This window comes from Streptomyces sennicomposti (assembly GCF_019890635.1).
Taxonomy (GTDB): Bacteria; Actinomycetota; Actinomycetes; order Streptomycetales; family Streptomycetaceae; genus Streptomyces; species Streptomyces sennicomposti.
In genome coordinates, this window is the sequence record NZ_JAIOAB010000052.1 from 1 (window position 1) to 51,390 (window position 51,390).

The 51,390-nt window shown below is 73.0% G+C and carries 38 protein-coding genes and 1 tRNA gene; 24 read left to right on the forward strand and 15 right to left on the reverse strand.

The annotated features are described in order from the left end of the window. Positions 1–455 precede the first annotated feature (455 nt). The 3 genes from K7787_RS24165 (at position 456) to K7787_RS24175 (ending at position 4,188) form a co-directional block, all read left to right on the forward strand. Positions 456–1,388 carry a hypothetical protein gene (locus K7787_RS24165; protein WP_223002923.1) on the forward strand — a complete coding sequence of 311 codons (933 nt, stop codon included), beginning with the start codon at positions 456–458 and terminating at the stop codon, positions 1,386–1,388. Positions 1,389–1,747: 359 nt separating this feature from the next. Next, positions 1,748–2,998, forward strand: coding sequence for an aminotransferase class I/II-fold pyridoxal phosphate-dependent enzyme (locus K7787_RS24170; RefSeq protein WP_223002924.1), 1,251 nt, complete (start codon positions 1,748–1,750; stop codon positions 2,996–2,998). Further along, positions 2,995–4,188 carry an MBL fold metallo-hydrolase gene (locus tag K7787_RS24175; RefSeq protein WP_223002925.1) on the forward strand — a complete coding sequence of 398 codons (1,194 nt, stop codon included), beginning with the start codon at positions 2,995–2,997 and terminating at the stop codon, positions 4,186–4,188. Before K7787_RS24170 ends, K7787_RS24175 begins: the two co-directional genes overlap by 4 nt. A gap of 285 nt (positions 4,189–4,473) precedes the next feature. On the opposite strand, the gene K7787_RS24180 is transcribed toward K7787_RS24175, so the two are convergent. Both K7787_RS24180 and K7787_RS24185 read right to left on the reverse strand, forming a co-directional pair. Next, positions 4,474–5,115 carry a DedA family protein gene (locus K7787_RS24180; protein ID WP_037726084.1) on the reverse strand — a complete coding sequence of 214 codons (642 nt, stop codon included), beginning with the start codon at positions 5,113–5,115 and terminating at the stop codon, positions 4,474–4,476. Further along, the gene (locus tag K7787_RS24185; RefSeq protein WP_223002926.1) at positions 5,115–5,897 is read right to left on the reverse strand and encodes an MBL fold metallo-hydrolase; all 783 of its coding nucleotides are present in this window, start codon (positions 5,895–5,897) and stop codon (positions 5,115–5,117) included. The genes K7787_RS24180 and K7787_RS24185 overlap by 1 nt, the downstream gene beginning before the upstream one ends. A gap of 95 nt (positions 5,898–5,992) precedes the next feature. Here K7787_RS24185 and K7787_RS24190 point away from each other — a divergent pair, with 95 nt between their 5' ends. From K7787_RS24190 to dnaK, 4 genes are all read left to right on the forward strand, one after another. Beyond that, positions 5,993–6,421 (forward strand): hypothetical protein, encoded by a 429-nt coding sequence (locus K7787_RS24190; protein ID WP_164394665.1) that lies wholly within the window; start codon positions 5,993–5,995, stop codon positions 6,419–6,421. An 889-nt stretch (positions 6,422–7,310) separates the two neighbouring features. Then, on the forward strand, positions 7,311–9,521 hold the full coding sequence (locus K7787_RS24195; RefSeq protein WP_223002927.1) for a phage holin family protein: 2,211 nt from the start codon (positions 7,311–7,313) through the stop codon (positions 9,519–9,521). A 167-nt stretch (positions 9,522–9,688) separates the two neighbouring features. Beyond that, positions 9,689–10,114: an OsmC family protein gene (locus K7787_RS24200; RefSeq protein ID WP_009191504.1), complete on the forward strand. Its 426-nt coding sequence runs from the start codon at positions 9,689–9,691 to the stop codon at positions 10,112–10,114. A gap of 235 nt (positions 10,115–10,349) precedes the next feature. Next, positions 10,350–12,227 (forward strand): molecular chaperone DnaK, encoded by a 1,878-nt coding sequence (dnaK, locus tag K7787_RS24205; RefSeq protein ID WP_164388479.1) that lies wholly within the window; start codon positions 10,350–10,352, stop codon positions 12,225–12,227. 104 nt (positions 12,228–12,331) lie between these two features. Here dnaK and K7787_RS24210 read toward each other — a convergent pair whose 3' ends face one another. Both K7787_RS24210 and K7787_RS24215 read right to left on the reverse strand, forming a co-directional pair. Further along, positions 12,332–13,195, reverse strand: coding sequence for a Sco1979 family transcriptional regulator (locus tag K7787_RS24210; RefSeq protein ID WP_223002928.1), 864 nt, complete (start codon positions 13,193–13,195; stop codon positions 12,332–12,334). 52 nt (positions 13,196–13,247) lie between these two features. Further along, positions 13,248–14,084: a helix-turn-helix domain-containing protein gene (locus tag K7787_RS24215; protein WP_009191507.1), complete on the reverse strand. Its 837-nt coding sequence runs from the start codon at positions 14,082–14,084 to the stop codon at positions 13,248–13,250. Between the two features lie 163 nt (positions 14,085–14,247). Between K7787_RS24215 and K7787_RS24220 the strand changes: the two genes are divergently transcribed. Both K7787_RS24220 and K7787_RS24225 read left to right on the forward strand, forming a co-directional pair. Continuing rightward, positions 14,248–14,553 carry a 4a-hydroxytetrahydrobiopterin dehydratase gene (locus K7787_RS24220; RefSeq protein ID WP_009191508.1) on the forward strand — a complete coding sequence of 102 codons (306 nt, stop codon included), beginning with the start codon at positions 14,248–14,250 and terminating at the stop codon, positions 14,551–14,553. Between the two features lie 21 nt (positions 14,554–14,574). Beyond that, the gene (locus tag K7787_RS24225) at positions 14,575–15,339 is read left to right on the forward strand and encodes a class I SAM-dependent methyltransferase (RefSeq protein ID WP_223002929.1); all 765 of its coding nucleotides are present in this window, start codon (positions 14,575–14,577) and stop codon (positions 15,337–15,339) included. 78 nt (positions 15,340–15,417) lie between these two features. On the opposite strand, the gene K7787_RS24230 is transcribed toward K7787_RS24225, so the two are convergent. Further along, positions 15,418–18,339, reverse strand: a complete 2,922-nt coding sequence (locus K7787_RS24230) for a glycoside hydrolase family 48 protein (RefSeq protein ID WP_223002930.1) — start codon at positions 18,337–18,339, stop codon at positions 15,418–15,420. 288 nt (positions 18,340–18,627) lie between these two features. Here K7787_RS24230 and K7787_RS24235 point away from each other — a divergent pair, with 288 nt between their 5' ends. From K7787_RS24235 to K7787_RS24245, 3 genes are all read left to right on the forward strand, one after another. Further along, positions 18,628–20,118 (forward strand): cellulase family glycosylhydrolase, encoded by a 1,491-nt coding sequence (locus tag K7787_RS24235; RefSeq protein ID WP_223002931.1) that lies wholly within the window; start codon positions 18,628–18,630, stop codon positions 20,116–20,118. Positions 20,119–20,174: 56 nt separating this feature from the next. After that, positions 20,175–21,944, forward strand: a complete 1,770-nt coding sequence (locus K7787_RS24240) for a glycoside hydrolase family 6 protein (protein WP_223002932.1) — start codon at positions 20,175–20,177, stop codon at positions 21,942–21,944. Between the two features lie 281 nt (positions 21,945–22,225). Beyond that, the gene (locus K7787_RS24245; protein ID WP_223002933.1) at positions 22,226–23,188 is read left to right on the forward strand and encodes a class I SAM-dependent methyltransferase; all 963 of its coding nucleotides are present in this window, start codon (positions 22,226–22,228) and stop codon (positions 23,186–23,188) included. Positions 23,189–23,273: 85 nt separating this feature from the next. On the opposite strand, the gene K7787_RS24250 is transcribed toward K7787_RS24245, so the two are convergent. The 3 genes from K7787_RS24250 to K7787_RS24260 all read right to left on the reverse strand — a co-directional run bounded on the left by K7787_RS24250 (position 23,274) and on the right by K7787_RS24260 (position 27,267). Next, a complete protein-coding gene (locus K7787_RS24250; protein ID WP_164387397.1) occupies positions 23,274–24,110 on the reverse strand; it encodes an aldo/keto reductase in 837 nt (278 codons plus the stop codon). Positions 24,111–24,279: 169 nt separating this feature from the next. Continuing rightward, positions 24,280–26,109, reverse strand: a complete 1,830-nt coding sequence (locus K7787_RS24255) for an AMP-dependent synthetase/ligase (protein ID WP_164387396.1) — start codon at positions 26,107–26,109, stop codon at positions 24,280–24,282. A 294-nt stretch (positions 26,110–26,403) separates the two neighbouring features. Beyond that, positions 26,404–27,267: a LysR substrate-binding domain-containing protein gene (locus K7787_RS24260; RefSeq protein WP_169435278.1), complete on the reverse strand. Its 864-nt coding sequence runs from the start codon at positions 27,265–27,267 to the stop codon at positions 26,404–26,406. A 212-nt stretch (positions 27,268–27,479) separates the two neighbouring features. On the opposite strand from K7787_RS24260, the gene K7787_RS24265 reads away from it, so the two are divergent. Next, a complete protein-coding gene (locus tag K7787_RS24265) occupies positions 27,480–28,565 on the forward strand; it encodes a bile acid:sodium symporter family protein (protein ID WP_223002948.1) in 1,086 nt (361 codons plus the stop codon). Positions 28,566–28,679: 114 nt separating this feature from the next. Here K7787_RS24265 and K7787_RS24270 read toward each other — a convergent pair whose 3' ends face one another. Next, positions 28,680–29,597: a quinone oxidoreductase family protein gene (locus K7787_RS24270; RefSeq protein ID WP_223002934.1), complete on the reverse strand. Its 918-nt coding sequence runs from the start codon at positions 29,595–29,597 to the stop codon at positions 28,680–28,682. 164 nt (positions 29,598–29,761) lie between these two features. Between K7787_RS24270 and K7787_RS24275 the strand changes: the two genes are divergently transcribed. Continuing rightward, positions 29,762–30,199 carry a MarR family winged helix-turn-helix transcriptional regulator gene (locus K7787_RS24275; protein WP_223002935.1) on the forward strand — a complete coding sequence of 146 codons (438 nt, stop codon included), beginning with the start codon at positions 29,762–29,764 and terminating at the stop codon, positions 30,197–30,199. A 312-nt stretch (positions 30,200–30,511) separates the two neighbouring features. Here K7787_RS24275 and fdhD read toward each other — a convergent pair whose 3' ends face one another. Continuing rightward, complete coding sequence (fdhD, locus tag K7787_RS24280) at positions 30,512–31,360, reverse strand: formate dehydrogenase accessory sulfurtransferase FdhD (RefSeq protein WP_223002936.1); 849 nt, start codon at positions 31,358–31,360, stop codon at positions 30,512–30,514. Positions 31,361–31,367: 7 nt separating this feature from the next. Beyond that, the gene (locus tag K7787_RS32475; RefSeq protein WP_372456684.1) at positions 31,368–31,652 is read right to left on the reverse strand and encodes a hypothetical protein; all 285 of its coding nucleotides are present in this window, start codon (positions 31,650–31,652) and stop codon (positions 31,368–31,370) included. 89 nt (positions 31,653–31,741) lie between these two features. Here K7787_RS32475 and K7787_RS24290 point away from each other — a divergent pair, with 89 nt between their 5' ends. Both K7787_RS24290 and K7787_RS24295 read left to right on the forward strand, forming a co-directional pair. Further along, positions 31,742–32,689, forward strand: a complete 948-nt coding sequence (locus tag K7787_RS24290; protein WP_223002938.1) for a beta-ketoacyl-ACP synthase III — start codon at positions 31,742–31,744, stop codon at positions 32,687–32,689. Positions 32,690–32,996: 307 nt separating this feature from the next. Then, a tRNA-Leu gene (locus K7787_RS24295) sits at positions 32,997–33,081 on the forward strand. 55 nt (positions 33,082–33,136) lie between these two features. Here K7787_RS24295 and K7787_RS24300 read toward each other — a convergent pair. After that, a complete protein-coding gene (locus K7787_RS24300; RefSeq protein ID WP_223002939.1) occupies positions 33,137–33,964 on the reverse strand; it encodes an N-formylglutamate amidohydrolase in 828 nt (275 codons plus the stop codon). A 219-nt stretch (positions 33,965–34,183) separates the two neighbouring features. Between K7787_RS24300 and K7787_RS24305 the strand changes: the two genes are divergently transcribed. Together K7787_RS24305 and K7787_RS24310 are read left to right on the forward strand one after the other, a co-directional pair. Further along, positions 34,184–34,933, forward strand: a complete 750-nt coding sequence (locus tag K7787_RS24305; RefSeq protein WP_308036461.1) for a hypothetical protein — start codon at positions 34,184–34,186, stop codon at positions 34,931–34,933. Continuing rightward, positions 34,930–35,940, forward strand: a complete 1,011-nt coding sequence (locus tag K7787_RS24310; RefSeq protein WP_308036462.1) for a nucleotidyl transferase AbiEii/AbiGii toxin family protein — start codon at positions 34,930–34,932, stop codon at positions 35,938–35,940. Before K7787_RS24305 ends, K7787_RS24310 begins: the two co-directional genes overlap by 4 nt. 105 nt (positions 35,941–36,045) lie before the next feature. Here K7787_RS24310 and K7787_RS24315 read toward each other — a convergent pair whose 3' ends face one another. Next, complete coding sequence (locus tag K7787_RS24315; protein ID WP_223002940.1) at positions 36,046–36,609, reverse strand: hypothetical protein; 564 nt, start codon at positions 36,607–36,609, stop codon at positions 36,046–36,048. Between the two features lie 3 nt (positions 36,610–36,612). Beyond that, positions 36,613–38,364, reverse strand: coding sequence for an aa3-type cytochrome oxidase subunit I (gene ctaD, locus K7787_RS24320; RefSeq protein WP_223002941.1), 1,752 nt, complete (start codon positions 38,362–38,364; stop codon positions 36,613–36,615). Between the two features lie 350 nt (positions 38,365–38,714). Between ctaD and K7787_RS24325 the strand changes: the two genes are divergently transcribed. The 4 genes from K7787_RS24325 (at position 38,715) to K7787_RS24340 (ending at position 46,635) form a co-directional block, all read left to right on the forward strand. Then, complete coding sequence (locus tag K7787_RS24325) at positions 38,715–39,953, forward strand: L,D-transpeptidase (protein ID WP_009191528.1); 1,239 nt, start codon at positions 38,715–38,717, stop codon at positions 39,951–39,953. 450 nt (positions 39,954–40,403) lie between these two features. After that, a complete protein-coding gene (locus K7787_RS24330) occupies positions 40,404–42,206 on the forward strand; it encodes a pectate lyase-like domain-containing protein (protein ID WP_223002942.1) in 1,803 nt (600 codons plus the stop codon). A gap of 228 nt (positions 42,207–42,434) precedes the next feature. Continuing rightward, the gene (locus tag K7787_RS24335) at positions 42,435–44,324 is read left to right on the forward strand and encodes a DUF2075 domain-containing protein (protein WP_223002943.1); all 1,890 of its coding nucleotides are present in this window, start codon (positions 42,435–42,437) and stop codon (positions 44,322–44,324) included. Positions 44,325–44,535: 211 nt separating this feature from the next. Further along, the gene (locus tag K7787_RS24340) at positions 44,536–46,635 is read left to right on the forward strand and encodes a DUF2075 domain-containing protein (RefSeq protein ID WP_372456685.1); all 2,100 of its coding nucleotides are present in this window, start codon (positions 44,536–44,538) and stop codon (positions 46,633–46,635) included. A 57-nt stretch (positions 46,636–46,692) separates the two neighbouring features. On the opposite strand, the gene K7787_RS32165 is transcribed toward K7787_RS24340, so the two are convergent. Beyond that, positions 46,693–46,827 carry a DUF6408 family protein gene (locus K7787_RS32165; protein WP_267907361.1) on the reverse strand — a complete coding sequence of 45 codons (135 nt, stop codon included), beginning with the start codon at positions 46,825–46,827 and terminating at the stop codon, positions 46,693–46,695. Between the two features lie 875 nt (positions 46,828–47,702). Between K7787_RS32165 and K7787_RS24350 the strand changes: the two genes are divergently transcribed. Continuing rightward, positions 47,703–49,877, forward strand: coding sequence for an elongation factor G (locus K7787_RS24350; RefSeq protein WP_223002946.1), 2,175 nt, complete (start codon positions 47,703–47,705; stop codon positions 49,875–49,877). 594 nt (positions 49,878–50,471) lie between these two features. Continuing rightward, positions 50,472–51,390 (forward strand): ABC transporter substrate-binding protein (locus tag K7787_RS24355; protein ID WP_223002947.1); only part of this gene is annotated, 919 nt, incomplete at its 3' end.

The following is a 51,390-nucleotide window of genomic DNA, read 5'->3' on the forward strand; positions in this document are numbered from 1 at the left end:
GGCCCGGTGCCCGTGCTGCGGCCCGGTGCCCGTGCTGCGGCCCGGTGCCCGTGCTGCGGCCCGGCGTTCGCCTGCGTCCGGTGTCCGCCTCGGCCCGGCGGCGGCCTGCGGCCCAACCCCGCCTGCGGCGTCTGCGGCTCCCCGGTCCTGCGTGTTGTCGTCGTGTCGGTGTGCCGGGGGTTGGTGGTCCGGCGAAGCGGGCGGGGGTGTCGGGCTTGCCGCCCGCCGGGTCCGGCCGTTCCGTCCGCCCCGGCCGTTCCCGAGCCCGGGAGGTTCGGGGGCCGGCGGGACGGGCGGGGCGTGGGGCTGCTGGGGCGTCGGTGTCACCCGATAGGTCGTCGGTGTCCCGCCAATGGGGCTCGGCCGCGCGCGGGCCGTGGCGTGAGGGGCTGTGATGACAGCCGGGGGCACGCGAACCCCGTGCCCCCGCACCGCCCGTCCGAGGAGCCCAGCCCATGCGCCGAACAAGCCCCCGTGCCCTGTCCGCCGCCGTCCTGGCCGGCCTCATAGCGGGCTCCGCCGCGACGACCGCGTACGCGGCCCCGGCCACCGAGTCCGCACCACACCCGAACACCCTCGGCCGGACCGGCGCCGCCGCCCTCCGGCACGCGTCCCCTCCGGCCTCCGCCGTCGCCCTCCGACGGGCGGCTGTCCCGGCAGGCACCGTCGCTCTCCGGCACGCATCCGCCCCGGCCGGCACCCTCGCTCCCCGCGCCGCCTGCGCGCCGGCCGGCGACCTCGCGGCGCCCGAGCCGCTCGCCGCCCACGGCACGGAGCCCGGTTCCTGTCCGGCCGTGGCCGGGGACGGCGCCGAGCGGGAACGGGCCGCCGCGCGGCGGGCCGCCCCCGGTGATTCCGGCGACGACGTCTCCGACGACGAGATCCAGGATCTTTCCCAGGACCCGATCCTCCAGGACACGCTCGCCAACGACCCCGCCCGCCAGGACTCCGTCGGCCAGGACCCCGCCGCCCGCGACGACCCCGCCGGGGACGACCCCGCCGGGGACGCAGCCCGGGCTCCGTCCGGCTACGACCCGGCCCGTGCCCCCGCGGCCACGCCTTCCCGCACGGCGGCCCCGGCCGCACCCGACCCGGCGGGCGGTCAGTCCACCCGTCCGCCCTCCCGTCCCCCGGGCCGTGACGAGGGGGCCGGCACCGCATCCCGAGATCCCGCGCGGCCACCGGCCACCCGTGACCCCGGGCGCGACTGCGCCGACGGGGGCGGCAGGGACTGCTCCGGGTCCGCGGCCCAGCACGGAGTGCAGGCCGGTACCGGCGGCTCGTTCACCGCGTCCCTGCCCGCGCTGATCGGCGGCGGCGCGCTCATCGCGGCGGCCCTGTGCGGTGCGGCGCACCGTGTGTGGCGCCGACGAAGAGCGGACGACTGAGCACCGGGCGCGCCAGGGACACGCACCGTCCCCGTAACCCCCGTAACTCCCGTGACCCATGGGACGCCCTCCGGCGGGGTACCCGCACCGCCGAGGGAGTGATCCCGGCCGTACCGGTCCTCGCCGTACGGACGCGACCGCCCCCGGTGGGCCCCCACGCGGGCGACGCACCCAGCGGCGGACCGCGGCGAAGGCCCGCAGCGGGCCCACCGGACGCGGACCCACGGGACGCGGACCTCGGGACGCGGCCACCGGCACCCGGCCCCCCGGGACGCGTCCCCGCAGGACACGCCCCCCAGGGCGGCAAGACATCGCACCGGCGAACAGGACACAGCATCAGGGACTGCGCGGAGGTACCCATGCGGCGGACGGAGCGGGAAGGGTACGGCCCCGTCCGTTACGGGCCGTCGGCCCTGCCCGAGGACGGGCTGCCGGTGCTGCCCGAGCTGTCCGCCGCGCTCGCCGGAGCCGCCGGCCGGATCCGCGACAGGCCGATCGGCGGCTGCCCCGAACTCCTGGACGCGGCCGGCGGCTACTGGCTGCGCCGCGGCCTGGCCGCCCGCCCCGACCAGCTCGCGGCGGCCCCCGGCGCCCCCGCGCTGCTGCTCGCCCTGACCGCAGCCCTCGGCGGCGACGTCCTGGTGCCCCGCCCCTGCGCCGCCTGGTGGGCGCCGTACGCGCGCCTGCTCGGCAGGCCCGCCTTCTCCGTGCCCACCCCGGCCGAGTCCGGCGGCGTACCCGATCCGTACGCCCTGCTGGAGACCGTGCGCAGGGTCCGCGCGGAGGGCGGCGACCCGCGGCTGCTGGTCCTGTCCGTCGCCGACGACCCCACCGCCACCGTCGCCCCGCCCGAGTTGCTGCACGAGACCGTCGAGGCCGCCGCGGGCGAGGGGCTGCACCTGGTCAGCGACGAGACCTGGCGCGACACCGTGCACGCGCCGCGGGAGACGGTGCTGGTGAGCCCCGCCGAGATGCTGCCCGAGCGGGTCACCGTCGTCACCGACCTGGCCGGGGCGTTCCTGCCCGGCGGCTGGCCCGCCGCCATCGCCCGCTTCCCGGCCGGGCCGACCGGCGGCGCGCTGCACGCGCGCGTGCTCGACGTGCTCACCGCGCTGGACGCCCGGATCGCCGAACCGGTCGCCGCAGCGGCCGCCTGGGCGCTGGACGAACCCGACCCCGTCACCGAGCGCGTGGCCGCCAGCGTGCGCCTGCACGCGCGCCTGGCGCGCGCCGCGCACGCCGTCGTGGTCGGCGCGGGCGCGCTGTCCCGGCCCCCGCGGGCCGGCCGCCACCTCTACGCCGACCTCGGCCCGCTGCGCCCCGCGCTCGTCGCCCGCGGCGTCGGCGACGCGCAGGAGTTGGAGGAGTTCCTCGGCGCCCGGCTGGCCGCGCCCGCGCCCGGCGGTCACCGCTTCGGCGACGACCTCGCCGCGCTGCGCGTACGGCTGTCCACGGGGGCGCTGCTCGGCGGCTCCGACGAGGAGCGCCTGGCGTGCCTGCGGTCGCCCGCGCCGCTGGAACTGCCGTACGTGCATGCCTCGTTGATCTCCTGGAAGTCGGTCTTCGACGAACTTCGCGACGACGCTCAGCGATGGGAGCATCCCCGATGACGCAGCAGTCCGAGCCGACCACGACCACCACCGCGGCCCCGACGAGGACCGCCCCGGCCCCGGAGGGAACCGCCCCGACGAGGACCGCCCCGGCCGCCGCCCCGGCGGTGTCCGCGACCGCCCGGAGACCGGACGCCCCGTCGCCCGTGGACGCGGCCACGCTCGCGCCTCCGTCCACATCCCCGTCCACATCCCCGTCCCCGTCCGGCCCCGCGCCGTGCCCGCCGCCCGCCGCGCCCCGGCCGCTGGGGGAGCGCCGGATGTGGCCGCGCAGCTTTCACGACCGGCTCACCGCCCCGCTGCCCGGTCTGAAGGCGCTGGCCCGGTTCGCCCGCGAGGGCGCGGTACGGCCGGACAAGGAGGGCCTCGCCGACATCCCGCTGCTGCCCTGCGAACCCGGCCCGCTGCCTCGCGTGGACGCCCGCACCGTCGCCGTCACCTGGGCGGGGCACGCGAGTTGGGTGGTGCGGATCGGCGGGCTGACCGTGCTGACCGACCCGGTCTGGTCGCGCCGCATCATCGGCACCCCCGCCCGCATCACCCCCGTCGGCGTGCCCTGGAGTGCGCTGCCGCCCGTCGACGCGGTCGTCATCAGCCACAACCACTACGACCACCTGGACGCGCCCACCCTGCGCCGACTGCCGCGCGACACCCCGGTGTTCGTGCCCGCCGGGCTCGGCCGCTGGTTCCGGCGCCGCCGGTTCACCCGCGTCACCGAGCTGGACTGGTGGGAGGCGGCTGAACTCTCCGGAGTCCGCTTCGACTTCGTGCCCGCCCACCACTGGTCCAAGCGGACCCTGACCGACACCTGCCGCAGCCTGTGGGGCGGCTGGGTGCTCACCGCCCCCGACGGGCAGCGCGTCCACTTCGCCGGCGACACCGGCTACGGCCACTGGTTCTCCCGCATCGGCGCCCGCTACCCCGGCATCGACCTCGCGTTGCTCCCCATCGGCGCGTACGACCCGCGCTGGTGGCTCAGCGACGTGCACTGCGATCCGGAGGAGGCCGTCCAGGCCGCGCAGGACCTCGGCGCCCGCCGGATGGCCCCCATGCACTGGGGCACCTTCGTCCTGTCCGCCGAACCGGTCCTGGAACCCCTCATCCGGGTCCGGGCCGCCTGGGAGAAGGCGGGCCTGCCCCGCGAGGACCTGTGGGACCTGCCGGTGGGCGCGTCCCGCGTCCTGGACTGAACCGCACCCCACTGCCCACCGCACTGCCCACCCCGCACAGACCGGCGCCGTGGCCGACGGGCGCGCCCGCCCCTGCGCGCCCGCGCCGCGCGCCGGGCCAGGCGCGCCCAGGCGGCACACGCCGGCGTGCGCGCCTGTCGCGTGCATCACGGACGCGCACGACCGGAGGTGCACCACGGGGACGTGCACCACCGGGCGCACACCACCACGTGATGTGCACCCCCCCGCGTGAGCCGGCGCACCCTCGGCCGCCGGTCGCCGCCCCCTGCGCGCCGCGCGCCCCGCTCAGTTCGACGACCGGTGCGCCGGCGTCCACTGCCGTATCCGCCGCCAGGCGCTCGGCGCCGCGCCCACCAGCACCGTCAGGAGGACCGCGGCGGCCACGCCCTCCCAGGGCTCCTCGAACAGGGAGCCGCCGAGGATGCCGATCACCTGGTACGTCACCGTCCAGGCCAGGCAGGCCGGCAGATTGCCACGGGAGAACCGGCGCAGCGGCCACTGCGCCAGCAGACAGGCCAGCATGATCGGTATGCGCCCGGCCGGCACCAGCCGGGACAGCACCAGCACCGCCACCCCGTGGTCGGCGAGCTTGCGCTGCGCCTGCTCCAGCCGGTCCTCCGGAGCCCGGGAGCGGATCGCCTCCAGCCAGCGCGAGCCGTTCTTCGAGCCCAGTCCGCGCCGCCCCAGCCAGTACAGCGCCGCGTCCCCGCAGAACGCGGCCAGCGACGCCGTCACGAACACCAGCGCCAGCGAGACGGGCGCCGTACGGTGCACGGCGACCACCGCCGCCGAGGAGACCAGGGCCCCGGTGGGCACCACCGGCACCAGCGCCCCGATCAGCACCAGCAGGAACAGCGACGGGTACCCGAACGCCTGCTGGGTGGTCTCCGTCGGCACCACCGCGGTCACGGCGGCCGCCAGTCGCATCACCGTACGACCTCCAGGCGCACGCTTCCGCCGTGCGCCAGCCGGTGCACCGCCACGCCCGGCGCGCGCAGCGCGGCATGGCGCACGAACTCGTCGCCCGGCGTGTGGAACTCGTGGGGGCGCACGGCGTCCATCCCGATCGGCCAGTACGTGCCGTAGTGCACCGGCACGGCGGTGCGCGGCGCGAGCCGGGCCAGCGCCTGCGCCGCGCGCCCCGCGTCCAGGTGCCCCTCGCCGAGGTACGGCCCCCAGCCGCCCACCGGCAGCAGCGCCGCGTCCACCGGCCCGACCTCCTCGGCCATCGTCTCGAACAGGCCGGTGTCCCCGGCGAAGTACGTCCGCGCCCGGCCCTCGACGACGTAGCCGAGCGCGGGGGAGCGGTGCGGGCCGAGCGGCAGGCGCCGTCCGTCGTGCGCGGCGGGCACCACCCGGACCGTCACCGCGCCGACCTCGACCCGGTCGCCGGGCGCGACTTCGGTGATCCGCAGACGGCCCGGCCGTCCGAGCCGGCGCAGCCCCGGTACCGCCCGTGGTGCGCCCCGGGGCACCAGCAGGCGCGTGCCCGGCGCGAGCCGGGCCAGCGAGGGCAGGTGCAGATGGTCGGCGTGCAGGTGGGAGACGAGCACCACGTCCGCCTGCCAGGCGTCCGGCGGCGGCAGCGCGCCCTGGCGGCGCCGTAGATGGGCCAGGCGGCGGGCGAACAATGGATCGGTCAGTACGCGTACGTTCGAATCCTCGATCGTGCACGTGGCGTGACCCCACCAGGTGATCTCCACCGGCACCTTCTTCGCCTCCTTCGCGCGACTCCCCCCGACCCTACGCGCAGGGGTAGGGTCGGCGGCGAAAACCCGGAGGTGAGGGGGACGCCATGGGAGAAATGCCCGATCCCCGCGGCGGGACCGCCGCGACACCGGTCCGCGTCACGGCGATCGCCAGCCTGACGCCCCTGGAGGAGCTGAACGACGAGCCCTTCCTCGTGGACTCCCGCGGCCAGCACGCGATGTGCGCCCGGTGGGCCGCCGAACGCGGCTACGTGGTCGCCCGTGAGCTGCTCGTACGCGGCCTGCGCATCGACCACACCGCGCTGTGGGACGGCGTCCGGCCCGGCGTCGACCTGTTCGTCGCCCCCAGCCGGCGCGTGCTGGAGCGCGCGCTGTCCTCCGTGGAGGAGTTCACCGCGGAGTGCGCGCGCCGCGGGGTGCGCGTGGAGACGGTCGGCCAGGCCGAGCCGTGCTACGACGCCCAGATGAAGGCCCGGGTCCACCGCCGCCTGTCCATGCCCACGGCCGGCTACTCCGGAGACTGACGGCCCCGGCCGGGACCGCGACCGACGGCCCCGCCCCGGCGGTGGGCACGCCGACGATCCGGACCGGATGCCGCCGACGGCAACCGACGCCCCGGCCCGACGCCCCCCCGGCCCGGCGGGCCCCCGGCCTTGGCGGCGGCCCGTGGCGACCGACGGCCCCTGGCCCGGCGGGCCACGGCGTCGGCTGGCGGGGCCCGCCCCCGCCCTCGGCGTCGGCCTGCGGCGACCGACGCCACGGCCCGGCCGGCCTCGGCGTCGGCCGACGGGACCCGTCCCCGGCGTCGGCCTGCGGCGACCGGCGGCCCTTGGCCCGGCGGGCTTCGGCGTCGGCTGGCGGGGCCCGGCCCGGGCATCGGCCTGCGGCGACCGACGGCCCCGGCCATAGCGGCGACCGGCGGCCCTTGGCCCGGCGGGCTTCGGCGTCGGCCGACGGGACCCGTCCCCGGCAGCGGCCCGTGGCGACCGACGGCCCTCGGCCCGGCGGCGGCCTGCGGCCCCGGCATCGGCCTGCGGCCATAGCGGCGGCCTGCGGCGACGGGCGGCCCCGGCCCGGCCGGCCTCGGCGTCGCCGACGGGACCCGTCCCCGGCGGCGGCCCGTGGTGACCGGCGGCCCTTGGCCCGGCGGGCCACGGCGGCGGCCTGCGGCCCCGGCCACGGCGGTGGCCGACCGGCGACCGGCGACCGGCGGCCGGTGACCGGTGACCGGCGGCCTCCGGCCGCGACAGCGGCCCGCGGCGGCCCGCGGGGTCCGCTCGCGCGGACCGCCCTCCGCCGTCCGTATGACAAGCTGGACCGGGCCCGTGCGGAGGGCCGGGTCGGGACGTGAGGTGTGTCGTGGGTCGCGGGCGGTGGCGGCGGGTCGCCAGTCAGGTCGGGCGGAGCGTCGCCGTGTGGGCCGTGTCCACGGTCACTATGCTGGTGCTCGCCGGGATCCTGCCGGACTTCCAGCTCCAGTCGCCCGACGGCGACAGCGCGACCACCATCGCCGTCACCGCCGCCCTCGGCGCCGGCGCCTTCGGCGTGCTCTCCGCCGTCGTCTGGCCGCTGCTCGTCCGGCTGCTGCTGCTCGTGCCCGCGCTCGTGCTCGGCCTGCTGGTCTTCTTCCTCAACGGCTCGCTGCTCCTGCTCGCCCTGCGCCTGAGCCCCTCAGGCCGGCCCGAGGCGGCCCCCGAGACCGCCGTCATCGTGGCCGCCGTGATGTCCGCGGTCGCCTCCGCCACCGGCGCGGCCCTCGCCGTCCGCGACGACGACGCCTACCGCAGCCGTCTGCACCGCCTCGCCCTGCGCCGCGGCAGAACCCTGCCGCCGTGCTCCACCACGCCCGGCACGGCCGTCGTCCAGCTCGACGGCGTCGGCCATGACGTGCTGCGGGACGCCGTCGACCAGGGGCTGATGCCGACCGTGGCCCGCTGGCTCGGCACCGGCCCGGACCGGGCGGCGTCCCCGGACCGGGCGGCGTCCCCGGACCGGGCGACCGCCCCGCCCACGCACCGCCTCACCCCCTGGCGCACCGACTGGTCCAGCCAGACCGGCGCCAGCCAGCTCGGCATCCTGCACGGCACCAACCACGACGTCCCCGCCTTCCGCTGGTACGAGAAGGACGCCGGCGAGGTCATGGTCTGCAACCGGCCGACCAGCGCCGTGGAACTCCAGCGCCGCGCCGTCGCCCGCACCGGCCACGGCGGACTGCTCGCCGACGACGGCGCCAGCCGCGGCAACCTCTTCAGCGGCGGCGCAGGCGAATCCGCCCTGGTCCTGTCCGTCTCGGCGCGCCGCGGCCCCGGCACCCGCTCCCGCGCCGGCTACTTCGCCTACTTCTCCGACCCGGCCAACGCCGTCCGCACCGCCCTGTCCTTCATCGCCGAGACCGGCCGCGAGATCGGCCAGTCGCTGCGCGCCCGGCTGCGCAAACAGCGCCCCCGCGTCTCGCGCGGCGGCCTCTACCCGCTGATCCGCGCCTTCGCGACCGTCGTCGAACGCGACGTCGTCGTCGCCGCAGTCGTCGGCGACCTGCTGGCCGGCCGCTCCGTCGTCTACGCCGACCTGGTCGCCTACGACGAGGTGGCCCACCACTCCGGACCGCACAGCCGGGACGCCGCGAAGGTGCTGCGCCGCCTGGACCGCGCCCTCGCCCTGATCGAGAAGGTCGCCGAGCACGCCCCGCGCCCGTACCGGATCGTCGTCCTGTCCGACCACGGGCAGAGCCCCGGCGAGACCTTCCGCGCCCGCTACGGCCTCACCCTCGGCGACCTGGTCCGGGCCGGCTGCGGACTGCCCGTGCCGCGCCGCGCCCGGCGGACCCGCAGCGGCGCCGAGGCGCGGGCCGCCGTCCGGGCCGCGCTGCGCCGCCCGGTGGAGGAGGGCGCCGAGCACCACCGCCCCGCCCGCCGCCCCGAGCCGGTCGTGCTGGCCTCCGGCAACCTCGGCCTGGTCTCGTTCCCGGACGTGCCGCACCGGATGAGCGAGGAGGAGATCGCCGCCCGGCACCCCGCGCTGCTGCCCACCCTCGCCAACCACCCCGGCATCGGCTTCCTGCTCGTACGCAGCGAGGAGCACGGCGGCGTGGTCCTCGGCGCCCGCGGCGCGCGCATCCCGCTCGCCGACCTCGACGCCGACCCCGGGCCGCTCGCCGTGTTCGGCCCCGGTGCGGCCGACGCCGTCCGCCGCACCCACTCCTTCCCGCACACCGCCGACATCATGGTCAACTCCAGCCACGACCCGGCCGACGGCGAGGTGCTGGCCTTCGAGGAGCAGATCGGCTCGCACGGCGGCCTCGGCGGCGCGCAGTCCCGCCCCTTCCTGCTGTCCCCGCTGCTGTGCTCCCCGCCCGTCCCCGAGGACACGGAACTCGTCGGCGCCGAGGAGATCCACCGCGTCCTGCGCCGCTGGCTGACCGAGGCGGCCGCACCCCCACGGGTCCCGGCCCAGGCCGCACCGGAGACGGAAGCGGAGACGCCGCGCGCAGCGGGGACGCCGGGAGCGGGGGCGCTCGGAGGGGAGACGCCGGCAGCGGGCACGCCGCAAGCGGCGACACCTGCGACGGGGACATCGGAGACGGACGCGGAGACGGACGCCGAGACGGAGGAGCGGGCCGCCTGACCGCCCCCGGACCGCACCGGCCGCCCATACCGGACCAGGCCGCCCGTACCCTCCCGAAACGCCCCCGTCGCCGCCCCGTTCACCGCGTCCGCGCGCCCGGGATGTGATCGGATGGGGGCGACGGAACCCCGGCAACGGGTCCCAAGGCGAAAGGTATGGATCACACCGTGGCAACTACGCGCACCGCTCACACCGTCTGGGAAGGCAACCTGCTCGAGGGCAACGGCGTCGTGACCTTCGACTCCTCCGGCATCGGTGAGCAGCCGGTGTCCTGGCCGTCGCGCGCCGAGCAGGCGAACGGCAAGACCAGCCCCGAGGAGCTGATCGCCGCCGCCCACTCCAGCTGCTTCTCCATGGCGCTCTCGCACGGCCTGGCCGGCGCCGGCACCCCGCCCACCAAGATCGAGACCAAGGCCGACGTGACCTTCCAGCCGGGCACGGGCATCACCGGCATCCACCTCACCGTCGAGGGCACCGTGCCCGGCATCGACAACGACGCCTTCGTCGCCGCCGCCGAGGACGCCAAGAAGAACTGCCCGGTCAGCCAGGCCCTGACCGGCACCACCATCACCCTGGACGCCAAGCTCGCCTGACGCGCCCCGTCCGGCACCCCGCCGCACGAGGCGGCCCGGCCCGTCCCGGACACGGGACGACCGCCCCCCGATGCCGCGCCCCCGCACCCCGGGGTGCGCGGCATCGTCGTACGCCCCCGCCGGGGTACCCGGCAGTCGCGTCCGCCGGGGTACCCGGCATTGACAACGGCCCGCTCCCGTCCTGGGCTGGAGACGGGGGACGACGCCCGGCGACGAACGGCGGAAGGGGACGACGATGGCACGTGCGGTCGGGATCGATCTCGGGACGACGAACTCGGTGGTGGCCGTCCTGGAGGGCGGCGAGCCCACGGTCGTGGCCAACGCCGAGGGGGCGCGGACCACGCCGTCGGTGGTGGCGTTCGCCAAGAACGGCGAGGTGCTGGTCGGCGAGGTCGCCAAACGGCAGGCGGTCACCAACGTGGACCGCACCGCCCGCTCGGTCAAACGGCACATGGGCGACGCGCACTGGCGCTTCCCCGAGCAGGGCTCGGTCGACGGCACCCGCTATCGGGCGCAGGAACTGTCCGCGCGGGTGCTCCAGAAGCTGAAGCGGGACACCGAGGCCTACCTCGGCGAGGACGTCACCGACGCGGTGATCACCGTGCCGGCGTACTTCGACGACGCGCAGCGGCAGGCGACCAAGGAGGCCGGGGAGATCGCCGGCCTGAAGGTGCTCAGGATCATCAACGAGCCCACGGCCGCCGCGCTCGCCTACGGCCTGGACCGGGGCGAGGAGCAGACCGTCCTCGTCTTCGACCTGGGCGGCGGCACCTTCGACGTGTCCCTGCTGGAGATCGGCGACGGCGTCATCGAGGTCAAGGCCACCAACGGCGACACCCGCCTCGGCGGCGACGACTGGGACCAGCGGATCGTCGAGCACCTGGTCGAACGGTTCAAGGGGCAGTACGGCGTCGACCTCGGCAACGACAAGATGGCGCTGCAACGGCTGCGCGAGGCCGCCGAGAAGGCGAAGATCGAGCTGTCCTCGTCCACCGAGACCTCGATCAACCTGCCCTACATCACCGCCTCCGCCGAAGGCCCGCTGCACCTGGACGAGAAGCTCACCCGCGCCCAGTTCCAGGAGCTGACCGCCGATCTGCTGGACCGCTGCAAGAAGCCGTTCCACCAGGCGGTCAAGGACGCGAAGGTCGAGCTGTCGGCCATCGACCACGTGATCCTGGTCGGCGGCTCCACCCGGATGCCCGCCGTCACCGAGCTGGTGCGCGACCTCACCGGAAAGGACCCGCACAAGGGCGTCAACCCCGACGAGGTGGTGGCCGTGGGCGCCGCTCTCCAGGCCGGTGTGATCCGCGGCGACGTCAAGGACGTCCTGCTGCTCGACGTCACCCCGCTGTCCCTCGGCATCGAGACCAAGGGCGGCATCATGACCAAGCTGATCGAGCGCAACACCACGATCCCCACCCGGCGTTCGGAGATCTTCACCACCGCCGCCGACAACCAGCCCTCGGTCGGCATCCAGGTCTACCAGGGCGAACGCGAGATCGCCGCCTACAACAAGAAGCTCGGCGTCTTCGACCTCACCGGCCTGCCGCCGGCCCCGCGCGGAGTGCCGCAGATCGAGGTCGCCTTCGACATCGACGCCAACGGGATCATGCACGTCTCCGCCAAGGACCTGGCCACCGGCCGCGAGCAGAAGATGACCGTCACCGGCGGCTCCGCCCTGCCCAAGGACGACATCGACCGCATGATGCGCGAGGCCGAGCAGTACGCGGAGGAGGACCGCAAGCGCCGCGAGGCTGCCGAGACCCGCAACCAGGCCGAACAACTCGCCTACCAGACCGAGAAGTTCCTGACCGACAACGGCGACCGCGTCCCCGCCGACACCAAGGGCGAGGTGCAGTCGGCCATCGCGGAGGTGAAGGCCCTGCTGGAGCAGAACGCCGACACGGCCGCCCTGCGCGCCGCGACCGACAAACTGGCCACCGTCAGCCAGCGGATGGGCCAGGCGATGTACGCGCAGGCCCAGCAGTCGCCCGAGGACGCGGGCGGCGGCGAACAGCCGCGGGACCGGCCCCCCGGGCAGGACGACGAGGGCGTGGTGGACGCCGAGATCGTCGACGACGACCGCGACACCAAGGGCGGCGCCGCATAGCCCGGAACCGGAGCCGCAGGAAGGCGGAATGCGAGCCGCCGAAAGGGAGACCGGAGTCGCCCGGACCGGCTCAAGAGCGTTCGCGGCTCAGCAGCCCCTGCGGCTCAGTAACCCTCGCGACACTCCCGCAGCAGCTCGCGGGTGCGCTGGGCCGACGCCGCACGGGTCGTCATGTGGTCCAGCACCTCCAGGTGCGCGGCGACCTCGGCGCGCGAGTCCAGATACAGCGCGCCGGTCAGGTACTCGGTGTAGACGAGGTCCGGCAACTCCGGCTCGGCGAACCGGAACAGCGTGAACGGCGCGTACGTCCCCGGGTGCGGCCCGTCGGCGAACTCGGCGATCTGGACCGTCACCCGGTCCCGCTCGGTGAGTTCGAGGAGCTTGTCCAGCTGTCCGCGCATCACCTCGCCGCGCGGGCTCACCGGCCGGCGCAGCACCGTCTCCTCGACGACCACCCACAGATGCGGCGCGTCCGGCCGCTCCAGCAGCTCCTGGCGGGCCATCCGCAGCGACACGTGCCGCTCGATCGACTCCCGCCCGGACTGCCCGACCGTCCCCGCCTCCAGCACGGCGCGCGCGTACTCCTCGGTCTGCAACAGCCCCGGCACGAAGTGCGGTTCGTAGGAGCGGATCAGCCGGGCGGCGCCCTCCAGGCTCACGTACAGGCTGAACCAGTCCGGCAGCACGTCGTGGAAACGCTGCCACCAGCCGGGCTGGTTGGCCTCCTCGGCCAGCCGCACAAACGCGGCCGCCTCCTCCTCGCCCACCCCGTACGTCTCCAACAGCACCTGCACGTAAGGGATCTTGAGGGCGACCTCGGCCAGCTCCATGCGCCGCACGGTCGCCGGGGCGACCCGCAGCACGCGCGCGGCCTCCTCCCGGGTCAGGCCCGCCGCGTCCCGCAGCTCCTGAAGCCGTCTGCCGAGCACCACCTGGCCCACCGTCGGCGCCGGCCGCCGCTCACTCACGCCACGCCTCCCCATACGCGCCGAAGTACGCGGATCAGTGTGACACAGCGTCTCAAGGGATCATCGAGTGAAGGTACTTGACGGTCGCCGGGTCGGCGGGCAGGAACGTCTCGATGGCCAGCTCGGCCACCGTCACGTCCATGGGCGTGTTGAAGGTGGAGATCGAGGAGACGAACGACAGCGTCCGCCCGTCGTGCTCGATCAGCATCGGCAGCGCGAAGTACGGCACGTCACGGGCCGGTTCCTCCGACAGGCCCGAGCCGTTCTCCGGGACCGGGTACGCGGCCACCTCCTCGTACAGCTCCCGCAGGGCCGGGGAGCGGTGCAGCGCGATCTGCCGCTCCATCTGCGCCAGCAGATGCCCGCGCCACTCGCGCAGATTGCGGATGCGCGGCGCGAGCCCCTCCGGGTGCAGGGTCAGCCGCATCGCGTTCAGCGGCGGCGCGAGCAGCGCCTCCGGGACGCCCTCCAGCAGCATGGTGATGCCCCGGTTGGCCGTCACCACGTCGTAGCGGGCGTCCACCACCAGCGCCGGATACGGCTCGTAGCCGAGGATCAGCCGCTCCAGACCCTCCCGCAGCGCGCCCAGCGCGGGCGCGTCCAGCGGGGTCTCCGGGTAGTGCGGGGCATAACCGGCGGCCAGCAGCAGCGCGTTGCGCTCGCGCACCGGCACGTCCAGGTGCTCGGCCAGCCGCAGCACCATCTCCTCGCTGGGGCGGGAGCGGCCGGTCTCGATGAAGCTGATGTGCCGGGCCGAGGAGTCGGCGCGCAGCGCCAGCTCCAGCTGACTGACCCGCCGCCGCTCGCGCCAGGCCCGCAGCAGCGGGCCGACGCCCTGGCCGGCGGGGGCGGTGGGAAGCGCGGCGGCAGCGGTGGCGACAGTGGTCATACGCCTGACCGTAGTCGAACCGGCGTCCGCTCCGCGGCCGCTGCCCGGCCGCGTCCCCTCCGGCCCTGGTGAGCGGGGACGCGGCGGCGCTCCTGTGGCAGGCTGAACACATACCCGCGGCCGCGCGCCGCGGACCCGCCGTCACCGCAGAGGGAGTGCTCCCATGCCCGTCGAACCGCTGTCGCAGAAGGAGATCGAGGACCGGCTGGCCGAGCTGCCCGGCTGGTCCCTGGACGGGGACCGGCTCACCCGCTCCTACCGGCTCGGCTCGCACTTCGCGGCGACGGCGATGGTGGTGCACATCGCGCAGGTGCAGGAGGAGCTGGACCACCACTCCGATCTCACCCTGGGGTACGACACGGTCTCCGTCAGCGTGCACACCCACAGCGCGGGCGGCGCCGTCACCGAGAAGGACTTCCAGCTCGCCCGCCGGGTCCAGGACCTCGCGCCGGGCCACGGCGCGCACTGACCCGCGCGGAACGGGGGAGACATGCTGGACTACGACGAGGAAGCCGCACGCTACGACGCCCTGCGCGGCGGCGAACCGCGTGCCGCCGCCGCGGCCGAGGCGGTGCTCGGCCTGCTGCCCGAGACGGTGGGGGAGCTGCTGGACCTCGGCTGCGGCACCGGGATCGTGACCCGCCGCCTCGCCGCGGGCCGCCCCGGAGCGCGGGTGACCTGCCTCGACCGGGCGCCCGCGATGACCCTGAGGGCCGCCGCCCGGCTGCCCGGCGCCGTCGTCCGCGCCGACAGCCGCCGGCTGCCCTTCCCGGACGGGCGCTTCGACGCGGTCACCAGCGTCTGGCTGCTGCATCTGCTGCCCGCCGCCGAGGACGTGCGGGCGGTGGTCGCCGAGTGCGCCCGGGTGCTGAGGCCCGGCGGCGTCTGGGTCACCACCGTCGACAAGGCCGCCGGCCACAACGTCGGCAGCGACATCGACGCCGTCCTCGCCGCGCGGCCGCCCAGCGCCGCCCGCGACGCCGGGGACGAGGTGGCCGGGTACGCCGCGGAGCACGGCCTGCGGCTGGCCGGCCGGGCCCGCTTCCCGGGCGTCGGTCAGGGCCGCAGCCCCCGCAGCACCGTCGAGGACCTGCGGCGCGGCTGGTTCGTCACGCTGCCGCCGGGTGAACCGCTCGCCGAGGAGTTCGCCGCCCGCCTCGCGGCGCTGCCCGACCAGGACCGTCCCCGCCCTGACCCGGTCTTCACCCTGCGCGCCTTCCGCCGGCCGGCGCAGGGCGAGCCCGCCGAGGGGTGAGCCGGGCACGACGACCGGGTGGACCCCAGCAGCAAGGGGGTCCACCCGGCGTGCGGCACGCGGAGCCTTAGCGGGGACTTATTCGAGGAGCTCCGCGTACGAACCCATGGCGAGGGCTATGTCCGCCTGGGCCCAGAACCGGTGGTACGTGAAGACGGGGGCGGCCCCGCCCTTGAGGTAGGCCTCGATCTTCGACCAGGCCGGGTCGTTCTTGTAGAAGGACCGGATCGAGGAGAAGGTGGCCGAGGAGTCGATCTTGTCGCCGTTGGGCATGGTGCCGGTCCAGCCGCTCGGCACGTACACGCTGTCGCCGAACCGGCTGTAGTCGGTGCGGGTCTCCGGGACCGCGACGCCCAGGGCGTCCTGGTCGTTCGCCCACATGCCGTCCAGCAGCGCCTTCGCCGTCGACTTGGCCTGCGCGTCACCGGACTTGGCGGCGTAGTACGTCAGCGTCTTGGCGTACGCGGCGGCCACGCCCACGTCGTTCGTGTAGTCGGCGATCGTGACGTGCAGGGAGCTGTTGGCGCCGGGCGAGGCGGCGTTCCAGGTGTCCGGCTTGCCCGACCACTTCAGCGTGGAGGGGATCAGGAAGGAGCCGTCCGGATTGAGGGTGGTGTTCGCCAGCGCCCACTTGACCCACTTGTCCAGGACGGTCTTCGCCTTGGCGTCCCCGGTCTGCTGGTAGTACTCGGCGACGCGCTCCATCGACCAGGCCTGGAAGCCGAACCACTGGTTGGACGGCGGGTCGTGGTAGACGGGCGCCTCGTCGTAGTACATGCCGTAGAAGGTGGGGGTGCCGGCCGGCGGGGTGGCGTAGCGGCCCTGCCAGCTGTTGGTCGCGCCGCCCGCGATGGCGCCCTCGGACGACTGGAGCCACCGGTAGAACTCCAGCTGCCGCTGGAGCGACGTGCCCCAGTCGCTCGCGCCCGTCGCCGACTTGGGCTTCAGATCGGCGTAGGAGCTGAGCGCGTACGCGGCCAGCGGGTTCTGGTAGCCGCCGTGGACGTGGCTGGAGCCGATGCGCCAGGCCCAGCCGGCGCTGGTGTCGGTGGCGCCGCCCCAGGCGTAGTACCAGGACAGCAGGTAGTGCGAGGCGTCCTTGCCGGAGCCGGCCGCGCAGGTCGACGGACCGGTGCAGTTGCCGATCTTCTTGAAGTACTTGTCGTACATCGCGTAGCGCAGGTAGTCACCCATCTTCGCGGCCTTGCCCACGGTCGCGGAGACGTCACCGCCCTTGCCCTGCGCCTTGGCCCACACGTCCGCCCAGTACGCGGCCTGCACGGCGCGCGCGTCGGCGTCCGGGGCGTCGGTGTACTTCCACTGCCTGGCGTAGGAGGAGTCGCCGGTGAACAGGTCCAGATAACCGTTCTTGCCGCCGTACTTGAAGGCGTCGCAGGTCGGCTGCGGGACCGTCTCCCAGACCGACTCCTGCGGGCCGCGCTGGAAGGTGTTGATGTAGGACGGTCCGGTGGCCGCCGGGCCGGCCTCGCACATGCCGGGCTCGTCGCCGTACCCGTAGACGTTGTCGACGTCCTGGATCCAGTGCATGCCGTAGACGTCGTCCGTGCCGTACGCGGACTTCAGCTCGCCCGCGATCGGGTCGGAACCCACGGACACGGAGGTGTCCAGCTTGGCCGGGTACTCGTTCGGGGTGTCCGCCTCGGGCGCGTAGGTGGCCGGTTTGGACGCGTTGTAGAAGGAGTTGGTCGGCTGGTCGGCGTGGGTGGGGATCATGTACTTCTCCATGATGTCCCAGGCGCCGTTGAACTTGGACCAGTCGCCCGTCACCTTGCCGTACATCGCCTGCAGCCAGATCAGGTAGCTGTAGGCCTCCGACGTGGTCTCATGGCCGTAGTCGGGCGCCTCCACGATCAGCGTCTCCACCGAGTGATAGGGGATGCCCTCGGGCGAGAAGTAGCCGTTCGCCGGGTTGGTGATCTTCCCGTAGAGGTCCAGGAAGCGGGCGTCGTACGCCTTCGACGCGGCCAGTTCGGTCACGGTGACCGTGGCCTTGGCGTGTCCTGCGGCGGAGGCGGTGAAGGTGGCCGAGCCGGTCCCGGAGGCGTCGGCCGTGATCGTCACCTTCTGCGCGGTGTTCCAGTTGGCCGGGGTGAAGGTGAGCGAGGAGCCGCCGGTCACGGCCAGCCCGGTGTTGCCGTCCGTACGGGCCGTGCTCACCGTCACGTTCGCGCTCGGCTGCTTGGACAGCTTCACCTCGAAAGTGCCCGACTTGCCCTGCTGGACGCCGAGTTGGGTCGGCGAGGCGACCACGGCGGGGCCGGCGGCGACGGTGACGCCGACCGGGGTGGACTCCGCGGCGGCGCCCAGGCTGTCGTAGGCCTTGGCCAGCAGCGAGTGGCCGCCCACGGCGAGGCCGGTGGCCGAGAAGGTGTACGGCGCGGTGGTGTCGGCGCCCAGCAGCGTGGTGTCGTCGTAGAACTCGACCTTGGTGATCGTCGCGTCGTCGGCGGCCGCGGCGGTCGCGGCGAGCGGCACGGCCTCGCCCTGCGAGTAGGTGGCGCCGGGAGCCGGGCTGGTGAGCACGGTGATCGGCGGCTGGTGCGCGCCGGCGCAGGTGGTGCCGTTGACGGCGAAGCCGGTCGGCGCGGTGTTCGTGCCGCTGTAGGTGAACTGCGCGCCCGTGCTCACCGCGGCGCCGGGGGCGATCGTGCCGTTGTAGGAGGCGTTCTTCACGGTGACCGACTGCCCGGACTGCGACCAGCTGCCGTTCCAGCCGTTGGTCAGCTTCTGGTTGCCCGAGTAACCGTAGGCGAGGGTCCAGCCGTTGACGGCGTCCGTGCCGCGGTTGGTGATCGTCAGGTCCGCGGTGAACCCGGAGCCCCAGTCGTTGGTCCTGTAGTCCACGCTGCACGCGAGTCCCGCCGCGTGCGCCGTGACCGAACCGGTGGCCAGCATGGTCGTGGGGAGTGCGAGGGCCGCCACCACGGCGGTCCACAGCCGCCGCGACAAGCGGCGTCTGGGTCTGTGTGCGGGGAACATGTGCTGGTCCCTCCTTGCGGCTCGGAAGAAGGTGTGGGGGAGGAGCAACAAGCCCTGACCAGTGGGAGCGCTCCCATAGTGCGGACGTGTCAGGGAACGGTCAAGTCCTGGACGGAACGAAAAGATTCGGCGCCCCGCTGACCGGCCCCGTCGCCGAAAAGTCGCCGGAAACTCGGCACCGCCCCTGTTCCTCACCCGAACTTGCCGCTACCTTCACTCGAACCAGTGGGAGCGATTCCATCAGTCGACGCGTCCGCCCCGACGCGCCAGAGCTGCAAGGAGTCGCTCATGCGACACCCCCCGCGTTCGGCCCTCCTGGCCGTCGCCGGCGCGGTCGCGCTCCTCGGGAGCGTGGTCGTACCGGCGGTCACGGCCCAGGGGGCCACCCCCGTCTGCACGGTCCAGTACTCGGTCGCCGGCCAGTGGGACACCGGCTTCCAGGGCACGGTGCGAATCACCGACAACAGCGCGGCGCTGACCGGTTGGAGTCTCACCTTCGACTTCCCGGGCGGCCAGGAGGTCACCCAGGGCTGGAACGCCAAGTGGTCGCAGTCCGGCGCCACGGTGACCGCGGTCAACGAGAGCTGGAACGGTTCCCTCGGCAGCGGCGCGAGCGTCGACGCCGGGTTCCTCGCCTCCGGTCCGGCCGGCACGTCCGCGCCCACGGCGTTCAAGCTCAACGGCACGACCTGCAACGTCGACCCGGAGCCCACCCCGCCCCCGACCGACCCGCCCCCGACCGACCCGCCGCCCACCGGCGACGGCACCGCGCCCGCCCTGCACGTCGAGGGCAACGCGATCGTCGACGCCGACGGCAGGAGCCACCGGCTGCTCGGCGTCAACCGCTCCGGCGGCGAGTTCATGTGCGTCCAGGGCTACGGCTTCTTCGACGGCCCGGTGGACGACGCGTCGATCGCCGCGATCGCCGACTGGAAGGCGAACACCGTCCGTATCCCCGTCAACGAGGAGTGCTGGCTGGGACTTTCCAACGTCAAGCCCGAGTACGCGGGCGCCCACTACATCGCCGCCGTCAAGGACCTGGTCGCCCGGATCGAGGCGCACGGCATGACCCCGGTCATCGACCTGCACTGGACCTGGGGCCAGTACACGGGCAACTCGGCCGGCTGCTCCGACGTGCACGCCACCTGCCAGAAACCCATGCCCGACGCCCAGTACACACCCGCGTTCTGGTCCTCGGTCGCCGACACCTTCAAGGGCGACCGGGCCGTCGCCTTCGACCTGTTCAACGAGCCGTACCCGGACCGGGCGACGACCAGCACCGCCGCCGCCTGGACGTGCTGGCGCGACGGCGGCGCCTGCCCCGGCATCGGCTACGAGGTCGCCGGCATGCAGGACCTGGTCGACGCCGTGCGCGCCACCGGCGCCGAGAACCTGATCCTGGCCGGCGGGCTCGCCTACTCCAACGACCTCAGCCAGTGGCTGACGTACCGGCCCACCGACCCGGCGGGCAATCTCGTCGCCGCCTACCACGTCTACAACTTCAACACCTGCGCCGGCGAGAGCTGCTGGAACTCCACGCTCGCCCCGGTCGCCGCCCAAGTACCGCTGGTGGCGGGGGAGATCGGCGAGAACACCTGCGCGCACGGCTTCACCGACCAGGTCATGAAGTGGTTCGACGACCACCGCCTGTCCTACCTCGGCTGGACCTGGAACACCTGGGACTGTTCCTCCGGCCCCTCCCTGATCTCCGCCTACGACGGCACACCCACCGCGTACGGCGCCGGGCTGCGCGACCACCTGCGCGCCCTCGCACCCTGACCTCCCTGTCCCGAGAAACCGGCAACTCCCTTCCCAACTGGAGGAATTCCTCTCTCATGAGCCGCACCAGAACAGCGATGCTCGCCGCCCTGACCCTCGTCGCCGGGGGCACGGGCATGGCGCTCACCGCCATCCCCGCCAGCGCGGGCGCCACCGCCGCGCCCTGCACCGTCGACTACAAGCTGAACCAGTGGAGCACCGGCTTCACCGCCGACGTCACCGTCACCAACAACGGCGCCGCCAAGTCGTCGTGGACGCTGAAGTGGACGTACGCCGGCAACCAGAAGATCACCAGCGGCTGGAACGCCAAGATCACCCAGTCCGGCGCGAACGTCACCGCCGCCAACGAGAGCTACAACGGGGCGCTCGGCACGGGCGGTTCGGCCAGCTTCGGCTTCCAGGGCACCTACAGCGGCACCAACGCCGTCCCGGCGGCCTTCACCCTCGACGGCGTGACCTGCAACGTCGACAGCGGCGGCGGCACGGGCGGGACCGGCGGCGACACCGGAGGAACCGGCGGCGACACGGGCGGCACCGGCGGCAGCACCGGAGGCGGCGCCACCGACCCGAGCGGCCGGGCCGACAACCCCTACGTCGGCGCCAAGGTCTATGTGAACCCCGAGTGGTCCAAGCTGGCCGCCGCCGAACCGGGCGGCAGCCGCGTCTCCGACCAGCCCACCGCCGTCTGGCTCGACCGGATCGCCGCCATCAACGGTGTCAACGGCGGCATGGGCCTGCGCGCCCACCTCGACGAGGCGCTCAAGCAGAAGGGCTCCGGCGACCTCGTCGTCCAACTGGTCATCTACGACCTGCCCGGCCGCGACTGCGCCGCCCTCGCCTCCAACGGCGAACTCGGCCCGAACGACATCGACAAGTACAAGACCCAGTACATCGACCCGATCGCCTCGATCCTGTCGGACGCCAAGTACGCGGGCCTGCGCATCGCCACCGTCATCGAGCCGGACTCGCTGCCCAACCTGGTCACCAACGCCGGCGGCACCAACACCACCACCGACGCCTGCACGACCATGAAGTCCAACGGCAACTACGAGAAGGGCGTCAGCTACGCCCTGGACAAGCTCGGCGCCATCCCCAACGTCTACAACTACATCGACGCCGCCCACCACGGCTGGCTCGGCTGGGACACCAACCTCGGCCCGTCCGTCCAGGAGTTCTACAAGGTCGCCACCACCAACGGCGCCAGCCTCAGCGACGTGACCGGCTTCATCGTCAACACCGCCAACTACAGCGCCACCAAGGAGCCCAACCTCAAGATCACCGACACCGTCAACGGGCAGACGGTGCGCCAGTCCAAGTGGGTGGACTGGAACCAGTACGTGGACGAGCAGTCCTTCGCCCAGGGGCTGCGCGACAAGCTCGTCGCGGCCGGCTTCAACTCCGGCATCGGCATGCTGATCGACACCTCCCGCAACGGCTGGGGCGGCTCCGCCCGGCCGTCCGGCCCCGGCCCGCTGACCTCGGTGGACGACTACGTCAACGGCGGCCGCATCGACCGGCGCATCCACGCCGGCAACTGGTGCAACCAGAGCGGCGCCGGTCTCGGCGAACGGCCGACCGCCGCGCCCGCCGCGGGCATCGACGCCTACGTCTGGGTGAAGCCGCCGGGGGAGTCGGACGGGTCCAGCTCCGCCGTCGACAACGACGAGGGCAAGGGCTTCGACCGGATGTGCGACCCGACGTACGGCGGCAACGCGCGCAACGGCAACAGCCCCACCGGAGCGCTCCCGAACTCCCCGGTGGCCGGCCACTGGTTCTCCGCGCAGTTCCAGGAGCTGATGAAGAACGCGTACCCGCCCCTGCCGTAGGGCGGTGACGCGGGGGTGACCCCGCCGGCCGGTCCGGACCTCCCCGGTCCGGCCGGCCCGGCGAGGGGCCGCCCCTGAGCCCGTACGGCGTCACCGGGTGCCGCGGCGGCCGCACCCGGTGACGCCGCGCGCGTGTCCCGGCCGTGTCTGCCGCCCTCGCCTCCCGCCCGCACGTCCGGGAAATCGCGCTCCTATTTTTTGCCGTCCCGGCAACGGAAGTGGCCCCGGCACCGCGTGTCGGCGCAGGCTGGCGGCGGCATTCACAGGAGAGGCTGATCACCATGGCGCACGCACACCGGGACCCCCACGGCCCGCACGACCCCGCCCCGCACGACCACGACCACGGTCACGACCGCGCCCCGCACGGCCACGGCGGTCACCACACCCACCACGGCGGCGCCGACCTCGACTGGGCCGTGCTCGCCCCGCTGCTGGAGTCCCAGGCGGAGCTGTCCGCCGCGGTGTACGAACAGATCATGGCGTGGCTGGGGCAGCGGGTTTCCGGCGAGCCCGGTCTGATCGTGGACGCGGGCAGCGGTCCGGGCGTCGTCTCGAGCCTGTTCGCGCGGGCCTTCCCCAAGGCCCGGGTGGTCGCGGTGGACGGCTCGGCGCCGCTGCTGGAACGGGCCCGCGCCCGCGCCGCCCGGCTCGGCCACGCCGACCGCTTCACCACCGTCACCGGTGAACTCCCCGAGGCACTCGACCAGTTGGAGTACCCGGCCGATCTGCTGTGGGCCGGCAACAGCCTGCACCACCTGGGCGACCAGCGCGCCGCCCTGGCCGCCTTCGCCGCACACCTCGCCCCCGGCGGCATCCTCGCCCTGCTGGAGGGCGGACTGCCCGCCCGCTACCTGCCCCGTGACATCGGCATCGGCCGTCCCGGCCTCCAGGCACGGCTGGACGCGGTCGAGGCCGACGCGTTCACCCGAATGCGGGCGGAACTGCCGGGCTCCGCCGCCGAGACCGAGGACTGGCCGGCGCTGCTGACGGCCGCCGGACTGCGGCCCACCGGCACCCGCAGCTTCCTGCTCGACCTGCCCGCCCCCGTCTCCGACCAGGCCCGCGCCTACGTCGCCGCCTCCCTCGCCCGGCTGCGCGAAGGCATGGGCGACGCCCTCGACGCCGAGGACCGCGCCACCCTGGACCGGCTCCTCGACCCCGCCGACGAGGCGAGCGTGCACCGCAGGCCCGACGTCTTCGTCCTCAAGGCGCACACCGTGCACACGGCGGTCCGCCCCGCCTGACCCGGCCGGCCGCGTCCTGACCGGACCGGCCGCGCGCAACGCGAAGGCCCGGGCCGAGCGGCCCGGGCCTTCCCGCCGGCACGGCTCAGCCGACGTCGAACGTGGCCGGGTCCGGACCCAGCCGCCGGTCCTCGTTCAGGGCGCTGATCGCCGCGAGGTCCTCGTCGTCCAGCTCGAAGTCGAACACCGCGATGTTCTCCTTGATCCGGGACGGCGTCACCGACTTCGGGATCACGATGTTGCCGAGCTGGACGTGCCAGCGCAGCACCACCTGGGCCGGGGTGCGGCCGTGCTTCCGGGCGATGGCCACGATCGCCGGGACCTCCAGCAGGCCCTTGCCCTGACCGAGCGGCGACCAGGCCTCCGTGGCGATGCCCTGCTCCGCGTGGAACTCACGGGCGGCGCGCTGCTGGAGGTGCGGGTGCAGCTCGATCTGGTTGACCGCCGGGATCACCGAGGTCTCGGCGATCAGGCGCTCCAGGTGCTCCGGCAGGAAGTTGGAGACGCCGATCGCCCGGATCCGGCCGTCGGCGTACAGCTTCTCGAACGCCTTGTACGTGTCCACGTACGTGCCCCTGGCCGGCAGCGGCCAGTGGATCAGGTACAGGTCCACGTACTCCAGGCCGAGCTTGGCCAGGGACGTGTCGAAGGCGCGCAGGGTCGCGTCGTAGCCCTGGTCGCCGTTCCAGAGCTTGGTGGTGACGAACACCTCCTCGCGCGGGAGGCCCGAGGCGGCGATGGCCTTGCCGGTGCCCTCTTCGTTGCCGTAGATCGCCGCCGTGTCGATGCTGCGGTACCCGGCCTCGAAGGCGGTGGCGACGGCGCGCTCCGCCTCGTCGTCCGGCACCTGCCAGACGCCGAAGCCCAGCTGGGGCATCTCGACGCCGTTGTTGAGGATGATCGGGGGGACCTTGCTGCTCACTGGCTTCTGATCCTTCGGTTGTCGTCAGGTCGTCAGGTGGTACGTCGTACTCGACATCGTCAACGATCATCGGCCGTGTCGCATTCCTGACCGGCCGATCCGTCCGGAACCGACCGCCCGGTGCGGCCTGATCCGGCCGTCGCGCCCGTGTTCCCCGCTCCGGGCGGTCTCATGCCCGGTACAGCGCCTCGACCTCGTCGGCGTAGGCGTTCTCGATCGCCCGGCGCTTCAGCTTCAGCGACGGGGTGAGCAGTCCGTGCTCCTCCGTGAACGGCTGCGCGAGGATGCGGAAGGTGCGGATCGCCTCCGCCTTGGAGACCAGGGTGTTGGCCGCGACCACCGCGCGCCGCACCTCCGTCTCCAGATCCGCGTCGTGCACCAGCTCGGCCGCGGTGCCCGGCTTCGCCTTGTCGCGCATCTGGAGCCAGTGCTCGACCGCCTCCTGGTCGAGAGTGACCAGGGCGGCGACGTAGGGGCGGTCGTTGCCGACGACGATGCACTGCGCGACCAGCGGATGGTCGCGCACCCGCTCCTCCAGCGCGGCCGGGGCCACGCTCTTGCCGCCGGAGGTCACCAGGATCTCCTTCTTGCGGCCGGTGATGGTGAGGTAGCCGTCCTCGTCCAGCGAGCCCAGGTCGCCGGTGGCCAGCCAGCCGTCGTGCAGCGTCGCGTCGGTGGCCTTCTGGTTGTTCAGATAGCCCTGGAAGACGTTGCCGCCGCGCAGCCACACCTCCCCGTCGTCGGCGATGTGCACGCTCACCCCCGGGATCGCCTGGCCGACCGTGCCGTAGCGGGTTCGCTCGGGCGGGTTGGCGGTGGCCGCCGCGGTGGACTCGGTCAGGCCGTAGCCCTCGTAGATCTGCACCCCGGCGCCCGCGAAGAACAGGCCGAGGCGGCGGTCCATGGCCGAACCGCCGGACATCGCGTTGCGAATCCGGCCGCCCATCGCCGCGCGCACCTTGGCGTAGACGACCTTGTCGAAGAACTGGTGCTGCATGCGCAGCGCGGCGGACGGGCCGGGGCCGATGCCCCACGCCTTCGCCTCCACCGCGTCCGCGTACTTCACGGCGACCTCGACGGCCTTCTCGAACGGCCCGTCGCGGCCCTCCTTCTCCGCCTTGCGGCGGGCCGCGTTGAACACCTTCTCGAAGATGTACGGCACCGCCAGGATGAACGTCGGCTTGAACGCCTGCAGGTCCGGCAGGAGCGCGGCGGCGTGCAGCTCGGGCTGGTGGCCGAGCCGGACCCGGCCGCGCACCGCGGCCACCTCCACCATCCGGCCGAACACGTGTGCGAGTGGCAGGAAGAGCAGCGTGGAGGCCTCGTCGCCCTTCCTGGAGTGGAACACCGGTTCCCAGCGGCCGAGGACGGTGTCCGCCTCGAACATGAAGTTGCCGTGGCTCAGGACGCAGCCCTTGGGGCGGCCGGTGGTGCCGGAGGTGTAGATGACCGACGCGACGGTCTCCGGGGTGACCGCCTCGCGGTGCCGGTGCACCACGTCGTCCTCGATGTGCGCGCCCGCGTCGTACAGCTCGGACACGGCGCCCGCGTCCAGCTGCCACAGCCGGCGCAGGTTCGGCAGCCGGCCGATGACGGTGGCGATGGTCATGGCGTGGTCCTCGTGCTCCACGACCGCCGCCGACACCTCCGCGTCGTACAGCGTCCAGAAGCACTGCTCGGCCGAGGAGGTGGGGTAGATCGGCACCACCTGCGCGCCGATCGTCCACAGCGCGAAGTCGAACAGGGTCCACTCGTAGCGGGTGCGGGACATGACGGCGACCCGGTCGCCGAACCGGACGCCCTCGGCGAGCAGCCCCTTGGCCAGCGCCAGCACCTCGTCGCGGAACTCGGCGGAGGTCACATCGCGCCATGCCCCGGTCTCGTCCTTGCGGCCGAGGGCGACGTGCCGCGGGTCCTCCTGGGCGTACCGGAACACGACGTCGGCCAGCCCGCCCACCGGCGGCGCCGACGTGGACGGAGGGCTGGTGAACTCGCGCAAACCCCGCTCCCGCTCCCTCGGTCTTCGGCCCGTCCCGAGGCGCCCCGGCCTCCGGACCACCCCTGACGCCCCGCACAGCGCGGTGAAAGCTACCCCACGCACGGACGGTGCGGGAGGGGGGCCGAAAGCGAGCGGTGCTCATGTACACACAGGTCAGCGCCGGAAAATGCGCCCACAACGGACACGGCCGGACAGAAGTTCCTACGGTTCAGTAAGTTTCGGTGCCGTAATCTCCACGGAATCTGTACGACCCCAAGGCCGCCCGCATGCCCGCCGGACCCGTACGGGTCCGCCTCAGCGGTGGTGCAGGCGGTCGCCGCCGGTGAGGATCGCCGTTGCCAGGGCGTCGGCGGCGGGCTGGGCCGAGGGGCGGTGGCGGCCGTGGACCAGGACGAAGTCGACCCGCCCCAGCTCCGGCAGCCCGGCCCGTTCCGGCACCCGGACCAGGCCCGGCGGGATCAGCCCGCGCGAGTGGGCCATCACGCCGAGGCCCGCGCGGGCGGCGGCGATCAGCCCGTTGAGGCTGCCGCTGGTGCACGCGACGCGCCACGGGCGGCCCTGCCGCTCCAGCGCCTCGAAGGCGAGCGCCCGGGTGATCCCCGGCGGCGGATAGACGATCAGCGGCACCGGACGGTCGGCCTCCAGGCGCAGCCGTTCCGCGCCGATCCACACCAGCCGGTCGTGCCAGACGGGCTCGCCGGCCGGGTCCTGCGGACGCCGCTTGGCCAGGACCAGGTCCAGCTTCCCCGCGGCCAGCTGCTCGTGCAGGGTGCCGGACAGCTCGACGGTCAGTTCGAGATCGACCTCGGGGTGCTCGTAGCGGAAGCCCTCCAAAATCTCCGGCAGCCGGGTCAGCACGAAGTCCTCCGACGCGCCGAACCGCAGCCGGCCGCGCACCCGGGTGCCGGTGAAGAACGCCGTCGCCTGCTCGTGCACCTCCAGGATCCGCCGCGCGAACCCCAGCATCGCCTCGCCGTCCTCGGTCAGCTCCACCGAGTGCGTGTCACGGGTGAACAGCGGCCGCCCCACGGCCTCCTCCAGCCGGCGCACATGCTGGCTCACCGTCGACTGGCGCAGCCCCAGCCGCCGCGCCGCCCGGGTGAAACCGAGCGTCTGGGCGACGGCGAGGAAGCTGCGCAACTGGGCCGGGTCGTACACGCGGTCAAGGCTAACGGCTTCCCGCCCACCGCTCATCACGGAACGCGATGACAGTGAGAGCGGTGGGACGGTTTCCCGATCGCCCTGGTGAGGGGGACGATGAACCGGGGACCCGGAGGTCCCGAGACGACGGACGCGGCCGGGCGCGCCCCCGGCCGCCGACGAGCACGAGCGAGTGGAGCACCGTGACACGCCTGCGCTGGCCGAGCTGGATGCCGGTCGACCCGTACATCGTGCTGCTGATCGGCACCGTGGGCCTGGCCGCGCTGCTGCCCGCCCGCGGCCCGGCCGCAGACGTCGCCTCCGGCGCCTCCACGGCCGCGATCGGCTTCCTCTTCTTCCTCTACGGCGCCCGGCTCTCCACCCGCGAGGCCCTGGACGGGCTCAAGCACTGGCGACTGCACGTCACGGTGCTGGCCTGCACCTTCGTGGTCTTCCCGCTGCTCGGCATCGCCGCCCGCGGCCTGGTCCCCGTCCTGCTCGACCAGCCGCTCTACCAGGGCCTGCTCTTCCTCACCCTGGTCCCCTCCACCATCCAGTCCTCCATCGCCTTCACCTCCATCGCCCGCGGCAACGTGCCCGCCGCGATCTGCGCCGGCTCCTTCTCCTCCCTGGTCGGCATCGTCCTCACCCCCCTGCTCGCCGCCGTCCTGCTGGGCAGCAGCGGCGGCGGATTCTCCGCGCACTCGCTGGTGACGATCGTGCTGCAACTGCTCGTGCCGTTCGTCGCCGGACAGCTCCTGCGGCCCTGGATCGGCGGATTCGTCGCCCGGCACAAGAAGGTCCTCGGGCTCGTCGACCGGGGCTCGATCCTGCTCGTCGTCTACACCGCGTTCAGCGAGGGCATGGTGCGGGGCATCTGGCACCAGGTCAGCGCCGCGCGCCTCGGCGGACTGCTCGCCGTGGAGGCGGTGCTGCTCGCCGTGATGCTCGCCCTGACCTGGTACGGCGCGAAGGCGCTGCGCTTCGGCCGGGCCGACCGTATCGCCATCCAGTTCGCCGGCTCGAAGAAGTCGCTGGCCTCCGGGCTGCCCATGGCGAGTGTCCTGTTCGGCGTCCACGCCTCGCTGGCGGTGCTGCCGCTGATGCTCTTCCACCAGATGCAGCTGATGGTGTGCGCGGTGATCGCCAAGCGCCGGGCCCGCGACCCGGAGGCGCGGGAGGAACGGGAGGAGCAGGAGGAGCGGGACGAGCGCGGGGAGCGGGCGGCGGCGTCTGCTCCGGCCACGGAGTCGGGGGCGCCGGCGGGCCCGGTCGGCCCGGTCGGCTCGGTCGGGACGGGGCCTCGGTCGCGCTGAGGCGGTCGCGCCGACGCGGGCGCGCGGACGTGGGCGAGCGAAGGCGGGGTGCGACGGCCGCTCGTCGCCGTGCCGCCGTACCCCCCCGACTCGCACTCACGAACGTCCCGGACGTCACGGACGCAGGACCACCTTGCCGAGGTTCGCGCGGGACTGGATCGCCTCGTGGGCCTTCGCGGCGTCCTCCAGCGCGAACTCCGCGTGCACGGCGGGCCGCACCTCGCCCCGCTCGAACAGCTCCCACAACTCCCGCCGCCACCGCTCGTAACGCTCGGGCTCCTCCCGGGCGATCCGCGCCATCTGGAAGCCGATCACCGACTTGGCACCGACCAGCAGGTCGTACGCCTGTACGGTCCCGCCGCCCGAGCTGTACGCCACCAGCCGCCCGCCCGGCGCGAGCGCGGCGATCGCCGGGGTGAGGAGGTCGCCGCCGACCGCGTCCAGGGCGTAGTCCACCGGCTCGCCCCAGTCCGCGTCGCCGTAGCGGACCACCTCGTCCGCGCCGAGCGACCGTACGAAGTCCGCCTTGGCCGCGGTGGAGACCGCGCCGACCACGCGGCCCGCGCCCCGGACCCGCGCGAGCTGCACCGCGAGGTGGCCGACGCCGCTCGCCGCGGCCGTCACGAGCGCCGCCTCGCCCGGTGCGGGCCGGGCGGCCGCGAGCGCCCCGAGGGCGACCAGGCCGCTGCGCACCAGGGCCACCGCGTCGACGGCGCTCGCACCCTCGGGGACGGGCGAGGCCATGGCCTCGTGCAGCGGCGCGAAGTCGGCGTAGCCGTGCCCGAAACACAGGCCGGTCACCCGGTCGCCGGGCCGGAACCGGGTGACGCCGGCCCCCACGGCCGTGACCTCGCCGGCGATCTCACCGCCCAGCGCGATCGGCTCGGCGGCCTCGGTGACCTTCCGGACGACCGGCAGGGTGACGCCGACCGCCTCGCAGCGCACCAGCAGCTCGCCGGGACCCGGTTCGGGCACGGGCGCCTCCTCCACGAACAGCGGACCGCCGGCCGACTCGTACCGCACGCGTCGCATCGCACCCCACACCTCTCGGACCACACGGGAAGCCACCGCGGAAGCACTCGGACGCCCTCCCGCGGCGCTCAGGACTCGCCGAAACTCATGGGGAGCCCCAACGAGTGTCACCGTAGCGTGGATTTCATTGGGGAGTCCAATGACTTTTTCGGTAGGCTGCCGCCATGCCCGAAGCACCCCTCGCCGAGATCCGTTCCCTGCCCAGCTGGCTCCTCGGCCGGGCCGCCGCTCGTGGCCGCGCCCTGGTCGCCGAGGCGCTGGCCGGACACGGGCTGAAGATGTGGCACCACGTCGTCCTCTCCGCCGTCCGCGACCTGGCCCCGGTGGCCCAGGCCGATCTGGGGCGGGGGGTCGGGCTCGACCCGAAGGACCTGGTCGGCGTCCTCAACGACCTCCAGGCCGGGGGCCTGGTCCTGCGCGAGCCCGATCCCCGCGACCGGCGCAAGAACGCGGTCTCCCTCACCGCCGAGGGCGCGCACCTGCTGGAGCGCTGCGAGCGGGCGGCCCGCGAGGCCAACGACACGCTGCTGGAGCCGCTGTCCGCAGCGGAACGGGACCGGTTCATGGAACTGCTGGCCAGGATCTCCGGCACGCGGGAGTGAGGCAACGGCGGGGGAGCGGTGGGACGGCGGCGGGGCAGCCGCCGCCGAGGACGGATCCGTGCCTCGATCCGCGCGACCCGCGCGCCCCGGGCAGGCTCACCCCTGCGCGAGACGGCGACGGGGGAGCGGTGAGACGTAGGCGGGGGAGCCGCGCGCCGAGGACGGATCCGCGCCTTGCCCCGTGCGCCCCGGGCAGGCTCAGCCCTGCGCGAGACGGCGACGGGGGAGCGGTGAGACGTAGGCGGGGGAGCCGCGCGCCGAGGACGGATCCGCGCCTCGTCCCGTGCCCCGACCCGCGCGCCCCGGGCAGGGTCACCCCTGCGGCGACGCCGTGCGCAGGGCGATGCGCTCCTCGCCCGCGTACACGTTCATGGAGCTGCCCCGCAGGAAGCCCACCAGGGTGAGGCCGGTCTCCGCGGCCAGGTCCACGGCGAGCGAGGACGGCGCGGACACCGCCGCCAGGACTGGGATGCCCGCCATCACGGCCTTCTGCGCCAGCTCGAAGGAGGCCCGCCCGGAGACGAGCAGGATCGCGCGGGACAACGGCAGGTCGCCGCTCTGCAGGGCGCGGCCGACGAGTTTGTCGACCGCGTTGTGCCGGCCCACGTCCTCCCGTATGTCCAGCAGCTCGCCGTCCTCGGCGAACAGGGCCGCCGCGTGCAGCCCGCCCGTCCGGTCGAAGACCCGCTGCGCCGCCCGCAGCCGGTCGGGCAGGCTCGCGAGCAGTTCCGGCTCGACGCGGACCGGCGGCGTGTCCGCGATCGGCCAGCGGGCCGTCGTACGGACGGCGTCCAGGCTGGCCTTGCCGCACAGGCCGCACGAGGAGGTCGTGTAGACGTTGCGCTCCAGGGTGATGTCCGGCAGGGCGATGCCCGGGGCGGTCCGCACGTCCACCACGTTGTACGTGTTCGAGCCGTCCACTGTGGCCCCCGCGCAGTACACGATGTTCACGAGGTCCGACGCCTCGGCCAGCAGGCCCTCGCTGACCAGGAAGCCGGCCGCCAGCGCGAAGTCGTCGCCCGGGGTGCGCATGGTGATCGCGAGCGGCTTGCCGTTCAGCCGGATCTCCAGCGGCTCCTCGGCGACGAGGGTGTCCGGCCGGGCGGAGACCGCGCCGTCCCGGATGCGGAGGACCTTGCGTCGTTCCGTCACTCGTCCCATGTCGTGATCAGCCCCGGTTCTGTACGCGCTGCCGGCCGAAACGGCCCTTCCCGCAGAGAGTGCCACGAGTCACCGGACCGGTGTGCGGGGAGGTGGCCTCGGGGAACCCGCCGTTCGTGCGCCGCCCGCGTCGCCGTGGACGCACGGACGCCGCGCTCCTCGTACCCGCCGACGTACCCGCCGGCGCCGCGCTCCATGTACCCGCCGGACGCCTCGCGAACGCGCATTCGAATGTACGTACAGGCCCCAGTGGACGTGCCTCGCCTCTGACGGAAGCCGACAACCGGGGCACATGTTTCCTGTGCCTTCACCTGCCGCCGTACTCGTGAGTCACTGAACAGACTGAGGTCCCGCAACCCACGGCCACGAGGGGGACCCGCAATGAACGGCTCGCGCATCACCGCCGTCGGCCACTACCAGCCCGCCAAGGTGCTCACCAACGACGACCTGGCGGCCCTGGTCGACACCAGCGACGAGTGGATCAGAAGCCGGGTCGGCATCCGCACCCGGCACATCGCCGCGCCCGACGAACCGGTCGACGAACTCGCCGCGCACGCCGCCGCCAAGGCGCTCGCCGCGGCCGGCCTGGCCCCGGACGACATCGACCTCGTCCTGGTCGCCACCTCCACGGCCGTGGACCGCTCGCCCAACATGGCCGCGCGCGTCGCCGCCCGCCTGGGCATCCCGACGCCGGCCGCGATGGACGTCAACGTCGTGTGCGCCGGATTCACCCACGCCCTGGCCACCGCCGACCACACCCTGCGCGCCGGTGCCGCGACGCGCGCCCTGGTCGTCGGCGCCGACAAGATGTCCGACGTGGCCGACTGGACCGACCGCAGCACCTGCGTGCTCGTCGGCGACGGCGCGGGCGCGGCCGTGGTCGAGGCGGCCCGGCCGGGGGAGCCGGCCGGGATCGGGCCGGTGCTGTGGGGCTCGGTGCCCGAGATGGGCAACGCGGTACGGATCGAGGGCGTGCCCGCCCGGTTCGCGCAGGAGGGGCAGAGCGTGTACCGCTGGGCCACCACCCAGCTGCCGCCGCTGGCCCGGCAGACCTGCGAGCGGGCGGGCGTCGCGCCCGAGGAACTGGCCGCGGTGGTTCTGCACCAGGCCAACCTGCGGATCATCGAGCCGCTCGCCGCGCGACTGGGCGCCGTCAACGCGGTCGTCGCCCGCGATGTCACCGAGTCCGGCAACACCTCGGCGGCCAGCATCCCGCTGGCCCTGTCCAAGCTGGTCGAACGCGGCGAGGTGACGACGGGCGACCCGGTCCTGCTGTTCGGCTTCGGCGGAAACCTCTCCTACGCGGGACAGGTCGTCCGCTGCCCGTGAGCGGCGCGGGGCAGGCCGCGCGCCGCGCCTGAGCTTCGTGAGGAGCGGCCGTGCGCTGCCCGTGAGCTGAGTCGGGAACTCGTGCGCCGTCCGTGGGCGGCGCGGGGGAGGTCGAGGCCCGCGAGCGGCGTCGCGCGACGAAACGTGACGTGTCCGCGACGGTCGGTGCACACCGCCGGCCGGGCGTGCGCGCCCCGGCCCGCGCGGGCGCGTACGGGACGGATACGCAGGTGAAAGGCACTCCGAAAGCTTGGTATTGTTGTCCATGTCGCCGCGGGGAACACCCCCGCCGGGCGACACACACCTAGTCCGGGTGGCGGAATGGCAGACGCGCTAGCTTGAGGTGCTAGTGCCCTTTATCGGGCGTGGGGGTTCAAGTCCCCCCTCGGACACAGAGTGAAGGAGGGGCCTCCGGTGAATGCCGGAGGCCCCTTCCGCATGTCGGCGTCAGCCCTCCGTACCCGCTCCGACCGCCTCCACCAGCCGCGCCACCGCATCCGCCAGCGCGTCCAGCCCCGGGCCGGCCGGGCCGCCCGGCTCGCGCATGTACACGTCCCGGCGGATCTCGATCATCAGCGCGCTGACCCTCGGGTCCGTCCCGTAGTGCGCCAGCGGTACGTACGCCCCCTGGAAGGGGCTGTCGACGGCGGTGCCGCCGAAGTCCGCGAACGCCTTCTCCGCCTGGGCCAGCAGCTTCGGCGGGGTGTGGAAGTCGTCGCGCCCCAGGCAGATCGGCGGGCGGGGGCCGTCGCCGTGCAGTTCGTAGGGCAGGGGCGCGGTCGGGTACGAGTGCACGTCCACGATCACCGCCCGGCCCACCGCCGCCAGCCGTTCGCCGACCGCGTCGGTCATGGCGGCGGCGTACGGGCGGAAGTACCGGTCGACGAGCGGCTGTCCGTCGTGTCCGGCCGGGCGCAGCTCCGCGCGGTGCGTGGTCCGCGTGTACACGGCGCCCATGCCCACCGACAGCATCTCCTCCCGCTCGTCCGGGAACCGCTCGGGGTCGATCACCAGCCGCGAGAGCCGGTTCACGAACCGCCAGGGGGTGAGGGAGGCGCGGGCGGCGGCGGCCTCCGCGATCTTCGCGGTGTGCGCGTCGGTGATGTGGTCCAGTTCGCGTTCCAGCGCGGCGTCGTCCAGCGTGATCCCGGCGCGGACGTCGGCGGGAATCGTCCGCGAGGAGTGCGGGACGTGGAGGATCACGGGGGAGTCGGGCGCGCCGGGAAGGTACGCGAAGGACTTGAAGGGCTCCGGGGAGGAGGACACGTCGCTCATCTGAAAAGAAGTCTCCGTAGCGTGTCGAGCTGGATCGTACGTCGAGAGGCAAGCGCGCCTCCCGCCTGCCCGACCGGACCGGTGCGGAGCACCGTCGATCAGGTCCGGTGATCATAGGGCAGGCCTGTGACAGCCCCGGAGCACCGGCGTGCGGCCGGTGGACCGCCGGGTGCGGTCGGTCGTACGCCGCTGTCAGTGGTGATCGTTACGGTTCGAGCCGTGAACGCGGAACGAGACGGTGGCGGCGGTCGGCCGGAGCGGCACGAGGGCGATTTCGAGACGCACCTGACACTGGAGCCGGACGGCGGCGAAGGCGGTGCGGAGCGCGTCCGCGCCTGGGCGGCCCGGCACGGACTGAAGTACACGCACATCCTGCTCGATCGGGGCCGTACCCCGAACCAGCCGATGCTGACCTGGCAGGGCCGGGGAACCCTGCCCGCCCAACTGGCCGAGGCCCGGAGACGGGCGGAACGGCTGCGGGGCGACGGCTTCCGGGTGATCCGGGTCAAGATCGAGGCCGCGCCCTGGAACACCGGCGTCCCGCAGACGGACGCCGAGGCCGCCGCCCTCCCCGAGGACCGGTACTTCGAGCACCACGTCAAGTTGGCCCTGTCGGGAGAGGCCGAGGTCACAGGGGTACGGGAGCTGGCCGTCGCCCACGCGGCGCACGTCTCCCGCAACGCCCGCCGGGCCGCGGCAGCGGGCCGACAGGAACGCTTCGTCACCCAGCGGTGCCGGGGCGTCGGCGGGCGGGAAGCCGGCCGGCGCCTGGACGCCCTGCTCGGCTCCCTCGCCGGGGCCGGGCACACGGTTCTGGAAGTGGAGCGGGAGTTCGTCGTGCACGACGACAACCTGGCCGTGGACGCCGGCTGGATGGGGGAAGCCGGCCCCGGCCGCGAGGGCCGTGGCGACGGCGGAGGCCGCGGGCGCGACGCCGGTGCCGGCCACGACGGACCGAGGGCCGCGTGACGCCTCGGACCCCGCCCCGGGCTCCCCGGGCCACGGTTCCCGCCGACGCCCGCGCGGCCCGGCGCGCCGTGCTGGACCACGTGCTGGCCCTCGTCGCGGACGCCCCCTGGAGCGGGGGCCTGGTGCTGCGCGGCAGCATGGTCCTGGCCGCGTGGACGCCGGGCGCGGCGCGCGAACCGGCCGACCTGGACTGGATCGTCCTGGAGGGCGCCGTAGGGGTCGATCCGCTCGATCCGTACCCGTACGTCGACCGGCTCGCCACCGTGCAGCAGTGGCCCGAGGCGGCCGGCGGCGCGGCGCGGTACGAGATCTGGGGCGAGGAGGAGTTCGGCACCGGCGGCTGCCGCCCCCTGCTCCCACCGGAGGGTCTGCACTGGGTGTACGACGAGGACGGCGACGCCTTCGAGACGGCCTCGCCGCCGTACCAGGATCTGCTCGACCGGGTGGCGCGGTGGCCGCGGGCCGCCCCCGGTGTGCGCCTGGCCGCGGACGCCGCACGGACGGACGGCACATGGGCGTACGGTCACTACGACACGCCGGGCGTGCGGCTGGTCATCCCCTGGCACGCGGAAGGGCTGCCGCCGGGCGAGGTCCAGCTGGACTTCGCCCGTGACGAGTGCCTGCCCGAGCCGCCGGTGTGGACCCTGGTACCGCGGGGCGACGGCGGGCCGCCCACGGCCGTGCGGACGGCGAGCCGCGAACTGTCGCTCGCCTGGAAGCTGTTGTGGCTGCACACCGACAGCCGCGGGGACTGCGGAGCCCGGGGCAAGGACCTGTACGACGCGGTGGTCCTCGCCGAGCTGGACGGCGTCGACCTCTCCCCGCGCCTGCTGCGGAAGGTGCTGCGCGGGGCGCCGGATTCCTTCTCCACCCTGGAGCCGGCCGGTTGGGACGTGGACTGGGCGGAGTTCAGGAACCGGAACCCCTGGGTGACGGGCACGGCCCGGCACTGGCTCGACCGGCTCGTCCGGGCGCTGGGGCCGGTGCTCGGGGAGGGCCTGCGCTGAGACGCGCGGTGCGGCGACGTCGCTGCCGCCCGGCGTGGCGGGGGAGAGGCCCCGGACCGCTGCCCCCGGTCGGCACCCCAGAGGCTGGCCGGGGCAGCGGGCGCGTCAGCGCCCGACCCGTTGCCGGCCCGGCGCCGGCGTGTGCTGGCGGCCCGCGCGGGCGTACGCGGCCGCCGCGGCGAGGAACACGCCCAGGACCGCGGCGGGGGTCGCGGCAGTCAGCCACGCCGCGTCGCCGTCCGGCCCCGAGGCGGCGTGCAGGACCGCGACGGCCACGGCCGCCGCAGCGCCGCACCCCACGACGGCCGCGACGGCACGGCGGGAGCGGCCCGGACCGGCGGGCGAGGGGACGTACCCCAGCCGCGCCCACTGCCCGGCCGCCTCCCGCTCCTCGCGCCGCCGCCGTACGACGGCGTACAGGCGCAGGGCGATCGTGGCGGCGGCCCCGACGGCGGCCGCGGCGAGCGGCGTCCACCAGCCCTCCGCCACCAGCAGCAGCACGGCCAGGACGCCCGCGCCGGACCAGCCGGTCAGGCAGGCCGCCGCCGCGATGCGCCGCGAGTCGGGCCGGTCGGCGCCGGCCCGCAGGTCGGCGAGGGCCGGCAGGTACCAGACGCACCCGGCGGCGGTGAGCGCGGCGGCGCCGAGCGCGGCGACGGCGTGTGCCATGGCCTACCTCGCCGCCGCTTCGGCCTCGACGGCGGCGCCGGTCCCGGCCGCGGCGTCCAGCGCGGCGATCTCCGGGTGGTGCAGGTCGAACGCCGGGGACTCGCTGCGGATGCGCGGCAGGGAGGTGAAGTTGTGCCGCGGCGGCGGGCAGGAGGTGGCCCACTCCAGCGAACGGCCGTAGCCCCAGGGGTCGTCGGTGTGCACCCGCTCGCCGTACTTCGCGGTCCGCCACACGTTGTAGAAGAACGGCAGGATCGACAGGCCCAGCAGGAACGCCCCGATGGTGGACAGGGTGTTGAGGGTGGTGAAGCCGTCGGCGGCGAGGTAGTCGGCGTAGCGGCGCGGCATGCCCTCGGCGCCCAGCCAGTGCTGTACCAGGAAGGTGAGGTTGAAGCCGACGGTCAGCGTCCAGAAGGTGATCTTGCCGAGCCGTTCGTCGAGCATCTTGCCGGTGAACTTCGGCCACCAGAAGTGGAATCCGGCGAACATCGCGTACACCACCGTGCCGAACACCGTGTAGTGGAAGTGCGCCACCACGAAGTACGAGTCGGAGACGTGGAAGTCCAGCGGCGGCGCGGCCAGGATGACGCCGGTCAGCCCGCCGAAGACGAACGTCACCAGGAAGCCCACCGTCCACAGCATCGGTGTCTCGAAGGACAGCGAGCCCTTCCACATGGTGCCGATCCAGTTGAAGAACTTCACCCCGGTCGGCACCGCGATCAGGAACGTCATGAAGGAGAAGAACGGCAGCAGCACCCCGCCGGTGACGTACATGTGGTGCGCCCACACGGTGACCGAGAGGCCCGAGATGGCGATGGTCGCGCCGACCAGGCCCATGTAGCCGAACATCGGCTTGCGGGAGAAGACCGGCACCACCTCGGAGACGATCCCGAAGAACGGCAGCGCCAGGATGTACACCTCGGGGTGCCCGAAGAACCAGAACAGGTGCTGCCACAGCAGCGCGCCGCCGTTGGCCGCGTCGAAGATGTGGCTGCCGAACTTGCGGTCGCACTCCAGTGCGAACAGCGCCGCCGCCAACACGGGGAAGACGATCAGGACGAGCAGTGCGGTCAGCAGCACGTTCCACACGAAGATCGGCATCCGGAACATGGTCATGCCCGGTGCGCGCATGCAGATGATCGTGGTGATGAAGTTGACCGCCCCGAGGATGCTGCCGAAGCCGGACAGCGCCACGCCCATGATCCACATGTCGGCGCCGAGCCCCGGCGAGTGCACCGCGTCCGACAGCGGCGCGTACAGGAACCAGCCGAAGTCGGCGGCCCCGTCCGGGGTCAGGAAACCGAACGCGGCGATCGAGGAGCCGAACAGGAACAGCCAGTAGGCGAGCATGTTCAGCCGCGGGAAGGCCACGTCCGGTGCGCCGATCTGCAACGGCATGATCCAGTTGGCGAACCCGGTGAACAGCGGCATCGCGAACATCAGCAGCATGATCGAGCCGTGCATCGTGAACGCCTGGTTGAACTGCTCGTTCGACATCAACTGCAGGCCGGGTCGGGCGAGTTCGGCGCGCATCAGCAGCGCCATCACCCCGCCGACGATGAAGAACACGAAGGCGGTGACGAGATACATCGTCCCGATCTTCTTGTGGTCGGTGGTGGTCAGCCACTCGATCCAGGACGGCCGCGCGGAGGCGCGCTCCGCCCCGCGGGCCGGTGTCGCCCGCCCTCCGTCCGCCGCCGCGATCCCGTCCCCCGGCGGCACTGCCGCCGCCTGTTCTGCCCGCACCTCGTCCACCGGACGGTGCCTCCCGATCCTGCTCGCTCCATCGACACGACGACGAGCCGGAGACACCCGCTCCGCACACACTCGGACCAGGCCCGGCCGGCCGCCGCCCCATGATCGTCGCGGGGGCGGGGGGTCCTGATAGGGCCGAACAGTCCCTGCGAGGGCCTCCGACGGGCCCACCGCACAGGGACCTCCAGCCCCGGCGGCCGCGGCGTCGGAGACCCGGGAAGCCTCGGGTGTCATTCACCACAATGGGTCCATTTCGGACGTTTGGATGCGAAGGTGGTTCGAGAGGTGCGCCTCCCCCGGGGAGTCGCCGCCTCCAGTGAGATGCGAAGACCAAGGCATGGGAGAAGCGTTTGACCACGGCACAACGACGCACCAGGGTGGCGGCGGCGACCGGCGTACTGGGCGGCGTGCTCGCAGCCACGGCCCTCGGCGGCACCGCCAGCGCCGCCACCGGCGGCAACGACGCCGGGAGCCCTCCGAAGGCGCACGCCTCGGTGGGTCCGACGGCTGCCCAGGACGCTTCCGACGCCCGGATAAAGATCACCCCGGGGCAGGGCGCCCACAACGTCGCAGTCGACGGTCCCGTGAAGGTCACCGTCAGTGACGGAAAGCTCACCAAGGTGACCATGACGGCCGTCGCGACCGGCGCCGAGATCCCGGGCACCCTGTCCGCCGACGGCACGTCCTGGCAGCCGGACGGCGCGCTGAAGCGGGCCACCCGCTACCAGATCGCCGCCGAGGCCGCGGACGCCAAGGGCCGCTCCGCCACCGCGAACGCCACGATCAGCACGCTCTCCCCGGCCAACGACTTCGTCGGACACGTGTCGCCGCAGAACGGCTCGACCGTCGGCGTGGGCATGCCCGTGACGGTGACCTTCGACAAGATGGTCGCCGACAAGGCCGCCGTGGAGTCGAAGATCCACGTCAGCACCAGCAGCGGCCAGCAGGTCGTCGGCCACTGGCTCAACGACGGCCGCCTGGACTTCCGCCCCCAGAGCTACTGGAAGCCCGGCTCCACCGTCACCGTCACGCTCGACTCCCACGGCGTCCGCAAGACGGTCACGTTCAAGATCGGCCGCAGCCAGATCAGCACGGTCGACGCCCGGACGAAGCAGATGACCGTCGTACGGAACGGCAAGACCCTCAAGACCGTGCCGATCTCCTCGGGCAGCGCCGAGCACCCGACGTACAACGGCCAGATGGTCATCTCCGAGAAGTTCCGGCACATCCGGATGAACGCCTCGAGCGTCAACCTCACGACGGACGACGGCAAGCCCGCGTACGACATCGAGTCCGTGCCGCACGCCATGCGCCTGTCCGACTCGGGCACGTTCATCCACGGCAACTACTGGAGCGCCCCCTCGGTCTTCGGCAAGGTCAACACCAGCCACGGCTGCGTGGGCCTGAAGGACGCCAGGGACGGCGGCGACCCCAAGCAGCCCGCCGCGTGGTTCTTCGACCACTCGATGATCGGCGACGTCGTGATCGTCAAGAACTCCAAGGTCAGCACACCCCTGGCCCCGGACAACGGCCTCAGCGACTGGAACGTGCCGTGGAGCCAGTGGACCGCGGGCGGCACGAACGGCTGACGCCGGGTCCTTGACGCCGGGTACTCCTGTACGCACCTGAGCGTGCGCTCCTCTCCGCCGGGCGGCGGCCGACACCACGTCGGTCGCCGCCCGCGGCGTCGAGGGGGACCGCGTCGGCCGCCGCCTGCGGCGTCGAGGGGGACCGCGTCGGCCGCCGTCCGCGGCGTCGGGGCGGTGCCGGATCGGCCCCGGGCCGGGCGGCGCGCAGCCGCCGGCGTCGACGCTCGCGGTCCCTCGACCCGTCGGGCGCACGAGCACCCGACCTCGCCCCGCGCGCCGCAACTCGGCCCGTGGGGCGCGCTGTTAATGGTCCGGACCTGTTGACGCCGCATACCGGCGATGATTCACTCCGTGGCTGAGAGCGCTCTCTCGCGGTTGGGGACCAGCCGCGGCCCCGTCTGCCCACCATGTTCAGGGAGAGCCGTGTCCGTCATTCCCTCTCGTCGTGCCATGCTCCGCGGGGCGGCCGCCGCCGCAGCGATGCCGCTGGCCGGCGTCACCGCGGGACCCGCCCTCGCGTCGTCCCCCGCCACCCCCGCTCTCGGCCCGGGCGGCCACGGCCCCGCCGGCCACGGGACGGCCGGTCTGGGCAAGAACGTCCTGGTCTTCGACCCCTCGATGGGCGACGCGGCGATCCAGGCACAGATCGACGCCGTGTTCGCCGTCCAGGAGTCCAACCAGTTCGGCACCGAGCGGTACGCCCTGGCCTTCAGGCCCGGCACGTACAACGTCGAGATCAACGTCGGCTTCTACACCCACGTACTGGGACTCGGCGCGAGCCCCGAGGACGTCGTGATCAACGGCCATGTGACCGTCGACGCGCAGTGGTTCGAGGGCAACGGCACCCAGGACTTCTGGCGGGCCGCCGAGAACCTGACCATCGTGCCGCCGGACGGACTGGACCGCTGGGCCGTCGCCCAGGCCGCACCGATGCGCCGGGTCCACGTCAAGGGCGACATGATCCTCATGCCGAGCCCGCCCGGAAACGGGTGGTCCAGCGGCGGGTTCCTGGCCGACAGCGTGGTGGACGGCCAGATCGACTCGGGCTCGCAGCAGCAGTGGCTCTCGCGCAACGACACCATCGGCAGCTGGACCGGCGCCAACTGGAACATGGTCTTCGTCGGCGTCCAGGGCGCGCCCGCCACATCCTTCCCGACGCCGCCCTACACCACCGTGGACCGCACCCCGGTGGTCCGGGAGAAGCCGTTCCTGACCGTGGACCGGCGCGGGGCCTACCACGTCTTCGTACCCGCGCTGCGCCGCGACAGCACCGGCGCCTCCTGGACCCACGGACCGGCCGCCGGCCACAGCATCCCGCTGACCGAGTTCCACGTCGCACAGCCGGGCGACTCCGCCGCCAGCATCAACGCGGCGCTCGCCAGGGGCAAACACCTGCTGCTCACCCCGGGCGTCTACCCGCTGACCGCACCGCTGCGGGTGTCCCGGCCCGGCACCGTCGTCCTCGGCCTCGGTCTGGCCACCCTCCAGGCCGTCAGGAACAACTCGCTCATCGAGGTCGCCGACATCGATGACGTCTCCGTCGCCGGCGTGATCCTGGAGGCCGCCTCCGCCAGTTCCCCCGTACTGCTGCGCGTCGGCGACGGCCGCACCCGGAAGAACCACGCGCACCGGCCCACCGCGCTCTTCGACATCTTCCCGCGCATCGGCGGCGCCGTCCCCGGCGGCACCAAGGTCAGCATCCAGATCGACAGCAACGACGTGATCGTCGACCACGTGTGGGCCTGGCGCGCCGACCACGGCCTGGACGGCTCGGTCGGCTGGGCGGTCAACCCCGCGGGCGTCGGCTTCCTCGTCAACGGCGACCGGGTCACCGCCTACGGCCTGTTCGTCGAGCACCACCAGAACTACGAGGTGCTCTGGAACGGCGACCGGGGCCGCACCTACTTCTTCCAGAACGAGCACCCGTACGACGTCCCGACCCAGTCGGCCTGGCGGCACGGCGGCACCAACGGCTTCGCCGCCTACAAGGTCGGCGACCACGTCACCGACCACCATGCGTGGGGCCTGGGCAGCTACGCCTTCTTCAACCTCAACGCGAACATCTACACCGACCGCGCCTACGAGGTCCCCGACACCCCCGGCGTCGTCCTCACCTCGCTGATGACCGTCTGCCTCAACGGCGCGGGCGGCGGCGGCATCCTGCACTGCGTCAACGACACGGGCGACCCCGTCCAGAACGGCTTCGCGACCTACAGCATGAAGTCGTACACGAACAGGGTCGGCACCGTCTGACCCACCTCGCGGGCATCGCACCACCGCCTACGAGACGTACTACGCCACACCGTCTTGCCGGGACCCCCGTCGGCGCGGAGGCTCCGGCACCGTCCCTCACCGAGAACAGGCGGGTATTCTTGATCACATCGTCATAGCGGCCCGACGGGCTTCCGCTCCACCTCGGTGGAGTCTCGAAGGACACGCCCCCACCCGCACGAGTTACTTCGTGCTGCCTGGGGGAAGTCCTTGCTGTTCCGCGACTCCGCACACACGATCGCTGCCAGGGCACTGGACAGCTCGCTGTACCTCCATCTCACCGAGCAGTTCGTCCACATGCACGGATACCGCCCCGGTGCCTCCGAGGTCCGTTCCTGGGAGCGGAGCATCCCCGCACTGGCGGGCGTACTCAACGACGCGGGGCTCGGTGAGGTGGAGGTGATGCTGGAGTACGCGCTCCCGCTGAACAGCAAGCGCGCCGACGCCGTGCTCGCCGGAGTGCACCCCGTCACGGGCGAGCCGTCCTACGTCGTCGTCGAGCTGAAGCAGTGGAGCCAAGCCGAGCCCGACGAGGACGACCCGGCTCTCTGCCGGATCGATGCCTACGCACACCCCGTCCTCAATCCCATCGAGCAGGTGCGCCGCTACTGCGAGTACCTCGTCAACTTCAACGGCGCGGTGGCCGAGCACCCGAGCCGCGTCAGTGGCGTGGCGTATCTGCACAACGCGACCGAATTCGGTGTGGGCGCCCTGCGGGCGGTGGAACTCGACAACCGTGGTCAGCTGTTCACCGGGGAGCGGCGTGGTGAGTTCATCGACCATCTCCGCTCCAGGCTCAGCGACAAAGTGTCGGGTGCACGCCCGGCCGACGAGCTGCAAGCGGGCAGGACGGTGCCGTCCAAGCAGCTGATGTCGGTAGCGGCCCAGGAGGTGCGTGAGCGTGAGCAGTTCGTGCTCCTGGACGAGCAACAGGTCGCATACCGGATGGTGCTCAACGCCGTCCGCAAGGCCAAGCAGTCCGACCACAAGGAGGTAGTGGTCGTCACCGGTGGCCCCGGCACCGGCAAGAGCGTCATCGCGCTCTCTCTGCTCGGGGAGTTGTACCGGCAGGGGGTCCCCGCCTTGCACGCGACCGGCTCCCAGTCCTTCACCAAGACGATGCGGAAGGTCGCCGGCACGCGCAAGCGCGAGGTGCAGGACCTGTTCAAGTACTTCAACAGCTTCATGACGGCCGAGAAGAACGCCCTCGACGTCCTGATCTGCGACGAGGCCCACCGGATCCGCGAGACCTCGGCCAACCGCTACACACCGGCGGCGCACCGGACCGGCAAGCGGCAGATCGACGAACTGATCGACGTCGCCCGCGTGCCTGTCTTCCTGCTCGACGAGCACCAGGTGGTGCGTCCCGGTGAGATGGGCACTGTGGAGGAGATCAAGGCGGCTGCGGCCACGAAGGGGCTCGAATGCCATGTGGTGCCGCTGGAGAGTCAGTTCCGCTGCGGTGGCAGCGACGCCTACCTGCGCTGGGTGGTGCGCCTCCTCGGTCTTCAGCCGGGCGGACCGGTGGTGTGGGAACCCGACGACCGCATGCAACTGCTCGTCGCCGACAGCCCGCAGCAGCTTGAAGAGTTCCTGGAGGCGCGACGGGCTCAGGGGTACGGCGCACGCATGTCCGCCGGTTACTGCTGGCCCTGGTCCCCGGAGCCCAAGCCGGGCGACCCGCTACCGGCCGATGTGAGCATCGGTGATTGGGCCCGCCCTTGGAACCTCCGTGGCGAACGCTCCGTCTCCGGCGCCCCGCCGTCCGCCTTGTGGGCCACCGACCCGGCCGGCTTCGGCCAGGTCGGCTGCGTCTACACCGCACAGGGCTTCGAGTACGACTGGTCCGGTGTCATCATCGGCCCTGACCTGGTGTGGCGCGGAGACCGCTGGGTCACGGACCGAACGGCCTCCAAGGACCCGGTCTTCAGGAAGTCGACCTCGGACGCCGACGTCGACCGTCTTATCCGCAACACCTACAAGGTGCTGCTGACCCGGGGCATGATCGGAACCATCGTGTACTCGACGGACCCGGAGACGCGTGAGAAGTTGCGGGAACTGGTCGTCGGCCGACAGGAGCAGCCGGTATCCGTCGTGTGAGGGAGAACCTCTCGCCACGCAGCACACGATCCGGCCATGATGGCCACGCTCCTCGCGTCGACCGCGGCGTCGTTGCCGTCGGCAGGCGCTGGTCCCTTTAAGATCCCGGGTACGGATCGCGGCCCGACGGGCTTCCCATGAGGACACGCCCCCACCCGCACGAGTCACTCGTGCCCTGGGGGACCACCTCGTGTCCATGCTCCTCTTGAGGTTGGCAGCGCAGGATCTGCTGACCCTGAACTCAAGGCGCCGCATGGTGCCCCATCTGGCCGCTCGGTGGCGGCACTTCCGAGGTGCGGATGCCTCGCTGTCGGAACGCTCGGCGTGGGCCGAGAGTCTCGTGCACCTCGCCGGGGACCTCGTCGCCGCCGGTCGCGGGAACGTGGAGATGATCGTCGAATGCGCTGCCACCCTCGACGAGGCCGACCGCCCCGGTGACCCGAGGCTCATCGACGTCGTCCTCGTGGGCCACCACCCGGAGGAGGGCGGCCTGTCGGTTCAGCTGGTGGAGCTGAAGCGCTGGTCGATGGTGACCAGAGTCGAACGAGCCACGGCGGAACTGGTGCACGTGCCGGGAATGGGCAAGAAGAAGCATCCCGCTCTGCAGTTGCGCGAGTACTACGCTGCGTTCACGGGTGACAGGGGGCCACTGCACGGGCTGCACTTCGAGTGCGGCGGTTTCGCCTACCTGCACAACGCCACCGACGCCTCTGTCCGGCCCTTGGTCGACGTGGATGCGCCGACCGGCCCCTACGCCCGCGTCTACACCAATGACCGGCGCGAGCAGTTGCTGTCCGATCTGCGCAAGCACTTCGCCGAGGAGGGCGGCGCCTCTGCAGCCGAGTTATTGCTGCAGAGCATGGGTCTGCGCAACACGCCTCTGCTCGACGCGATGATCCGATCCTGTGGAGAAGACACGGTCTTCACCCTGCGCGGTCGGCAGAAGCAGGTCGCCGACGAGATCCTGGACACTGCCTCCAAGATCCTCCCCGATCCGCACCGCCCCGCCCTCGTGCCGGATGAGCGACGTGTGATCTTCCTGGTCACCGGTGGTGCCGGCACAGGGAAGAGCGCTATCGGCCTTCAGCTGAAGGCGGAGCTGGAGTCCGACGGCCGTACGGTCAAGTACGCCAGCGGGAGCAGGGCCTTCAACGGCGCGATCCAGGAACACGTCGGCTACGGGGACCGCGAGTTCAAGGAGAGCTTCACCTACTTCAGCAACTTCGTCACCCCGCCGGACCCGCCCCTCGACGTGCTGATCTGCGACGAGGCGCACCGCCTGCGCGAACGCTCGACCAACAGGTTCTGGAAACCGGAGCAGCAGGGCACCAAGCCCCAGATCGACGAACTCCTCGGCGCGTCCCGCCTGACGGTGTTCTTCCTCGACGAGGGGCAGTGTGTGCGACCGAACGAGGTGGGCACCGCGGAACTGGTCGAGGACGCCGCGCGGCGGTACGGGGCCAATCTCCTCCGGTACGAGCTGCGGGAGCAGTTCCGCTGTGGTGGCAGTGACGCCTACATCCGCTGGGTGCGTGCCCTGCTCGGCGTGACGGACGGAGAGCCGGAGCAGTGGACGCCGGACGGACTGATGCACGTCGAAGTGGCGGACAGCCCGGAAGAACTCGAACGCATCATCCACACCGAAGCGCTCGCCGGGGCGTCCGCCCGCCTCGTCGCTGGGTACTGCTGGCCGTGGACGAAGCCGCTCGGCAGGGAGAGGCGCCTGGAGAACGACGTACGGATCGGTGACTGGCACAGACCGTGGAACGCGGACAGCGACGCATTCTGCGAGAACGGAGTGCCACCGTGCAAGATCTGGTCCGTGCACGAGAACGGTCTCGGCCAGATCGGTTGCGTCTACACGGCCCAAGGGCTCGAGTGGGACTGGTGCGGCGTGATCATGGGTGAGGACATGGTGCGCCGGGACGGCCAGTGGGTGTTCCGGCGGGGCAAGGAGCGCAAAGATCCGGAGACGGGTGTCAAGCGCGTCGCCGTCCCGGGCTCGTTCGACCCCAAGGTGAGAGCCGGCAGCGTCGACGACGAGGAGTTCGCCCGGCTGGTCCGGCACGCCTACCACGTGCTGATGACCCGGGCGAGCCGTGCGACGGTGCTCTACTCCACGGACGAGGAGACCCGCAGCTACTTGAAGGGTCTGGTCGGCGAGGTTCAGGTGCATGGGTTGCGTCCCACTTGGGAGAACCTGCCGGCGGAAGCACGCGTACCGCACCTGCCCCGGCCCCGCCGAGGACGACGCGCCCGCAGAAGAGGCCAGAACATGGGCCCGCAGGCACCCGATCTGCGCCTGTTCTGAGGGACACGGACGATCAAGCGGAAGTGGCGGGCTCTCCGGGCCCGCCACTGGCCTGCGTCAGAAGAGCAGGCGCGCTGCCGCCGTCAGGCCCGCCACCACGAGCTGGGTGGCGACACCCGCGGCGACGTCGACCAGAATCTCGCGAAGCCGGTCACGACGTGCAGGCTTGTACTCAACGGGGTTCACGGACATCCACTCCTTGGCGTGAGCTGGGAATGGCAGGGACCGCCCTACCGGGCATCCGCACTCACACCGCGTGCAACCACGCAGCGGAAACCACTCCAGTCACGGCCGAGAGCCGGCGCCTGAACACCGCCGACGTACCCTCCGGGAAGGTGCGCAGCACGAGACACGGTAGTGCACTCTCGAAGAGCCGGTCATGATTTTCGGCCACCGCTTGGGATGCGAGACGGCAACCAGCCGCCGGCCGGGACGGAGGCCAAGGGAGACGCGCTGGTCGTGGCCGTCGCGGACGAGGCGGGTGCGGTGGCAGTGATCCAAGACGACAATGCCGAGTTGTGGAGCAGCCATCCGTGGTTGCGGGAGAGCGGCCCTGTCCTGGGCGCCACCCGCGCGGGAGGCGTCTGGGCACTCACTTCCCGGACCCGGTGGCGCCCGGAGGGTGGGGTGAGGGCTGGCCGCCGCACCGACTTCACCATGGGGCGCCAGGGAACCAACCTCACGGGGCGGAGGCTGACGCACAGTCAGGTGTCTCCGTCTGCCGGGCGGCAAATTCGCTACCCGGCGGCGGAGCGGTTCCCTAGACTCACCATCACCTCGCGCGCCGTCTCACCGGAGGCGGCGCGCGCACCGTGACCAGTGAGGGGAGACCGGCCGTGCGTGACCGCAACCGCACCGTTGCCGTCGTCTCCCCGTCGCGGTTCGAGGTGATCCTGGTGTCTTCGGTTCTCCGGTGCCCGCTGCGCGGCCGGCACCGGAGACACGTGTCGGAGGGCTGACCCGTCCCACGTGTGCACACCCGCCGCTCACCGGCGGGTGGCCCGGGTGTGTCCCCGTGCGTGAATCGCGCCGCCCTTCTCCGGAACGCTTCCGAAAGGCCACGGGCCGTGCGCACCATCAGGAACCCCCTCGCCGTCGTCCGCAACCTCGGCATCCTCGCCCACGTCGACGCCGGCAAGACCACCGTCACCGAGCGGATCCTGTACGTCACCGGCGCCACCCACAAGCGGGGCGAGGTGCACGACGGGACGACCGTCACCGACTTCGACCCGCAGGAGCGCGAGCGCGGGATCACCATCTTCTCGGCCGCCGTCAGCTGCGCCTGGGACGGGCACCGCGTCAACCTCATCGACACACCCGGACACGTGGACTTCGCCGACGAGGTCGAGCGGTCCCTGCGCGTGCTCGACGGGGCGGTGGCCGTGTTCGACGCGGTGGCGGGTGTGGAACCGCAGAGCGAGTCCGTGTGGCGGCAGGCCGACCGGCACGGCGTGCCGCGGATCGCGTTCGTCAACAAGATGGACCGGGCCGGCGCCGACCTCGACGCCGCCGTCGCCTCCGTCCGGGAGCGGCTGCACCCGGCCCCGCTGGCCGTACACCTGCCCATCGGGGCCGAGGACGGCTTCCGCGGCGTCGTGGACCTGGTGCGGATGCGCGCGCTGACCTGGCCCGACGACGGCGGCCCCGCCGACCTCGGCCCTGTGCCGGACACGTTGCGCGAGGCGGCCGCACACCGGCGGCGGCTTCTCGAAGAGGCCGTGGCCGAACGGCACCCCGGCGCGCTGGAGGAGTTCTGCGCGACCGACGCCCTCACCGAGTCCACTCTCGTCGCCGCGCTGCGCGAGCTGACCCGCACCGGCGAGGCGGTCGTCGTGCTGTGCGGCTCCGCCTACCGCAACCGGGGCATCGAGCCGCTGCTCGACGCCGTCGTGGCCTACCTGCCCTCGCCGCTCGACGTCCCCGCCGTGCGCGGGACGTACGGCGACGGCGGCGCGGCGGAGGAACGCGCCGCTGATCCGCGGGCGCCGTTCGCCGCGCTCGCCTTCAAGGTGCACGCCACCTCCACCGGGCGGCTGACCTACCTCCGGGTGTACTCGGGGACGCTGGAGAAGGGAGACACCGTGTACGACGCCACCGCCGGGCGCACCGAGCGCGTCGGCCGGATCCTGCGCGTCCAGGCCGACCGCCGGACGCCGCTCGACCGCGCGCTCGCCGGGGACATCGTCGCCGTGGTCGGGCTGAAGTCCGCGCGGGCCGGGGCGACTCTGTGCGATCCCGCCGCCCCGCTCGTCCTCGAACCGCCCGGTACGGCCGAGCCCGTGGTGTCGGTCGCCGTCGAGGCCCGGCGCAACGGAGACGCCGACCGCCTGGGCCCGGCCCTCGCCCGGCTCACGGAGGAGGACCCCTCGCTGGTCGTGCGGACCGACCCCGAGACCGGGCAGACCGTGCTCTCGGGCATGGGCGAACTGCATCTGGAGGTGGCCGTCGAGACGCTGCGCCGTACACACGGTCTCGACGTCCAAGTCGGCGCGCCGCGCGTGGCGTTGCGCGAGACCGTGGTGCGCGGGGTGCCGGGTTTCGTCTTCCGGCACGTCAAACAGGACGGCGGGGCGGGACAGTTCGCCCACATCGTGCTGGACGTGGAGCCCCTGGAGCCCGCTGCGGCCGTCGGGCACGGCGACTCGGTCGGGTCCGTCGCGCCCGTGGACGGGCGGGAGGGTGTCGGCCGGTCGGCCGCCGACCGCGACGGGTTCGTCTTCCGGTCGGCCGTCGTCGGCGGCCGGGTGCCGCAGGAGTACGTCCGGGCGGTCGAGGCCGGGTGCCGTGACGCCCTGGCCGAGGGACCGCTCGGCGGCCATCCGGTGACCGGTGTGCGGGTCACCCTGACGGACGGGGCGACCCATGTGAAGGACTCCTCGGAGGCGGCCTTCCGCACGGCGGGACGCCTCGGGCTGCGGCAGGCGCTGCGTGCCTGCGCGCTGCGCCTGCTGGAGCCGGTCGCCGAGGTGACGGTCACCGTGCCCGAGGACGCCGTGGGCGGGGTGCTCGGCGACCTCGCCGCACGGCGCGGCCGGATCTCCGGCCAGTCCGCACGGGGCGGCACGGCGGTGATCACGGCCACCGTGCCGCTGGCCGGCCTCTTCGGCTACGCCACCCGTCTGCGCGGCCGCACCCAGGGCCGGGGCACCTTCACGGCCCGCCCGGCGGGCTACGCCCCCGCGCCGGACCCGGCCTCGGTACCGGCGCAGGCCACGGCCAACGCGTCCGCCCAGGCCGGATAGGCACACGTCGGCCGGGCCCTCCCGCATCCCGCGGGAGGGCCCGGCCCCCGTCACGCCCGCCTACGAGCAGCGCGTACGACGCCGCACGCCCGCAGTACGACGCCAACCGCCCGCGCTGTCCGCGCCGTTGACGCGGCACCCGCTTCAGGAAGTGAACGGAACGAGCCCTGGAAGGGCGCTCCCGGCCGTGAAATTCTCCTCGGCGTGAACGAAGTACCAGGACAGAGGGCGGAAGTTCCGTCACCAGGCGGTGATCGATCGCCCAGCCGCTCCCGCCCCGGGCGCGTCGCGCCGGCCCCCGCCCGCACCCCCGCGCGGCCCGCCGATACCCAACCGTTGCACTGTGGCCCGAAGTCTCTTCCCGCGCAGGTCAGACGCCTTGAACGGCCCCGGCGCGCACGGCACTTGGGCACCCGTTCCACCCCTCGGCCGATTAGCCCCTGTCGCATCCCTTGACGGACCCGCCTCGGGAGGTTTAACTCACGTCCTAAATTAAGCCATGAGGTGCTTCGGAAGTCGAACGGGGACATAAGTCGCGTCGGCCTCCGGAGGTCTCCTCGGGTTCTCGACTCCCGGAAAGGGACACCAGGAGCCATGCGCAGCATCCGAGCCGCGGCCGTAGGCGCCGTCACCATGTCTCTCGCCCTTGCCGCCTCGGCCTGCGGAGGCGGTTCGTCGACCGGCGGAGGGTCCAACGACTCGCCGAAGACGCTCACTTACTGGGCCTCCAACCAGGGCACGAGCATCGAGGTCGACAAGAAGGTCCTCCAGCCCGAACTCGACAAGTTCGAGAAGCAGACGGGCATCAAGGTGAAGTTCGAGGTCGTGCCCTGGTCGGATCTCCTCAACCGGATCCTGACGGCGACGACTTCCGGCCAGGGCCCCGATGTGCTGAACATCGGCAACACCTGGAGCGCCTCCCTCCAGGCGACCGGCGCGCTGCTGCCGTGGGACGCGAAGAACTTCGAGAAGATCGGCGGCAAGGACCGCTTCGTGGACTCCGCCCTCGGCTCCACCGGCGTCCAGGGCCAGGACCCGGCGGCCGTGCCGCTGTACTCGATGGCGTACGCGCTCTACTACAACAAGAAGATCTTCGCCGACGCCGGCATCTCCAAGCCCCCGGCCACCTGGGACGAGCTGGTCGCCGACGGCAAGAAGATCCAGGCGAGGGGCAAGAACGTCCTCGGCGCCGAGGGCGCCAACGTCTCCGAGAACATCCACCACGTGTTCGTCTTCGCCAAGCAGCACGGTGCGGACTTCTTCACCGCCGACGGCAAGCCCGACTTCGCCAACGACAACGCGGTCGCGGCGGTCAAGCAGTACGTCGACCTGATGGCCAAGGACAAGGTCATCCCGCAGGGCAACGCCGAGTACGCGCAGAACCAGTCCGTCAGCGACTTCGCCAAGGGCAACACCGCGATGCTGCTGTGGCAGTCCGCCTCCGCCAACCTGAAGAACCAGGGGATGAGCGAGGACGACTACGGCATCGCCCCGGTGCCCGTGCAGTCCGGCG

Bases quoted from the DNA above. Each gene is read 5' to 3' on its own strand.
- K7787_RS24265 (WP_223002948.1), top strand. From the start codon at position 27,480: ATGCCGGTCGACCCGTACATCGTGCTGCTGATCGGCACCGTGGGCCTG.
- K7787_RS24170 (WP_223002924.1), top strand. From the start codon at position 1,748: ATGCGGCGGACGGAGCGGGAAGGGTACGGCCCCGTCCGTTACGGGCCG.
- K7787_RS24215 (WP_009191507.1), bottom strand. From the start codon at position 14,084: ATGACCACTGTCGCCACCGCTGCCGCCGCGCTTCCCACCGCCCCCGCC.
- K7787_RS24270 (WP_223002934.1), bottom strand. From the start codon at position 29,597: ATGCGACGCGTGCGGTACGAGTCGGCCGGCGGTCCGCTGTTCGTGGAG.
- K7787_RS24245 (WP_223002933.1), top strand. From the start codon at position 22,226: ATGGCGCACGCACACCGGGACCCCCACGGCCCGCACGACCCCGCCCCG.
- K7787_RS24330 (WP_223002942.1), top strand. From the start codon at position 40,404: ATGCTCCGCGGGGCGGCCGCCGCCGCAGCGATGCCGCTGGCCGGCGTC.
- K7787_RS24315 (WP_223002940.1), bottom strand. From the start codon at position 36,609: ATGGCACACGCCGTCGCCGCGCTCGGCGCCGCCGCGCTCACCGCCGCC.
- K7787_RS24230 (WP_223002930.1), bottom strand. From the start codon at position 18,339: ATGTTCCCCGCACACAGACCCAGACGCCGCTTGTCGCGGCGGCTGTGG.
- K7787_RS32165 (WP_267907361.1), bottom strand. From the start codon at position 46,827: ATGTCCGTGAACCCCGTTGAGTACAAGCCTGCACGTCGTGACCGGCTT.
- K7787_RS24165 (WP_223002923.1), top strand. From the start codon at position 456: ATGCGCCGAACAAGCCCCCGTGCCCTGTCCGCCGCCGTCCTGGCCGGC.
- K7787_RS24180 (WP_037726084.1), bottom strand. From the start codon at position 5,115: ATGCGACTGGCGGCCGCCGTGACCGCGGTGGTGCCGACGGAGACCACC.
- K7787_RS24240 (WP_223002932.1), top strand. From the start codon at position 20,175: ATGAGCCGCACCAGAACAGCGATGCTCGCCGCCCTGACCCTCGTCGCC.
- K7787_RS24290 (WP_223002938.1), top strand. From the start codon at position 31,742: ATGAACGGCTCGCGCATCACCGCCGTCGGCCACTACCAGCCCGCCAAG.
- K7787_RS24220 (WP_009191508.1), top strand. From the start codon at position 14,248: ATGCCCGTCGAACCGCTGTCGCAGAAGGAGATCGAGGACCGGCTGGCC.
- fdhD (WP_223002936.1), bottom strand. From the start codon at position 31,360: ATGGGACGAGTGACGGAACGACGCAAGGTCCTCCGCATCCGGGACGGC.
- K7787_RS24225 (WP_223002929.1), top strand. From the start codon at position 14,575: ATGCTGGACTACGACGAGGAAGCCGCACGCTACGACGCCCTGCGCGGC.
- K7787_RS24175 (WP_223002925.1), top strand. From the start codon at position 2,995: ATGACGCAGCAGTCCGAGCCGACCACGACCACCACCGCGGCCCCGACG.
- K7787_RS24300 (WP_223002939.1), bottom strand. From the start codon at position 33,964: ATGAGCGACGTGTCCTCCTCCCCGGAGCCCTTCAAGTCCTTCGCGTAC.
- dnaK (WP_164388479.1), top strand. From the start codon at position 10,350: ATGGCACGTGCGGTCGGGATCGATCTCGGGACGACGAACTCGGTGGTG.
- K7787_RS24190 (WP_164394665.1), top strand. From the start codon at position 5,993: ATGCCCGATCCCCGCGGCGGGACCGCCGCGACACCGGTCCGCGTCACG.
- K7787_RS24235 (WP_223002931.1), top strand. From the start codon at position 18,628: ATGCGACACCCCCCGCGTTCGGCCCTCCTGGCCGTCGCCGGCGCGGTC.
- K7787_RS24275 (WP_223002935.1), top strand. From the start codon at position 29,762: ATGCCCGAAGCACCCCTCGCCGAGATCCGTTCCCTGCCCAGCTGGCTC.